Here is a 57,671-nt window from a genome sequence, read left to right on the forward strand (position 1 = left end):
CAGCCAGCCGCTCAGGAGTCTGCACAACCGGCGGCGCCAGCGTGGCAGCCAGCGGCTCAGGAGCCTGCACAACCGGCTGCGCCAGCATGGCAGCCAGCCGCTCAGGAGTCTGCACAACCGGCGGCGCCAGCGTGGCAGCCAGCGGCTCAGGAGCCTGCACAACCGGCCGCACCAGCATGGCAGCCAGCGGCTCAGGAGCCGGTACGCCAGGCTGAACAAATCCAGCCGGAAGTCAAGCCACAGGATAGCCTGTTCCATCCATTCCTGGTGCGTCATGAGCAGCCGCTTGAGAAACCAACCACGCCGCTGCCTACCCTGGATCTACTGACGGCACCGCCAGCGGAAGCCGAACCCGTCGATATGTTTGCTCTTGAGCAGACTGCCCGCCTGGTGGAAGCCCGCCTGGCCGACTATCGGGTTAAAGCCGAGGTGGTTGGTATCTCTCCGGGGCCGGTTATTACCCGCTTTGAACTGGATCTTGCGCCTGGCGTGAAGGCCGCGCGTATTTCCAATCTGTCGCGCGACCTGGCCCGCTCGCTTTCTGCCGTAGCGGTTCGTGTGGTGGAGGTGATCCCCGGCAAGCCTTACGTTGGACTGGAGCTGCCAAACAAGCATCGCCAGACCGTTTATATGCGTGAAGTGCTTGAATGCGATAAGTTCCGCGACAATCCGTCGCCGCTATCGGTGGTGTTAGGAAAAGATATCGCAGGCCAGCCGGTGGTGGCCGATCTGGCGAAAATGCCGCACCTGCTGGTCGCCGGTACCACCGGTTCCGGTAAGTCCGTTGGCGTTAACGCCATGATTATCAGCATGCTTTATAAAGCCACGCCGGAAGAAGTGCGCTTTATTATGATCGACCCGAAAATGCTTGAGCTGTCGGTCTATGAAGGCATCCCGCATCTGTTGACCGAAGTGGTCACGGATATGAAAGATGCCGCCAACGCGCTGCGCTGGAGCGTCGGCGAAATGGAGCGTCGCTATAAGCTGATGTCGGCGCTGGGCGTGCGTAACCTGGCGGGTTATAACGAAAAAGTTAAGCTGGCGGAAGAGATGGGGCGGCCTATTCCCGATCCGTTCTGGAAGCCGGGCGACAGTATGGAAACATCGCCGCCGATGCTCGAAAAACTACCTTACATCGTAGTGCTGGTGGATGAGTTCGCCGATCTGATGATGGCCGTGGGTAAAAAGGTGGAGGAGCTGATTGCGCGTCTGGCGCAGAAAGCGCGTGCCGCCGGTATTCACCTGGTGCTGGCGACGCAGCGTCCGTCGGTGGATGTGATCACCGGCCTGATTAAGGCTAACATCCCAACCCGCATTGCGTTTACGGTTTCCAGCAAGATCGACTCGCGCACCATTCTTGATCAGGGTGGCGCGGAATCGCTGTTGGGCATGGGCGATATGCTTTATATGCCGCCGAACTCTTCAATGCCGGTGCGCGTACATGGCGCCTTTGTGCGGGATGAAGAAGTTCACGCCGTGGTACAAGACTGGAAGGCGCGTGGTCGTCCGCAATATATCGAAAGCATTACCGCTGGCGAAGAGAGCGAAAGCGCGTCGCTGGGGCTGGATGGCGATGAAGAGCTCGACCCGCTGTTCGACCAGGCGGTCGCCTTCGTGGTAGAAAAGCGTCGTGCGTCTATTTCCGGCGTGCAGCGGCAGTTCCGTATCGGTTATAACCGTGCAGCCCGTATCATTGAACAGATGGAGGCGCAAAGTATCGTGTCGCCGCCTGGTCATAACGGCAACCGCGAGGTGCTTTCGCCACCGCCGCACGAGATGTAATATTTTGTCAAAAGCAGCGGGTCGGTTATGCCGACCCGTTGAATTTCAGCGCTTTGTCCCCATCTCCGATCTATCGCAATCAGCTTATTCCCCTGTTGCTTTCTTTGCTGCCTGGCTACAGTTAAGCCTGCCCGCTAATCGGGATACAAAAGTTTCAATAAGGATGTCGTAAATGAAAAAACTCACTATCACATGCTGTCTGCTTGCTACTTTTGCCTCTGCCAGCGCTTTGGCGGACGCTTCTTCCGACCTGCAGCAGCGTCTGGATAAAGTCACCAGTTTTCACGCCAGCTTCCAGCAAAAAGTCACCGACGGCAGCGGCCAGTCCGTGCAGGATGGCGAAGGCGAGCTGTGGGTTAAACGTCCCAATCTTTTCAACTGGCATATGACCGCGCCGGACGAAAGCATCCTGATCTCGGATGGCAAAACGCTGTGGTTCTATAATCCCTTTGTCGAGCAGGTCAGCGCGACATGGCTGAAAGACGCCACCAGCAATACGCCGTTTATGCTGATTGCCCGCAACCAGCGCAGCGACTGGAAGCAGTACAACATCAAACAGCTTGGCGATAACTTCGAGCTGACGCCAAAATCAGCCGATGGCAACCTGAAGCAGTTTACGATTAACGTCTCCGCCAGCGGCACCATCAATCAGTTCAGCGCCGTTGAACAGGACGGGCAGCGCAGCAGCTATACGCTGAAAAGCCAGCAGAACACTGCGGTCAGCCCCGACAAATTCCGTTTTACGCCGCCCAAGGGCGTGACGGTGGACGATCAACGTCAGTGAGGTCAGCGTGAGCACACTCTCTCTGGATTTCTCTCATAACGAGTTTCAGCCTCTGGCCGCGCGTATGCGGCCACGCACGCTGGCGGAATATATCGGTCAGCAGCATCTGCTGGCGACGGGGAAGCCGCTGCCGCGGGCCATTGAGGCAGGGCACCTGCACTCAATGATCCTTTGGGGGCCGCCAGGTACCGGCAAAACCACGCTGGCAGAAATCATTGGTCGCTACGGTCAGGCGGATGTCGAACGCATTTCTGCCGTCACTTCAGGCGTAAAAGAGATCCGTGAGGCTATTGAGCGTGCGCGGCAGAACCGCAATGCCGGACGTCGCACTATCCTGTTTGTCGATGAAGTGCATCGCTTTAATAAAAGCCAGCAGGACGCCTTTCTCCCGCATATTGAAGACGGCACTATTACCTTTATTGGCGCTACGACGGAAAACCCTTCTTTCGAGCTCAATTCCGCTCTGCTTTCCAGGGCGCGCGTCTACCTGTTGAAGTCTCTGACCGTTGAAGATATAGAAAGCGTGCTGGATCAGGCGATGCAAGACAGCGAGCGGGGCTACGGCAAGCAAAACATCGTGCTGCCTGATGCTACGCGCAGAATGATTGCGGAGCTGGTCAACGGCGACGCTCGCCGCTCGTTAAATACCCTGGAAATGATGGCCGATATGGCCGAGGTCAGCGACAAAGGCGAGCGTCTGCTAACGCCGCAGCTGCTTAACGAAGTTTCCGGTGAACGTAGCGCCAGGTTCGATAATAAAGGCGATCGCTTTTACGATCTGATCTCCGCCCTGCACAAATCGGTGCGCGGCTCTGCGCCCGATGCTGCGCTTTACTGGTATGCCCGTATTATTACGGCAGGCGGCGATCCGCTTTATGTGGCCCGTCGCCTGCTGGCTATCGCCTCCGAAGACGTGGGCAACGCCGATCCGCGTGGCATGCAGGTGGCTATTTCCGCCTGGGACTGCTTTACGCGTGTAGGGCCGGCCGAAGGCGAAAGGGCTATTGCTCAGGCGATTGTTTATCTTGCCTGTGCGCCGAAAAGCAATGCCGTTTATACCGCCTTTAAGGCAGCGATGCGCGACGCGCGCGATCGGCCGGATTACGATGTGCCTGACCATCTGCGTAACGCGCCTACAAAGCTGATGAAAGAGATGGGGTTGGGCGCCGAATACCGCTATGCGCATGACGAACCCGGCGCCTACGCCGCGGGGGAGAACTATTTCCCGGGGGAAATGGCGCAGACGCGCTATTATCAGCCGACCTCGCGCGGGCTGGAAGGAAAGATTGGCGAAAAGCTGGCCTGGCTTGCTGAACAGGATCAAAATAGCCCGACAAAACGCTATCGTTGATCCGGGCGTTGCGGTAAGGTTAGCAAGGAATTCAATGCATTCGCCTGGCGAATGCGCCCACTTTTTTTACTGATCACAGGACAAGCATGCTCGATCCCAATCTGCTGCGTAATGAGCCAGACGCAGTCGCTGAAAAACTGGCACGCCGGGGCTATAAGCTGGACGTTGAAACGCTGCGCTCGCAGGAAGAGCGCCGCAAAGTTCTGCAGGTCGAAACCGAAACGCTGCAGGCTGAACGTAACTCCCGATCCAAATCTATCGGGCAGGCCAAAGCGCGTGGGGAAGATATCGAGCCGTTACGTCAGGAAGTGAACGCGCTGGGCGAACGCCTGGATGCGGCCAAAGCGGAACTGGATGCGTTACAGAACGAAATTCGTGATGTCGCTTTAGCGATCCCTAATATTCCCGTTGACGAAGTGCCGCTGGGCAAAGACGACAGCGAGAATCAGGAAGTCAGCCGCTGGGGCGAGCCGCGCAAATATGATTTTGCCGTGCGTGACCACGTCGAGCTGGGCGAAATGGCCGCCGGTCTGGATTTTGCTGCCGCTGCCAAACTGACCGGTTCGCGCTTTGTGGTGATGAAAGGGCAAATTGCGCTGATGCATCGTGCGCTCAGCCAGTTCATGCTCGATCTGCATACCGAACAGCATGGCTATCTGGAAACTTACGTCCCTTATCTGGTTAACCACGCCACGCTTTACGGAACGGGCCAGCTGCCGAAGTTCGGCGAAGATCTTTTCCATACTCGTCCGCTGGATGAGGAAGCCTCGGCCAGCGATTATGCGCTGATCCCTACCGCAGAAGTGCCGCTGACCAACCTGGTTCGTGATGAAATTCTGGAAGAAGAGTCGCTGCCGTTGAAACTGACCGCGCATACGCCTTGCTTCCGCTCTGAAGCTGGCGCCTACGGTCGTGATACGCGCGGGCTGATCCGCATGCACCAGTTCGACAAGGTTGAAATGGTGCAGATCACGCGGCCGGAAGACTCCATGCAGGCGCTTGAAGAGCTGGTAGGCCATGCGGAGAAGGTGCTGCAGCTGCTGGAGCTGCCTTACCGCAAGGTGCTGCTGTGCACCGGCGATATGGGCTTCGGTTCATGCAAAACTTACGATCTGGAGGTTTGGCTGCCCGCGCAGGATACCTACCGTGAAATCTCTTCCTGTTCCAATATGGGCGATTTCCAGGCTCGTCGTATGCAGGCGCGCTGTCGTAGCAAAACAGAGAAAAAACCGCGTCTGGTGCACACGCTCAATGGCTCTGGCCTGGCGGTAGGCCGCACCCTGGTTGCCGTTCTGGAAAACTATCAGCAGGCAGACGGCCGAATTCAGGTGCCGGAAGCGCTGCGTCCTTATATGAAAGGCCTTGAGTTTATCGGCTAATCTTCGGGACAGCTAAAAAACCTGTGGTTCATACCCACAGGTTTTTTTTTGCCTGCGGTTTTAGCAGCCCTTAACCATGCAGGCTATCCAGCAATAAATATCATCGATAAAGAAACCCGTTTTCGTTATTAGCTATTCATTATCAAAGGGTTAAACAGGTATGGGTTGCCTTTTAATCAGTGCTTACAGAGCTGCGGATAAAAAAATTAAATCACCGCACGGCAAATTGTGCGGTGCCCCAAAACGCCCCGTTGACAATAATTCGGCCAGTGGCATTATGCGCGCAAAATCTTCCTTTATTTTGGTCATTTCTGACTATGTCTACCTGGTCCCGTCCCGTTATTGTGCTGCTTTGCGGCCTGCTGCTGCTGACTATCGCCATCGCCGTGCTCAACACGCTGGTGCCGCTCTGGCTTACTCATGAGGCTCTGCCTACCTGGCAGGTCGGCACGGTCAGCTCCGCTTATTTTACGGGAAACCTGATCGGCACCCTGATAGCTGGCTGGCTAATCAAGCGGCTGGGCTTTAATCGCGCTTACTACATTGCTACCGCGCTGTTTGCCCTGGCTACGGCCGCGCTGGGCTTCGAACACGGTTTCTGGGCATGGTCCGTCTGGCGTTTCGTCGCGGGTATCGGCTGCGCTCTGATATGGGTAGTGGTTGAAAGCGCCTTATTGTGCAGCGGCACCCTGCGTAATCGCGGTCAGCTGCTGGCAGCCTATATGATTGTCTATTATGTGGCGACGGTGATTGGTCAGCTGCTGGTCAGCAAGGTGTCAACGGAACTGCTGCATACTCTGCCCTGGGTAACCGGTTTTATCGTAGCGGCTATTCTGCCGCTGGTTTTTACCCGGATTACCGCCAGCGGCGAGGGAGAAGAAGCTCCTGCCGGGCGCATGTGGTCTATGCTGCGTCGACGCAGCGCACGCCTGGGGATCAACGGCTGCATTATTTCCGGGATCCTGCTGGGATCGCTGTACGGCCTGATGCCGCTGTATCTTTCCCATCAGGGAATGAACGACTCCGCCGTCGGCTACTGGATGGCGCTGTTGGTCAGCGCCGGCATTATCGGACAGTGGCCGGTAGGGCGCCTGGCCGATCGCTATGGGCGGCTGCTGGTGCTGCGCGTGCTGGTGTTTGGCGTCATCCTGGGCGCGGTAGCGATGCTCAGCAATGCGGCTATGGCACCCGCGCTCTTTGTGCTGGGTTGTTCAGGCTTTACGCTTTACCCTGTCGCGATGTCCTGGGCCTGCGAAAAAGTGGCGCATCATGAGCTGGTGGCGATGAATCAGGCGCTGCTGCTGAGCTATACCACCGGTAGCCTTGCAGGACCGGCGCTGACCTCAATGTTGATGCAGAGCTATTCTGACCGTGTACTGTTTGTGATGATTGCGGGCGTGGCGTTGGTTTATCTGATGATGCTGCTGCGCAAGGCCGATCGTCATGCCACGCCGATCGCACATGCCTGATGGCTGAAAAGTAAAATAACGAGCGGGTCACCGCTCGTTAATACATCACTTTATGCCCGTATCCTTCGAGGATATGTTTGACCCGCTCCATCGTCTCTTTTTTGGGAGGATGGACGCCGTCCAGCTTATACTCCTCACCCATTGCCAGCCACTTGTGTTTACCCAGCTCGTGATAGGGTAACAGCTCTATTTTCTCGACGTTGCCCATGTCGCGGGTAAATTCGCCCAGCCTGTGTGCGGAGTCATCATCATCGGAATAACCGGGGACAACCACATAGCGTATCCAGGTACGGATATTCTTTTTGGCCAGATATCGGGCAAAATCCAGCGTGCGATGGTTAGAGACGCCGACGAGGATTTGGTGAACATCATCATTGATTTGCTTGAGATCCAGCATCACCAGATCGGTTACTTCCAGCAGTTCATCAATAACCGGATCGTAGCGGCGAACAAAGCCGTTGGTATCCAGACAGGTATGAATGCCTTCTGCATGACAGGCGCGAAACCAGTCGCGGACAAACTCAGCCTGCAGGATAGCTTCACCGCCCGAAGCGGTAACGCCGCCGCCTGATGCGTTCATAAAATGACGATAGGTGACAACTTCTTTCATCAGCTCTTCCACCGTAACCTCTTTACCGCCGTGCGTATCCCAGGTATCCCGGTTATGGCAGTAGAGGCAGCGCATCAGGCAGCCCTGAAAAAAGGTGATAAAGCGGATGCCGGGGCCATCAACGGTCCCGCAGGATTCGAACGAGTGGATACGACCTTTAACTGACATTGCGGTGAATTCTCCATAGTCATGCCGCTTGTAGCGGCTGCGCAGTCTGAAGCTGCGTTAAGTCTGTTTTGCCAGCCGCCTGCGAAGAAGAGGGCTGGCAAAGCAGGCTGGGCTCCGGCGAACCGGAGCCCTGAGGCTTACATCGTTTGCGTAAAGGTACGGGTAATCACATCCTGCTGCTGCTCTTTGGTCAGCGAGTTAAAACGCACCGCATAACCCGAAACGCGAATGGTCAGCTGAGGATATTTCTCAGGATTATCCATCGCTTCCAACAGCATTTCGCGATTCATCACGTTAACGTTCAGGTGCTGACCGCCCTCAATGCTGGATTCATGATGGAAATAGCCATCCATCAGACCGGCAAGGTTGGCTTTACGTACGTCGTCATCTTTACCTAACGCGTTTGGCACAATAGAGAAAGTGTAGGAGATGCCGTCTTTAGCGTAGGCAAATGGCAGCTTCGCAACGGAGGTAAGCGAAGCCACAGCGCCTTTCTGATCGCGGCCGTGCATTGGGTTAGCGCCTGGGCCAAAAGGTGCACCGGCACGGCGACCGTCTGGCGTGTTGCCGGTTTTCTTACCGTATACCACGTTAGAGGTGATAGTCAGCACCGACTGAGTCGGGACAGCATCACGATAAGTTTGCAGCTGCTGAATTTTCTTCATAAAGCGTTCAACAAGGTCACAGGCAATATCATCTACGCGTGAGTCATTGTTGCCGAACTGCGGATATTCACCTTCAATTTTGAAATCAACGGCCAGTCCATCTTCGTCGCGAATAGGGGAAACTTTGGCATATTTGATCGCGGAAAGTGAATCGGCAGCGACGGACAGACCGGCAATACCGCAGGCCATGGTGCGATAGACATCGCGATCGTGCAGCGCCATCAAAGAAGCTTCGTAGCTATATTTGTCATGCATATAGTGAATGATGTTCAGCGCGGTAACGTACTGTTTCGCCAGCCAGTCCATAAAGTGATCCATGCGATCCAGCACTTTTTCATATTCCAGCACGTCGTCCATCATCGGCGGATCTTTTGGGCCTACCTGCATTTTAAGTTTTTCATCCACGCCGCCGTTGATAGCGTAAAGCATGGTTTTAGCGAGGTTGGCGCGGGCACCGAAGAACTGCATCTGCTTGCCGACGATCATCGGGCTGACGCAACAGGCGATAGCATAATCGTCGTTGTTGAAGTCAGGACGCATCAGATCGTCGTTTTCGTACTGAACGGATGAAGTATCGATTGAAACCTTGGCCGCAAATTTCTTGAAGTTCAGCGGCAGTTTTTCAGACCACAGGATGGTCATGTTTGGCTCTGGCGAAGGACCCATAGTGTACAGGGTATTCAGGAAGCGGAAGCTGTTTTTGGTTACCAGCGTACGGCCGTCAACGCCCATACCGGCCAGCGATTCCGTTGCCCAGATTGGGTCGCCGGAGAACAGCTCATCGTATTCAGGCGTACGCAGGAAGCGCACCATACGCAGCTTCATCACCAGGTGGTCAATCAGTTCCTGTGCATCCTGCTCGGTGATTTTGCCCGCCTGCAGATCGCGTTCAATGTAGATATCCAGGAAGGTGGATACGCGACCAAAAGACATTGCCGCGCCATTTTGCGATTTAACGGCGGCCAGGTAGCCAAAGTAGGTCCACTGCACGGCTTCCTGCGCCGTTGTGGCCGGGCCGGAAATATCACAGCCGTATTTGGCAGCCATTTCTTTAATCTGCTGCAGCGCGCGATGCTGGTCGGCGATCTCTTCACGCAGACGGATTGTCGCTTCAAGATTGACGCCATTTTCAAGATCGCTTTGCAGCGAGGCAAACTGGGCGAATTTATCTTTCATCAGCGCATCAATGCCGTAAAGCGCAACGCGACGGTAGTCGCCAATGATGCGGCCGCGGCCGTAGGCATCTGGCAAACCGGTAAGCACGCCGGACTTACGGCAGCGCAGAATATCCGGCGTATAAACATCGAATACGCCCTGGTTATGCGTTTTGCGGTACTCGGTAAAGACTTTTTTCAGGCCGGCGTCCAGCTCGCGTCCGTAAACTTTACAGGAGCCTTCCACCATCTTAATGCCGCCAAAAGGGATCAGCGCGCGTTTCAGCGGCGCTTCAGTCTGTAAGCCGACAATGGTTTCCAGTTTGCGGTCAATATAGCCAGCGTCATGGGAGGTAATAGTAGAGGCTAAATCGGTATCGAAATCGACCGGCGCGTGGGTGCGGTTTTCGAGCTTGATGCCCTCCATTACCTTATCCCACAGCTTAGTGGTCGCTTCAGTTGCGCCGCTCAGGAAGGATTCATCACCTTCATAAGGCGTATAGTTTTTCTGAATGAAGTCACGGACGTTGATGCTGTTCTGCCATTCGCCCTCTGCAAAGCCTGCCCAGGCAGCAGCCTGGTTTACATTTTGCTCGCTCATGTGATCACCTTTTCAATGAAGTTCTTTCGTTCCTGCTGCAGCACAGCAGGGCTTAATCCTGTTGTCGGCAATCAGTGATGATCGCCGTCCCGCAAATAGATAACCCAGTAGGTCAGGCCGACCAGCAATCCACCGCCAATAATGTTGCCAAGCGTCACGGGGATAAGATTGTCAACAATGAAGTTGCCTACTGTCAGACTGGAAAAGTGTGCTGCCGTGGTTCCCGTGGCCTGCCAGAACTCCGGTGCGGCGAAATCTTTAATAACGATCGCCATGGGGATAAGGAACATGTTGGCGATACTGTGCTCAAAACCACTGGCGACAAACATCGCTACGGGCAGCACCATCGACAGCATTTTGTCCGTCAGGCTGCGGCCGGAATAGCTCATCCAGACCGCCATGCAAACCATCAGGTTAGCGAGGGTGCCGAGGCAGACAGCTTCAATAAAAGTATGGTGCATCTTATGGTCAGCCGTTTGCAGAACATTTAACCCCCATGCACCATTTGCCACCATATACTGGCCGGCAAACCAGATCAGCCCGACAAAAAACATCGCGCCGAAGAAATTCCCTATATAGACATTGAGCCAGTTGCGCGCCAGCTGACCCCAGGTAATCCGTCCGCTGGCTTTAGCCACCATGGTTAACACGGTCGAGGTGAAAAGGTCGGCACCGCAGACCACGACCAGCATCAGCCCCAGCGAAAAGCAGATGCCGCCAATAAGCTTCGCTACGCCATAAGGGATAGTTTCAGTCCCTGTTGTGGCCGTGATATAAAAAACAAACGCTATGGAAATAAAAACGCCTGCGGTAATCGCCAAAAAAAACGTGGTGAAGGGGTGCTTTTGAGCTTTATAGACACCGGCTTCCTCAGCGACTTTAGCCATTTCAGACGGTAAAAGTAAATCGAACGGATTGCCAGCTTTCACACTAACGTCTCCTGAAGTTTATCAACAACGAAATACTAACAAAGCAGTATAGGTGAGAAATTGATGTGGATCATATTGACGCCGGACATTGTCGGAACGAGTTAAAAAAAAGGCGTGTAAGGTGGGTTAATTTATTGATTTTATTAGTTAAAATTTATTTTAATTTATCTATTATTTTTTTAAATAGCATCTGCTTTTCTGGTTAACAACTGCAATAAAATAGATCCCGAATAAATAAATTTTTTAATACCTGGAAATAAATAAACTACTTTTTATTAACCTTAAGAAAAATTAATGGATTAATTAGCGTTAAAACTGGCCCTGATAAAAGGCCCGCTTTTGTCGAGCGGGCCAAAAATATTATTTCCAGTAACGGCGTTTCGCCTGCTGCAGCTTTTCATAGGCAGCCAGCAGCGACTGATGAGCCGGGAAGGCCAGCAGCTCTTCATCCACGCTCTGCAACCCGTAGAAAGGCGCTTCACCGCTAATGGCGGCAGATGCCGCGTCTACGGCTTCCTGTCCATACATACGTACGAAAGCAGTATGATACTGCACAGGATCGCGTTCATCCTCAAGGCTCAACAGCAGCAGCGTTTGCAGACAGCGATAGTAGTTGGCGCGGGCGGGTGAAAACAGGGAGGCATTAAACTCCATAGTCCATTCCGTCCAGATCAGCGCCTGATCGATATCGCCGCCTGCCAGGGCCAGCATCGCTTTCAGCTCGCCGATACGCAGCGTGTACCAGCCGTTGTCTTTGCCTGTTGCCAGGCCCAGCAGCTCGCGTACGCGGGTAAAGTCGTCATGGCCGTCTTCGTCCAGGCGTTCAATCAGCGCCAGGTAATCCTCTTTTTCCCACTGGCTGTCGGGCAGTGATAACAGCGTATCGCGCAGGTAAGCGCCCATGCTGTTATTAGCCAGCAGCAAATCTTCCGCAGGATAGATATCTGACATGCCTGGCACGATGATACGGCAGGCATACACGTCCAGATGCTGATAGTCAGCAATATAGACTTCTTTATCTTCCGCTTTAAAGATGGCCATCAGCGTGGCGAATTCTTCCTGCGTGGTGCCGGCAAAGCTCCAGTCGACAAAAGGATAGTCCGCCTCGTCCTTGAACATATCCCAGGAGATCAGACCGCTGGAATCGATAAAGTGCGTTTCCAGATTAGCGTGCTCGGCGACTTCTTCATCATCAAAGGTTGGCGGCGTAAAGACATCCAAATCTTTCAGCCCGCGTCCCTGCAGCAGTTCTGTCACGGTACGCTCCAGCGCCACGCCAAAATCAGGATGCGCGCCGAATGAAGCAAAACAGGTACCGTTTTGCGGGTTGAAGAGCACCACGCAAATAACCGGATAGTTGCCGCCCAGTGAAGCGTCGTAAGCAAAGATTGGGAAGCCTTCAGCTTCCAGTTTAGCAATGGACTCCACTACGCCCGGATAGCGGTTAAGTACCTCCTGCGGGATGGCCGGCAGACTGATAGATTCGGCGATAATGCGGTTTTTAATATAGCGCTCGAAGACTTCAGAAAGGCCCTGAACGCGCGCTTCGTTGGCCGTGTTGCCTGCCGACATGCCGTTAGAGACGTAGAGGTTACCGATGATGTTCATCGGAATATAAACCGTTTGCCCATCGGACTGACGCGTGAACGGCAGGCCGCAGATGCCGCGTGCGGCATTGCCGGACTGCAGATCGATCAAATCGCTGGCGCTAAGTGCCTGCTCAGGATCGTAAAACGCCTTCAGTCGCGCATCAAGAATGCCTTCCGGCAGGCTGTCGTCATCCGGCAGCGGAAACCATTTTTCGTCAGGATAATGCACGAAATCGCCGTTGGCGATCGCGTTACCTAACCAAAAATCAGCAAAGAAATAGTTGGTCGACAGACGCTCAAAATATTCACCCAATGCCGAAGCCAGCGCCGCTTTTTTGCTGGCGCCTTTACCGTTGGTGAAGCAGAGCGGGCAGTCGCGGTCGCGAATATGGACCGACCATACATGAGGAACCGGATTCAGCCAGGAGGCCTCTTCAATATGGAAGCCAAAATCCTGTAATTTTTGCTGAAAGCGTGCGATGGAATCTTCCAGTGCGGCGTCTTTGCCTGGAATATAAGTTTGCGTCATAGTGCCCACTCGTTTTTGGGTTGTGCCGAAAACGCGCCATGATACGGGGTTTCCCGACCATTCGCTATCCGACGAACTGTTTTACCCGGCTATTGTGGCATTTTTGCCTGTGCAGATCGGCCATAAAAAAAGCTAACCGGAAGACGCCTCACAAAATATCGTGGTCACTATATTTCACGCTACAAGCTGTTGCGGCGCAGGCCGCATAACTGGTCGGCTGATCCGATTAAACATTGCAGCGCCAGGGTGGCAATGATAAAACCGGTAGCAGACTCGAAATCGATTGATCTGAAAGTGGTGAGGGGAAATGAGCCAGGTTTTCAATTTTAGCTCCGGTCCAGCAATGCTGCCGGTAGAAGTGCTACGTCGTGCCGAACAGGAACTCTGCAACTGGCAGGGTTCAGGAACTTCCGTGATGGAGATCAGCCACCGCAGCAAGGAATTTACGCAGGTGGCCGTGGAAGCGGAAAAAGATTTTCGCGATCTGCTGAAAATCCCCTCAAATTACAAAGTATTATTCTGTCACGGCGGCGCGCGCGCGCAGTTTGCCGCCGTTCCGATGAACCTGTTGGGCAGCCAGAGTACGGCAGACTATGCCGACGGCGGCTACTGGGCGCACAGCGCGATTAAAGAGGCGGAAAAATACTGTACGCCTAACGTCATTGACGTGAAAACAACCGTTGATGGGCTACGCGCTATTACGCCTATGAGCCAGTGGGCGCTTTCAGATGAAGCAGCCTATGTTCACTATTGTCCAAACGAAACCATTGACGGTGTTGCTATTAATGAAGAGCCGGACTTCGGCGATAAGATTGCCGTGGCCGATCTCTCTTCCACTATTCTTTCCCGTCCGTTGGATATTAACCGCTATGGCGTCCTTTATGCCGGTGCGCAGAAGAACATTGGACCGGCTGGTCTGACGCTGGTAGTCGTACGTGAAGATCTGCTGGGCAAAGCCCAGAAAGCGCTGCCGTCAATCCTTGATTACACGGTATTAAACGAAAACGACTCCATGTTTAACACGCCGCCGACTTTTGCATGGTATCTTTCCGGCCTGGTCTTTAAATGGCTGAAAGAACAGGGCGGCGTAGCGGAAATGGACAAGCGGAATCAGGCTAAAGCCGATCTGCTTTACGGTATCATTGATAACAGTGATTTTTACCGTAACGATGTGGCTCACGCTAACCGCTCGCGCATGAATGTGCCTTTCCAGCTGGCTGATGCAGCGTTGGATAAGGTTTTCCTCGAAGAATCATTCGCGGCTGGCCTGCATGCGTTAAAAGGTCATCGTGCCGTAGGCGGAATGCGCGCTTCAATTTACAATGCTATGCCGCTGGCAGGCGTTAAAGCGCTAACCGAATTTATGACTGATTTTGAACGTCGTCACGGTTAATTAGCCGGTACGGTTTTGATAGTAAAACCTCGCCCGGTGCGGGGTTTTGTTGCATTTTATCTGGAGAAGAAGTCTCACATGCAGGAATCCCTGACTTTACAACCCGTCGCGCGTGTAGAAGGTACCGTTAACCTACCTGGTTCCAAAAGCGTCTCAAATCGCGCTTTGCTGCTCGCTGCGCTGGCAAAAGGCACTACTCGTCTGACCAACCTTCTGGACAGTGATGACGTGCGTCATATGCTGAACGCGCTAAAAGCGCTGGGCGTAAGCTTTACGCTTTCTGAAGACCGCACAGAGTGTGAAGTGACTGGTCAGGGCGGCCCTCTGCGGTCGACGCAGCCGCTGGAGCTTTTTTTAGGCAATGCCGGGACGGCGATGCGCCCGCTGGCCGCCGCGCTTTGCCTGGGTGCTAACGATATTGTGCTGACCGGAGAGCCGCGGATGAAAGAACGTCCGATTGGTCATCTGGTCGATGCGTTGCGCCAGGGCGGCGCGCAGATCGACTATCTTGAACAGACGGATTATCCGCCGCTGCATATCAAAGGCGGCTTCAGCGGGGGCGAAGTGGCCGTCGACGGTAGCGTCTCCAGCCAGTTCCTGACCGCGCTGCTGATGACCGCGCCGCTGGCTCCACAAAACACGACCATTGCCATTAAGGGCGAGCTGGTTTCAAAACCTTATATCGATATTACCCTGAACCTGATGCAGACCTTTGGCGTCACGGTAGAAAACGATAATTACGCTGTATTTCGTATCAGGGGCAATCAGAACTATACCTCGCCAGGCGATTATCTGGTGGAAGGCGATGCCTCTTCCGCCTCCTATTTCCTCGCAGCGGCCGCAGTCAAAGGCGGTACGGTTAAAGTCACCGGTATCGGTCGAAAAAGTATGCAGGGCGACATTCATTTTGCCGACGTGCTGGAAAAAATGGGCGCGGTTATTGAATGGGGCGACGACTATATCGCCTGCACGCGCGGCGAACTGAACGCTATCGATCTGGATATGAACCATATTCCGGACGCGGCGATGACTATCGCCACGGCGGCGCTGTTTGCCAAAGGCACTACGGTAATGCGTAATATCTACAACTGGCGCGTGAAAGAAACCGATCGTCTTGCGGCAATGGCGACCGAGCTGCGTAAAGTTGGTGCTGAAGTCGAAGAAGGGCATGACTATATTCGCATCACGCCGCCTGAAACTATTCAGTATGCTGAAATCGGCACTTACAACGATCACCGTATGGCGATGTGCTTCTCGCTGGTGGCCTTGTCTGCTACGCCAGTGACCATTCTCGATCCGAAATGCACGGCCAAGACCTTCCCGGATTATTTCGAGCAGTTTGCACGTCTCAGCCAGCCGGCATAACGAACGCCCCCGCTGCATACCTGTGCAGCGGGTTGCGATCTGCTTCACGCTCCTGGCATTGGTTGCCTGGGAAATCCTTTTGCGGTTCTCGATTAATTTCAGCCCGTCTACGCTTAAGGGGTAACGATCGTCAGTAGAGCAGCGTATAATATGCGTCGTTATTTGCCTGAGCAGGTTAAGCAGGCATTCCACCAACAGGAGAACGACATGACGCCTATAGCCCAGGTGATCACCATTGATGGTCCAGGCGGAGCCGGTAAAGGGACCTTGTGCAAGGCAATGGCTGAGGCATTAAACTGGCATCTGTTGGATTCAGGCGCTATTTATCGCGTGCTGGCGCTGGCCGCGTTACACCATCAGGTAGACATGACTTCTGAAGAGGCGCTGGTCCCTATCGCGGCGCATCTGGATGTTCGCTTTGTGCCCAGCGATGGCGAGATGGAAGTCATCCTTGAGGGCGAAAACGTCTCAAGCGAAATTCGCACTCAGGATGTCAGCAATACGGCCTCGAAAGTCGCCGCTTTCCCGCGCGTACGTGAAGCGCTGCTGCGCCGTCAGCGGGGATTCCGGGAAGCGCCAGGCCTTATTGCGGATGGACGAGATATGGGTACGGTGGTTTTTCCGGACGCCCAGGTAAAGATTTTTCTGGATGCCAGCCCTGAAGAGCGTGCGCATCGCCGTATGCTACAGTTGCAGGAGAAGGGCTTTAGTGTTAACTTTGAACGCCTTTTATCTGAGATAAAAGAGCGTGACGATCGCGATCGCAACCGTGCTATCGCACCGTTAAGACCGGCAGAAGACGCGTTAGTGCTGGATTCAACCAGCATGTCAATCGAGCAGGTGATTGAAACTGCTCTGAATTATGCGCGCGAAAAACTTTCTCTGCCGCAGTAGCATCGCAGAACCGATTTTTTTAACCCTTTGATATGGATATCACAGGGCATGTGAAACAACCCCACCCGGCAGGATGTCAGGTGGACGTTAAATTGAAGAATCCTGAAGATTATCAATATGACTGAATCTTTTGCTCAACTATTTGAAGAATCCTTAAAAACAATCGAAACCCGCCCGGGTTCCATCGTTCGTGGCGTTGTTGTCTCTATCGACAAAGACGTAGTTCTGGTTGATGCGGGTCTGAAATCTGAATCTGCAATTCCTGCAGAGCAGTTCAAGAACGCAGCCGGCGAACTGGAAATCCAGGTAGGCGACGAAGTTGACGTTGCTCTGGACGCAGTGGAAGACGGCTTCGGTGAAACCCTGCTGTCCCGTGAGAAAGCTAAGCGTCATGAAGCCTGGATCACGCTGGAAAAAGCTTACGAAGATGCTGAAACTGTTACCGGTGTTATCAACGGCAAAGTGAAAGGTGGCTTCACAGTTGAGCTGAACGGTATTCGTGCGTTCCTGCCAGGTTCCCTGGTTGATGTTCGTCCAGTACGCGACACGCTGCACCTGGAAGGCAAAGAGCTTGAATTCAAAGTAATCAAGCTGGATCAGAAACGTAACAACGTGGTGGTTTCACGTCGTGCGGTTATCGAATCCGAAAACAGCGCAGAGCGCGATCAGCTGCTGGAAAACCTGCAGGAAGGCATGGAAGTTAAAGGTATCGTTAAGAACCTCACTGACTACGGTGCATTCGTTGATCTGGGCGGCGTTGACGGCCTGCTGCACATCACTGACATGGCCTGGAAACGCGTTAAGCACCCAAGCGAAATTGTCAACGTTGGCGACGAAATCACTGTTAAAGTGCTGAAGTTCGACCGCGAACGTACCCGTGTTTCTCTGGGTCTGAAACAGCTGGGCGAAGATCCATGGGTCGCAATCGCTAAGCGTTACCCGGAAGGCACCCGCCTGACTGGTCGTGTAACCAACCTGACCGACTACGGCTGCTTCGTTGAAATCGAAGAGGGCGTTGAAGGCCTGGTGCACGTTTCAGAAATGGACTGGACCAACAAAAACATTCATCCGTCTAAAGTTGTTAACGTGGGCGATGTTGTTGAAGTTATGGTTCTGGACATCGACGAAGAACGTCGTCGTATCTCCCTGGGTCTGAAGCAGTGCAAATCTAACCCATGGCAGCAGTTCGCAGAAACCCACAACAAGGGCGACCGTGTTGAAGGTAAAATCAAGTCAATCACTGACTTCGGTATCTTCATCGGCCTGGACGGCGGCATCGACGGCCTGGTTCACCTGTCTGACATCTCCTGGAACGCTACCGGAGAAGAAGCAGTTCGTGAATACAAGAAAGGCGACGAAATCGCTGCTGTGGTTCTGCAGGTTGACGCAGAGCGCGAGCGTATCTCCCTGGGCGTTAAGCAGCTGGCAGAAGATCCGTTCAACAACTACATCTCTCTGAACAAGAAAGGTGCCATTGTTAACGGTAAAGTAACTGCAGTTGACGCTAAAGGTGCTACAGTTGAACTGGCAGACGGCGTTGAGGGTTACCTGCGCGCTTCTGAAGCTTCAATCGACCGTGTAGAAGACGCTACGCTGGTTCTGAACGTTGGCGACGACGTTGAAGCTAAGTTCACTGGCGTGGATCGCAAAAACCGCGTAGTGAGCCTGTCTGTTCGTGCTAAAGACCAGGCTGACGAGAAAGAAGCTATTAATACTGTTAACACCAAACAGGAAGAAGGCAACTTCTCTAACGCTATGGCTGAAGCATTTAAAGCAGCTAAAGGCGAGTAATTGCGCTTGCATCAGGGCGGCTTAAGCTGCCCTGAACCAGCCGTGATTGCCAAAGCTTTTTCCAACAGGGATTAACCGGAGGATTTATGACCAAGTCAGAACTGATTGAAAGACTTGCTGGCCAGCACTCTCATATTCCGGCGAAAGTCGTTGAGGATGCGGTAAAAGAGATGCTTGAGCACATGGCCACTACGCTGGCCCAGGGCGAACGCATCGAAATCCGGGGCTTCGGCAGTTTTTCTTTGCACTATCGCGCTCCCCGTACCGGTCGTAACCCTAAAACGGGTGACAAGGTTGAGTTGGAAGGTAAATACGTTCCGCACTTCAAACCGGGCAAGGAATTACGCGATCGCGCGAATATCTACGGCTAAGGTTTCGCATTACCACGCAATAAAACGACACTTCGGTGTCGTTTTTTTTTGCCTGCAGCATAGCTGGATCCAGTCCGATAGTGGATTAACCAGAGCCTCCTCGCAAACCCTGTATTGCTTTCTGCAACCTGATAAAAATGTTGCGCTACGTTTCTGAAGACTGAGAAATGCTGGCTGCGCCCGTAATGAAACCCCGTCAGACTTCCGTCATGCGTAACGGAGGTAGCATTATGTCCTGTAGCCTTAGCCGACTCTCGCTGTGGATGATTATCGCAGCGCTGCCGCTTTGTTGGTTGTGGGCGCTGCCTGATACAGCCGCCATCCAGCTTTTGCTGGGGCTGATTGCGCTCCTGTTGATAACCCGACAGCGCTGGTTAAGAGAAAGTGCCCTGGTTCTGCTGCTTTTTATCTGGGCCGTTATCCCGGCAAAAACGCTTCTACAACAAACCGCCTTTCTCTCAGCGGCTCCTGTTGAAGCCGTAGTGGGCATTGAACAGCTACAGCCGCAGTCGCAACGCGTCAAAATACGCATTGAAAGCGTGGCGGAGAAACGTCTTTTTCCACCTGTTTACGCCCTGATCGCTATACCGGGTACCCAAACGTTTTGTCCGGGCCAGCATTGGCGTATGAAGCTCAGGCTGCGGCCCGTGCATGCGCGCCTTAACGAGGGCGGCTTCGATGCGCAACGTTTCGCGCTGGCTGTCAGCACGCCGCTGACGGGCAGGGCGCTGACATGGCAGATTGTCGACAGCCGCTGTGGCTGGCGTGAAAAAGTCATGCAGAAAAGTCGTGACTATTTCGCCGCCTTGCCCTGGCATAGCGTTATCCTGGCGTTGACGTTTGGTGAACGTAGCGAACTAAGCAGCGAGACAAAAGCGTTGCTGAGGGAGACCGGGACGGCGCATTTGATGGCGATTTCAGGCATGCATATAGGCCTGGCTGCGAGCGTAGGCTGGCTGATAGCGCGAATTTTCCAGCCTTGCTTCCGCGCCAGCTGGATAGAGTATCGTTTTCCCCTGTTTAGCGGCATCGCGCTGGCGCTGATCTACTGCTGGCTTTCCGGCGGAAGCCCTCCGGCGCTGCGGGCGATAGTGGCGCTGCTTAGCTGGAGCCTGCTGCGCCTGAAGGGGCGTAACTGTAGCGGCTGGCAGGTTTGGCGGCTGTGTATCGGTGCTATTTTGTTTTTCGATCCCTTAAGCATTTTGTCGGACAGCTTATGGTTGTCAGCTGTTGCCGTCGCCGGGTTACTTCTCTGGTATCAATGGTTTCCGCTTTCCGGACGCTTTATCGGGAAAAAACGCTGGCTGCCGTTACAGCTGCTGCACTTACAGACCGGGCTGTTTTTATTATTGATGCCGCTACAGATCTTTATTTTTCACGGCGTGAGCGTCAGCGCGCTGCTGGCTAACCTGTGGGCAGTGCCGCTGGTCACGTTGCTTACGGTACCGCTGATCCTTGGCGCCGTTTTATCGCTGCCTGTCGCATCGCTAAGCCAGCTGCTCTGGTGGGCGGCGGATCGCTCATTGGCGCTGGTTTTTTATCCCTTACGGCAGCTGCCCGACGGCTGGCTTACCGTCAGCCAGCAGGCATTATGGCTCAGTCCCGTGTGCCTGCTGCTGCTCTTTGCCTGGCGCTTTCACTGGTGGCGAAGTTCCCCTTTGACGCTGGCCAGCTTATGTCTGGCGCTGCTGTGCTGGCGGCTGCACGTCAGGCAGCCAGAGTGGCGTATGGATATGCTGGATATCGGTCATGGACTGGCCGTAGTAATTTCGCAGCGGGGAAATGCGGTTGTGTATGATACCGGCAACAGATGGGCAGGGGGCGACGCGGCCTCAAGCCAGATTATTCCCTGGCTTCGCTGGCAGGGCATAAGCCTACAACACATTATCTTAAGCCACGGCCATCTCGACCATATCGGCGGCCTGGAAAGCCTGCACAAGGCGTTTCCCGCAGCGAAAATCCACAGCGATTTGGGCGTATCGGGACATTTACCCTGCTATCAGGGCCAAAACTGGCGCTGGCAGACGTTAAATTTTCAGGTTCTCTGGCCGGAGCGACCGCAGAAAGAGCACGGTAATAATCAGTCCTGCGTCGTAATGGTGACGGATGGTAAATGGCGGGTTTTGCTGACCGGGGATATTGAGACGCCCGCAGAGCTACAGCTTGTCAGGCGCTATGGTGAAGCGTTACGGGCGGATCTATTACAGGTGCCGCATCACGGTAGTGGAACGTCGTCTTCGCCGCCCCTGCTGCGAAGGGTGGCTGGCCAGGCCGCGCTGGCTTCCGCTGCCCGCTATAGCGCCTGGAAGCTACCGGCGGAAAGGATAATTACCCGCTATCTGAAGAACAATTACAGCTGGTACGACACGGCTGTGGCAGGGCAAATCAGCGTAGAATTTTCTAAGGATAACTGGCGTGTTTTAAGCTTAAGAGCGCAAATAATGCCCCGTTGGTACCATCAGTGGTTTGGCGTAACACGTTATTCCAGTTAGAATGAGCGGCTATTTCAATTGGAAGCTGGTTAACACATGCATCAGGACAAAGATCTCTCCACCTGGCAGACCTTTCGACGCCTCTGGCCGATGATCAAACCCTTTAAACCGGGGCTGGCCGTCTCCTCCGTTGCTCTTATTATTAACGCAGCGGGCGACGTGCTGATGATGTCCTTACTTAAGCCGCTGCTGGACGATGGTTTTGGTAAAGCGGACTCCTCCGTACTGGTCTGGATGCCCCTCGCCGTTATCGGCCTGATGCTGGTACGCGGCATATCAAGCTATATCTCAAGCTACTGCATCTCCTGGGTATCGGGGAATGTGGTGATGTCGATGCGTCGGCGTCTTTTCAGCCATATGATGGGGATGCCGGTCGCTTTCTTCGATCAGCAATCTACCGGCACGTTGCTGTCGCGCATTACTTATGATTCCGAACAGGTCGCCTCATCGTCTTCCAGCGCGCTGGTAACGGTAGTGCGCGAAGGCGCATCCATTATCGGCCTGTTTATTATGATGTTTTACTACAGCTGGCAGCTGTCGCTAATCCTGATCCTGCTGGCGCCGGTCGTCTCCTTTGCAATCCGTATGGTGTCAAAACGCTTTCGTAATATCAGCAAAAGCATGCAAAACACCATGGGCCAGGTGACCACCAGCGCAGAACAGATGCTGAAAGGGCATAAAGAAGTGCTGATCTTTGGCGGACAGCAAATCGAAACCCAGCGTTTTGACCGCGTCAGCAATCGGATGCGTCAGCAGGGGATGAAACTGGTTTCCGCTTCTTCCGTGTCCGATCCTATTATTCAGCTTATCGCTTCGCTGGCGCTGGCTTTTGTTCTGTATGCTGCCAGCTTCCCAAGCGTAATGGCAACGCTGACACCGGGCACGATTACCGTCGTCTTTACCTCTATGTTTGGTTTGATGCGCCCGCTAAAATCGCTGACGAACGTTAACGCCCAGTTCCAGCGCGGCATGGCCGCCTGCCAGACGCTTTTCTCCATTCTCGACAGCGAGCAGGAAGTTGATACGGGCACGCGCGTGATTGAGCGCGCTCGCGGCGATGTGGAGTTCCGCAATGTGACCTTTACCTATCCGGGACGCGAAACGCCTGCGCTGCATAATATCAACCTGGCGATCCCGGAGGGCAAAACCGTTGCGCTGGTGGGACGGTCTGGATCGGGTAAATCCACGATTGCCAGCCTGATGACGCGTTTTTACGATATCCAGCAGGGCGAAATTCTGATGGATGGTCACGATCTGCGTGAATATACGCTCAGCTCGCTGCGAAATCAGGTCGCTTTAGTCTCGCAAAACGTGCATCTGTTTAACGACACGGTAGCCAATAATATCGCCTACGCCCGCAACGAGCAGTACAGCCGGGAAGATATCGAAAAAGCGGCAACGATGGCGCACGCTATGGACTTTATCAGTAAAATGGATAACGGCCTGGATACGGTCATCGGTGAAAATGGCGTGCTGCTTTCCGGCGGCCAGCGCCAGCGTATTGCCATTGCCCGCGCGCTGCTGCGTGACTGTCCGATCCTGATCCTGGATGAGGCTACTTCCGCGCTGGATACCGAGTCGGAGCGCGCTATTCAGTCAGCGCTGGATGAGCTGCAAAAAAACCGTACCTCGCTGGTTATTGCGCATCGCCTCTCCACTATTGAAAAGGCAGATGAAATCGTTGTGGTTGAGGATGGCCATATCGTGGAGCGCGGCAGCCATACCGAGCTGTTAGCGCGCCAGGGTGCCTATGCTCAGCTTCATAAAATGCAGTTTGGTCAATGATTGAGCGCCTCTGGAGCGGTCGGTCCGGCCTCTGGCGGCTGCTGCTGCCGTTCAGCTGGCTGTACGGGCTGATCACCAGCCTGATCCGCTTTAGCTATCGTCAGGGCTGGCGAAAGGCCTGGCGCGCGCCGGTGCCCGTGGTCGTGGTCGGGAATCTGACGGCTGGCGGCAACGGCAAAACGCCGGTGGTGATCTGGCTGGTGCAGGCACTGCAGCAGCGTGGTCTGCGCCCCGGCGTGGTATCCAGAGGCTACGGCGGTAAAGCGGAAGCTTATCCGCTGGTGCTTGATGGCAATACGACCACTAGCGAGGCGGGTGATGAACCGATACTGATCTATCGCCGCACCGGCGCGGCGGTGGCCGTTTCACCCCGCCGTAAAGACGCCGTGCAGGCGCTGCTGGCGCAGGGCGAGGTGGATATTATTATCACCGACGACGGCCTGCAGCATTACGCGCTGGCCAGAGATTTTGAAATAGTCGTTATTGATGGTCAGCGTCGATTTGGCAACGGCTGGTGGCTGCCGGCCGGTCCAATGCGCGAGCGGGCATCACGCCTGCAAACGGTGGACGCGGTCATTACTAACGGCGGCGCGGCGCTGGCTGATGAAACAGCGATGCGCCTGACGCCCGGCCTTGCTGTCAATCTGCAAACCGGCGAAACCCGCCCTGCGGCATCGCTTGGCGACGTAGTCGCTATGGCAGGTATCGGTCATCCGCCGCGTTTTTTTGCCACGCTGCGTCAGCTGGGCGTTATCCCGATTAAGGAAGTCTCTTTCGCCGATCACCAGGCCTACAGCGAGGCGCAGCTGGCCCCGCTGGCGACTGCACACCAGGCGCTGCTGATGACGGAGAAGGATGCGGTTAAAGCCAGCCGCTTTGCCGCGGCTAACTGGTGGTATCTGCCGGTGGACGCGGCGCTACCGACGGATCGGGCTGACGCGCTGCTGAACCGCATTATTGCCCTTACGCAAAAATAACTCGCTAAACTGAATGCACTATGTGAATACAGGTGCATTATGTCGATTTCTCTCTCACTAATTCAGGCCCGCCATATTCATCTTGCCGCTCAGGGGCTGCTTCGTCCGCCCCAGCGAAAGGCGCAATTTACCGATCTGATCAACTGCGTGCGGCAAATGTCCCTGCTGCAAATCGACACTATCCATGTAGTAGCCCGCAGCCCTTATCTGGTGCTGTTCAGCCGACTTGGCGACTATCCGTCCGCGTGGCTGGAAGAGGCGTTGGCTACCGGCAGGCTGTTTGAATACTGGGCGCATGAGGCCTGTTTTATTCCTGCTGAGGATTATCCGCTGCTGCGCCACCGTATGCTTTCGCCGCAGGCTATGGGCTGGAAATATAACGGCGCATGGGCAGAGACGCGGCAGCAGGAGGTCGCGCAGCTGCTGGCGCATATCAAAGATCACGGGCCGGTAAGATCGGCCGACTTCGCCGCGCCGCCGGGCCAGCAGTCCGGCTGGTGGGCGTGGAAACCGCACAAGCGCCATCTGGAAAACTTATTTACCGCCGGGGAATTGATGGTGGTCGAACGGCGTAATTTCCAGCGGGTTTATGACCTTCGTCAGCGGGTGCTGCCGGAATGGGATGATGCGCTGCACGCGCTGGAAGAGAAAGAGGCGGTCAGGCAAATGTTGTACAACAGCGCGCAAAGTCTGGGGCTTTTCCGGGCCGAGTGGCTGGCAGATTACTATCGGCTGAAGCGTGCGCCGGTAAAAGAGCAGCTGGCAGAGTGGATTGAGGCGGGCACGGTAGTGCCGGTGGAGGTCGAAACGTTAGGGCAGTGCTATCTCCATCACTCACAGCTGCCGATGCTGGAGCAAAAAAGCCAGGCCACGCATACTGCGCTGCTGTCGCCTTTCGATCCGGTGGTGTGGGATCGCAAGCGGGCGCTGGAACTGTTTAACTTCGCCTATCGTCTGGAGTGCTATACGCCGGAAGCGAAGCGGCAGTATGGCTACTTTGTTTTGCCGATACTGCATCGCGGCGCGCTAAAAGGGCGGCTGGATGCCAAAATGCAGCGCAAAGAAAAAGTTTTGCTGATCAGGCAACTGTGGCTGGAGCCGGGCGTGAGGATCACCGCCGGGCTGCTGACCGATCTTCAGCAGGCCATCAGCCGTTTTGCCCGCTGGCAGGGCGCGCAAAAAGTACATCTGCTAAACCTGCCTGCGGAACTGGCCGCGATCTGGCCAAAAGAATGGGCGCTTTAAGCCGACGGGGAGGTTAACCGCTCAACCGCGAGCTATGATATTCTAACGTTCTGTCTGATCGGATCCACCAGGGAGACACCATGGATCATCGTTTGCTTGAAATCGTTGCTTGCCCGGTTTGTCACGGTAAGCTGTATTACAATAAAGATCGTCAGGAACTTATCTGCAAGCCTGACGGGCTGGCTTATCCGGTGCGTGACGGCATCCCCGTTCTGCTTGAAACGGAAGCGCGCTCGCTGACGCTGGAAGAGACGCATCCATGAGTTTCGTCGCAATTATTCCGGCGCGCTACGCTTCCACCAGGCTGCCCGGAAAACCGCTGGTCGATATCCACGGCAAGCCGATGATCGTGCATGTTATGGAACGCGCGCGTGAATCAGGAGCCGAGCGCGTGATTGTCGCTACGGATAATAATGACGTCGCGCGTGCTGTAGAAGCAGCGGGCGGCGAAGTTTGCATGACGCGAGCCGATCATCAGTCCGGCACGGAAAGGCTGGCCGAGGTGATTGAGAAATACCGTTTCCCTGACGAGACGGTGATCGTCAACGTGCAGGGCGATGAGCCGATGATCCCGCCGGTCATCATCCGGCAGGTAGCGGATAATCTGGCGAAAAGCAGCGTAGGTATGGCGACGCTGGCGGTACCAATCGAGTCAGCGGAAGAAGCGTTTAACCCTAACGCCGTGAAGGTGGTCAGGGATGCGCAGGGCAACGCGCTCTATTTTTCGCGCGCGACCATCCCGTGGGACCGCGAGCGGTTTGCCGTTTCGCAGCAGGCGATTGGCGATCATTTTCTGCGCCATATCGGCATTTACGGCTATCGTGCCGGCTTTATCCGCCGCTATGTCAGCTGGCAGACCAGCCCGCTGGAGCAGATTGAGCTGCTCGAACAGCTGCGGGTACTGTGGTACGGCGAAAAAATCCATGTTGACGTGGCGCAGGCCGTTCCGGGCGCGGGTGTTGATACACCGGAAGATCTGGAACGTGTGCGGGCAGCCATGCAGTAACTATTTTCAGGGCCGGCAGCGGCCCTGGTTCTCTGCTTCTTGCTATTACCAGGAAAAAAACGGCAATCCGACTTCGCTTGCGATCAGGAGCAGCAGATGGAACATCTTCGTTCAGAACTTTCGATAGTGCTGGGTGAGACGCTAAGCCGTCTCGAATGTATCAGCGAACAGCCTTATGCCAGCCTCTACTCGCTTTACGATGGGAAAGGCCACTCTCTGCCGCTGATGGCAAAATACTTCAATACCAAAGGAATCGCCTCGCAGGAAGGCTATAAGCTGTCGATGCTGGCGCGCGAAAGCACCGTGCGTATGCCGACGGTATACGGGCTGATCGTCAGCCAGCTGCCGCCGCAGCATGAGATCCTGCTGATTGAGCGCATGGGCGGCGTTTCGGTCGAAGCACCCACCCGTACGCCGGCTCGCTGGCAGCAGCTGCAGGATCAGATCGTCGCCGCGCTGCTGGCCTGGCATCGCATCGACAGCCACGGTCTGGTCGGTACGGTAGACAGCACGCAGGAGAATAACTGGCCCGCCTGGTATAAACAGCGGGTTGAGGTGTGGTGGTCAACGCTGAGCTATATGCGCCCGGAGCGGCTGACGATGAAAGATCACCGTTTTCTCTTTCGCTGTCGCCAGAACCTCTGCGCGCTTTTTGACGACTTCGACGATCCCTGCGTGCTGGTGCACGGCAACCTGTCGCTCAGCAATATGCTGAAGGAGGCTTGGAGCGACCAGCTGCTGTCGATGATCAATCCCGGCAGAACGCTCTGGGCGCCGCGTGAATACGAGCTGTTTCGCCTGAGTGAGGAAGGCCCGGCGGAAGCGCTGCTGTTCCGCTATCTGCAACAGGCGCCCGTCGCGGAAGGATTTATCGCCAGACGCTGGCTCTATATGCTGTGGGAAGAAGCGGATCGGCTGATCCATACCGGCCGTTTCAACCGCGCCCGCTTCGATTTAGCCGCTCGCTCCCTGCTGCCCTGGCTTGAGTGAAGGCGACGTTATCTTTTGCCAGAGTCGTCCCAGCGTCTCATAGATGGCGCGCTCGCTGTGACCAAGCCACAGCGAGGAGGGAATGGCTTTCTCCCACGCGTTCAGCGGCGAAGCGATAGCCAGCTGATTAGCCGGCGCGGGCAGCGGATCCAGCCCCTGCTGCTGAAAAAACAGCATGGCGCGCGGCAGATGCGAGGCGGAGGTCACCAGCAGGAAAGGGCGGCGGCCAACCACTTTAGCCACCTCCCGCGCTTCCTGGCTCGTATCGCGCGGCTTATCCAGCGTAATGATGGCGCTGCGCGGTACGCCCAATGACTGCGCCACTCTGGCCGTGACTTCCGCTGAGCTGACGGGATTGTTCTGCGCGGCCGCGCCGGTAAAGATCAGCGTCGATCCTGGATTTTCACGCCACAAACGGATCCCTTCCACCAGCCTTGGCAAACTGTTGCCGATCATATTCGATCCCGGCGCCCACTGCGGATTCCACGTATAGCCGCCGCCCAGCACCACAACGTAGTCCACCTTCCGGCTCTCCTGCCACGTAGCGAAACGGTTCTCAACAGGGGACAGCAGGCTATCAGCAACAGGCTGAAGGCTGATCAATAACAAGATTAGCCAGGCAGAAGAGAGTATAATTTTCCCGGTTTTTTGCCAGCGGCTGCGCCAGAGCAGAAAAAGCCCGACCGCCATCACTAACAGCAGCAGCGGCAAGGGCATCAGCAGGCCGCCAATCGCTTTTTTAAGCGTAAAAAGCATAAAAACAGCTTCCTTTTGTCCGAAAAAACGCCACCCGAAAGCGAAGCAGTGACGGAAAGGTTCATTCTCCCTCAGTGTATGCCAAAATAGCCGCCGGATTCACCCTTTTGCCCAGCCCGGAGCCCGCTTATGCAGGATCGCAACTTTGATGATATCGCGGAAAAATTTTCGCAGAATATCTACGGCACCACCAAAGGCCGCATTCGCCAGGCCATCGCCTGGCAGGAGCTGGAGGCGATTCTGGCGACGCTGCCGCAAAGGCCGCTGAGCGTGCTGGATGCGGGCGGCGGCGAAGGCCAAATCAGCTGTGGGCTGGCGAGCCTTGGCCATCAGGTTCTGCTATGCGATTTATCCGAAGAAATGCTGCAGCGCGCGCGCCTTAACGCCAGCCAGCAAGGTGTGAGCGACCACATGGAATTCAGACAAATCAGCGCGCAGGAAGTCGGTCAGCATTTGGTTCAGCCTGTCGATCTGGTATTGTTTCACGCTGTGCTTGAATGGGTTGCCGAGCCGGAAGCGGTGCTGGCCGCGCTTTACGATACGCTGGCGCCCGGCGGCGTGCTCTCGCTGATGTTTTACAACCTCAACGGGCTGATGATGCAGACGCTGGTGCTGGGCAACTTTGGCTATATGCAGGCCGATTTGCGCAAGCGCAAACGTAAAACCCTGTCGCCGGACTATCCGCGCGACCCGGAGCAGGTCTATCGCTGGCTGGCGGAGATCGGCTTCACCGTCGAAAGCAAAGCCGGCGTGCGCGTTTTTCACGACTATATGCGCGATAAGCACAAGCAAACAGAACGATTTGACGAGATCCTGGCGCTGGAAAAGCGCTTTTGCCGCCAGGAGCCATTTTTAAGTTTGGGTCGCTATATCCACGTAACAGCGCGGAAGCCCATAAAGGACGAAGCATGAGTGAATTTTCCCAGACAGTACCGGAGCTGGTTGCCTGGGCGCGAAAAAATGATTTTTCCGTCTCGTTGCCTACCGAACGTCTGGCTTTTTTGCTGGCGGTCGCCACGCTTAACGGCGAGCGCATGGATGGCGAGATGAGCGAAGGCGAACTTACGGACGCCTTCCGTCACGTCAGCGAAGGATTTGAACAGACCAGCGAAACCGTCAGCGTCCGCGCCAACAACGCTATCAACGACATGGTGCGGCAGCGTTTGCTTAATCGCTTTACCAGCGAACAGGCTGAAGGGCAGGCCATTTACCGCCTGACGCCGCTCGCGATCGGCATCACCGATTACTACATTCGCCAGCGTGAGTTTTCTACGCTGCGGCTCTCCATGCAGCTTTCTATCGTGGCAAGCGAACTGAAGCGCGCGGCGGATGCGGCGGATGAAGACGGCGATGACTTTCACTGGCACCGCAACGTCTTCGCGCCGCTAAAATATTCCGTTGCCGAGATTTTTGACAGCATTGATATCACCCAGCGCATTATGGATGAGCAGCAGCAGGCGGTGAAAGACGATATCGCGCAGCTGCTCAACAAAGACTGGCGCGCGGCGATTGAAAGCTGCGAGATGCTGCTGAATGAAACCTCCGGCACGCTGCGCGAACTGCAGGATACGCTGGAAGCCGCAGGCGACAAGCTGCAGGCCAACCTGCTGCGGATCCAGGACGCCACTCTGGGCAGTCCCGACCTCGGCTTTATCGACAAGCTGGTGTTCGATCTGCAAAACAAGCTTGACCGCATTATCAGCTGGGGCCAGCAGGCCATCGATCTCTGGATTGGCTACGACCGCCACGTGCATAAATTTATCCGTACCGCGATTGATATGGATAAAAACCGCGTCTTCGCTCAGCGCCTGCGTCAGTCGCTGCAAAACTATTTCGACGCGCCGTGGGCGCTGACCTATGCCAATGCCGAACGCCTGTTTGACGTGCGTGACGAAGAGCTGACGCTGCGTAACGAAGAGGTGATGGGCGAACTGCCTGCCGAACTGGAATACGAAGAGCTGAGCGAAATTCGCGAGCAGCTGGCCGCCATGATCGAAGAGGCATTGGCCATCTATAAAGCCCAGCAAAAACCGCTGAATCTGGGCGTGGTGATGCGCGACTATCTGGCGCAATATCCCCGCGCCCGCCATTTTGACGTGGCAAGGATCGTGGTCGACCAGGCCGTGCGTTTAGGCGTCGCCGAAGCTGATTTTTCCGGTCTGCCCGCCGAGTGGCAGGCCATTAATGATTACGGAGCCAAGGTACAGGCGCATGTCATCGATAAATATTGAACAAGTGATGCCGGTTAAGCTGGCGATGGCGCTGGCTAACCCGCTGTTTCCCGCGCTCGACAGTCAGCTGCGCGCGGGCCGCCATATCGGTATTGAGGAGCTGGACAACCACGCTTTTCTGATGGATTACCAGGAATATCTGGAAGAGTTTTATCTGCGCTATAACGTGGAGCTTATCCGCGCGCCGGAAGGCTTTTTCTATCTGCGTCCCCGCTCTACCACGCTGATTGCGCGCTCGGTGCTTTCCGAACTGGATATGATGGTGGGCAAAGTCCTGTGCTGGCTTTACCTCAGCCCCGAGCGGCTGGCCAATGAAGGCATCTTCACCCAGCAGGAGCTGTACGACGAACTGCTGACGCTGGCGGATGAAAGCAAGCTGCTTAAGCTGGTAAACCAGCGCTCAACCGGTTCGGATCTGGACCGTCAGAAGCTGCATGAAAAAATGCGCGCCTCCTTAAGCCGCCTGCGTCGTCTGGGCATGGTGTGGTTTATGGGCCATGACAGCAGCAAGTTCCGCATCACCGAATCCGTGTTCCGCTTTGGCGCCGACGTGCGCAGCGGGGACGATCCTCGCGAAGCGCAGCTGAGAATGATCAGAGACGGCGAGGCCATGTTTACGGAAAGCGGCCAGGCCCGCCAGAACGAAGAAGAGCAGGGTAACGACGCCGGCCAGGCGGAGGAAGAAGAATGATTGAACGCGGAAAATTTCGCTCGCTAACGCTGGTTAACTGGAACGGCTTTTTTGCCCGAACCTTCGATCTTGACGAACTGGTTACCACGCTGTCCGGCGGTAACGGCGCGGGGAAATCGACCACGATGGCCGCTTTCGTTACCGCGCTGATCCCCGATCTGACGCTGCTGCACTTTCGTAACACTACGGAAGCGGGCGCGACCTCCGGCTCGCGCGACAAAGGCCTGCACGGCAAGCTCAAGCCGGGCGTCTGCTATGCGGCGCTGGACGTGGTTAACTCGGTGCACCAGCGCGTTATCGTCGGCGTGCGCCTGCAGCAAATCGCCGGCCGCGACCGCAAAGTGGATATCAGACCGTTCAGTATTCACGGCCTGCCGACGTCCATTAACCCGACGGAGATCCTGACCGAAACGGTTAACGCTCGTCAGGCTCGCGTGCTGCCGCTCAGCGAGCTGAAAGAGAAGTTCGAAGCGATGGAGAGCGTGCAGTTTAAGCAGTACAACTCCATTACTGAATACCACTCGATGATGTTCGATCTGGGCATTGTGGCGCGTCGTCTGCGCTCTGCGGCGGATCGCAGCAAATACTACCGCCTGATCGAGGCGTCGCTGTACGGCGGCATCTCCAGCGCCATTACGCGCTCGCTGCGTGACTACCTGCTGCCGGAAAACGGCGGCGTGCGTAAGGCTTTCCAGGATATGGAAGCGGCGCTGCGTGAAAACCGGATGACGCTGGAAGCGATCCGCGTAACGCAGTCCGATCGCGATCTCTTTAAGCATCTTATCTCAGAAGCGACCAGCTACGTGGCCGCCGACTATATGCGCCACGCCAACGAGCGCCGCGTTCATCTGGACGGCGCCATGCTGCAGCGCAGCGAGCTTTTCGGCAGCCGTAAACAGCTGGCCGCCGAGCAGTATCGCCATGTAGAAATGGCGCGCGAGCTGGCGGAGCATAGCGGGGCGGAAAGCGATCTGGAAACGGATTACCAGAGCGCCAGCGATCACCTTAACCTGGTGCAGACCGCCATGCGCCAGCAGGAAAAAATCGAGCGTTACGAAGGCGATATCGATGAGCTGACCTATCGTCTGGAAGAGCAGAACGAGGTCGTTGCTGAAGCGCGCGAAGTCCATGAAGAAAACGAAGCGCGGGCGGAAGCCGCCGAGCTGGAAGTGGACGAGCTGAAAAGCCAGCTGGCCGACTATCAGCAGGCGCTGGATGTACAGCAAACGCGCGCTATTCAATACCAGCAGGCGCTGGCGGCCTTACAGCGCGCTCAGGAAATTTGCCAGATCCGCGAGCTGACTATTGAGAACGCTCAGGAATGGCAGGAAACCTTCCGGGCGAAAGAGCAGGAAGCCACGGACAGGCTGCTGATGCTGGAGCAGAAAATGAGCGTGGCGCAGGCCGCGCACAGCCAGTTCGAGCAGGCGTTTGAGCTGGTGACGCGTATTGCCGGGCCGGTGAGCCGCAGCGAAGCCTGGCAGACCGGCCGCGAGCTGCTGCGCGACGCCGGCAATCAGCGCTATCACGCCGATCAGCTCCAGTCGCTGCGCTCGCGTCTTTCAGAGATGGAGCAGCGGCTGCGCGAGCAGCAGGAAGCCGAGCGGTTGCTGAACGAGTTCTGCAAAAAGCACGGTCAGCAGTACGCGCCAGAAGAGCTGGAAGCATTGCAGTATGAGCTGGAAGCGCGCATTGAGCAGCTTGGCGAGAGCGTTGCCGACGCGGGCGAACGACGTCTGGCGATGCGCCAGGAGCTGGAGCAGGTGCGTGAACGTATCGCCCGCCTGACGCGACAGGCGCCGCAGTGGCTGAACGCGCAGGAAATTTTAACACAGCTGCGCGAGCAAACCGGCGAGGCGCTGGAAAACGGCCAGCAGGTAACCGAGCATATGCAGCGCCTGCTGGAGCGCGAGCGTGAAACCACCGTTGAGCGTGATGAAGTCGCCAGCCGCAAACGCGAGGTGGAAAGCCAGATCGATCGGCTGAGCCAGCCGGGCGGATCGGAAGATGCGCGCCTGAACCAGCTGGCCGAGCGTTTCGGCGGCGTGCTGCTTTCTGAAATTTATGATGACGTCACCATTGAGGACGCGCCTTACTTCTCCGCGCTGTACGGCCCTGCGCGCCACGCTATCGTGGTGCCGGATCTGTCGCTGGTGCGTGAACAGCTGGACGGGCTGGAAGAGTGCCCGGAAGATCTCTATCTGATCGAAGGGGATCCGCAGTCGTTCGACGACAGCGTCTTCAATGTTGAAGAGTTACAAAAAGCGGTCGTGGTCAAAGCGGGCGATCGTCAGTGGCGCTATTCCCGCTTTCCGAAAGTCCCGCTGTTTGGCCGCGCCGCTCGTGAAAACCAGCTGGAGCTGCTGCGTGCCGAGCGCGAAACGCTGGCGGAACGCTACGCCACGCTCTCCTTCGACGTGCAGAAAACGCAGCGCCTGCATCAGGCGTTCAGCCGCTTTATCGGCGGCCATCTGGGCGTGGCCTTCGAGCCGGATCCGGAAGCGGAAATTCGTCAGCTGAACGGCCGCCGCGGCGAGCTTGAGCGCGCCATCAGCTCACATGAAAGCGAAAACCAGCAGCAGCGCCAGCAGTTTGACCAGGCGAAAGAGGGTGTCGCTCAGCTTAACCGACTGATGCCGCGCGTTAGCCTGCTGCTGGACGAAACGCTCCAGGATCGTCACGAAGAGCTGCTGGAGCGCCTGGACGAAGCGCAGGAAGCCGCACGCTTCCTGCAGCAGCACGGTGCCGCCCTCGCTAAGCTGGAGCCGCTGGTGGCGGTGCTGCAAAGCGACCCGGAACAGCATGAGCAGCTCAAGCTGGATTATCAGCAGGCGCAGCAGGCGCAGCGCGATGCGCGTCAGCAGGCTTTCGCCATCACCGAAGTAGTGCAGCGACGCGCGCATTTCAACTATGCGGACTCGGCCGGAATGCTTGACGGCAACAGCGACCTCAACGAGAAGCTGCGTCGTCGTCTTGAGCAGGCAGAGGCCGAACGTGCACGTGCGCGCGAGCAGCTGAGAAACCATCAGGCGCAGCTGACGCAATACAGCCAGGTGCTCGCCTCGCTGAAAAGCTCGTATGATGCCAAGCGAGATATGCTGAAGGAGCTCCAGCAGGAAATGCAGGCTATCGGCGTGCAGGCGGATGCCAGCGCGGAAGAGCGCGCGCGGCTGCGTCGCGACGAGCTTTATACGGCGCTGAGCAATAACCGCAGCCGCCGCAACCAGCTGGAAAAACAGCTGACCTTCTGTGAAGCGGAAATGGACGCGCTGCAGAAAAAACTGAAGCGCGTCGAGCGTGATTATCACCAGAGCCGCGAACAGGTGGTCAGCGCCAAAGCCGGTTGGGTCGCCGTTCTGCGCATGGTGAAAGATAACGGAGTCGAACGTCGTCTGCATCGCCGCGAGCTGGCCTATCTGGGCGGCGACGAGCTGCGCTCCATGTCGGATAAGGCGCTGGGCGCGCTGCGTCTGGCGGTCGCCGATAACGAGCACCTGCGTGATATCCTGCGCCAGTCGGAAGATCCTAAGCGGCCTGAGCGTAAAATTGAGTTCTTTATCGCCGTTTATCAGCATCTGCGCGAGCGTATCCGTCAGGATATTATCCGCACGGACGATCCGGTAGAAGCGATCGAGCAGATGGAAATTGAGCTGAGCCGTCTGAGCGAAGAGCTGACCGCTCGTGAGCAGATGCTGGCTATCAGCTCGCGCAGCGTGGCGAACATCATTCGCAAAACCATCCAGCGCGAGCAGAACCGTATCCGCCAGCTGAACCAGGGCTTGCAGAGCGTCAGCTTTGGTCAGGTACACAGCGTGCGGCTGAACGTCAACGTGCGGGAAACGCACGCCACGCTGCTGGACGTGCTTTCAGAGCAGCACGAACAGCATCAGGATCTGTTCAAGAGCCAGCGTCTGACCTTCTCCGAAGCGCTGGCGAAGCTCTATCAGCGCCTGAATCCGCAGATCGATATGGGACAGCGCACGCCGCAAACTATCGGCGAAGAGCTGCTGGACTACCGCAACTACCTTTCTATGGAAGTGGAGGTTAACCGCGGTTCCGATGGCTGGCTGCGCGCGGAAAGCGGGGCGCTGTCGACGGGCGAGGCGATCGGCACCGGGATGTCGATTCTGGTGATGGTAGTGCAAAGCTGGGAAGAAGAGTCTCGCCGCCTGCGCGGTAAAGATATATCGCCTTGTCGCCTGCTGTTCCTGGATGAGGCGGCGCGTCTGGATGCCAAATCTATCGCCACGCTTTTTGAACTGTGCGATCGCCTTGAAATGCAGCTGATTATTGCCGCGCCGGAGAATATCAGCCCGGAGAAAGGCACGACCTATAAGCTGGTGCGTAAGGTTATCAACAACAGCGAGCACGTTCACGTGGTTGGCCTGCGCGGCTTCGCGGCCGAGCCTGCCAATATTTCGGCAGAGCCTGCCGAACTCTCCTCCTGAGTCGAACAGCACAAAATAATCGGCGGCACGTATAGCAAAATCCGTGCCGCCGAATTACTCTCTCAGGCGCGCCGCTGCATACGCGCGCCGTTTTCTTTTCTATACTAATAACATTATTCAGGCGTCGATCGTTCAGACCCGCTACAGGAGGCAAGGGATGTTGCTGACAGGAACTCATTTTGCAAAGCTTAGCCTGGCCTGCTGCCTGGCGTTAGCGCTGGGGCAAGCCGTACCCGCCGCTGCGGCCATGCCGCATTCGGCCGCCGTTTCCGCTTCGCAGGCGCAGGTAAAGCTACAGTCGCTGTTTACTAACGGCTACCGGCCTTTTTATCTTAAAACGCTGGCATCGTTATATGCTACGCAGCATATGCAGCCTCTGTGGCAGGATCGCCAGGCCGTGCAGCAGTTTCAGCAGCAGCTGGCGGAAGTCGCGATTTCCGGCGTACAGCCGCAGTTCACGCAGTGGGTTAAATTATTAACCGATCCTGCGGTAACAGGTTTGGAACGAGACGTCGTGCTTTCCGACGCTATGCTTGGCTATCTGCAATTCGCTTCGACGGTGCCGGCTAAAGGCGAAACCTGGCTTTACAGCAATGTCCCCTACAAGCTGGAAGTTCCTGCCTTATCGGTGATTAACCAGTGGCAGCGGGCAATTGAGCATGGCGCCACGCATGCTTTTGTCGCCTCTTTGGCGCCGCAGCATCCACAGTATCCTTTAATGCACCAGGCGTTAAAAGATTTGCTGGCGGACAACCGCGCCTGGCCGCAGCTGACCGACAGACAAAGCCTGCGCCCTGGGCAGCTGAGCGACGATGTGCCTGCGCTGAGAGAAATTTTGCAGCGCACCAATATGCTGACGCCCGGCAGCGATACGCCAAAACCTGATGACGATGCGGTGCCGACCACGCCGGTCCCGGCTTCCTTCGTAGATGAAGAAATCGCGGTTAGCCCTTCGGCCTCTCCCGCTGAGCAAACTCCGCAGGCGAATACGCCGGAGCAGGCCGGCCACGTAGAAAGTGGTACGCTCAGTAATCCTGCCCATATCTATTCTGAAGATTTGGTGGCGGGCGTGAAACGCTTTCAGCGCTGGCAGGGCCTGGAGGCCGATGGCGTTATCGGGCCAAGAACGCGTGAATGGCTAAACGTTTCTCCGCAGCTGCGGGCCTCGCTGCTGGCGCTGAACATTCAGCGGCTAAGGCTGCTGCCGGATGATATGCATAACGGCATCATGGTGAATATTGCCAATTACTCGCTGAAATATTATCTGAATGGCAATCAGATCCTGGATTCCCGCGTTATCGTGGGCCGTCCGGATCGTAAAACGCCGCTCATGCGCAGTGCCTTAAACAACGTGGTGCTTAATCCGCCATGGAATGTACCCACCACGCTGGTGCGCAAAGATATTATCCCGAAGGTAAAACAGGATCCGAGCTACCTGTATAAGCACAACTACACGCTGCTTTCCGGATGGAGCAGCGATGCTGAAGTGATCGATCCTTCCATGATTGACTGGCGGATGGTTTCGGCAGCTTCGTTCCCGTATCGTATCCGTCAGGCGCCAGGGGCAACGAACTCGCTGGGTCGTTATAAATTTAATATGCCAAGCTCGGACGCTATCTATCTGCACGATACGCCTAACCACAATCTTTTCCAGAAGGATATCAGGGCGCTGAGTTCCGGCTGCGTCAGGGTAAACAAGGCGTCTGATTTGGCTAATCTGCTGTTACAGGATGCGGGCTGGAATGATTCGCGTATCTCCAGCACGCTGAAGCAGGGTGATACCCGTTATGTGCCGGTGCGTCATCACATTCCGGTCAATCTGTATTACCTGACCGCCTGGGTCGCTGACGACGGACGTACGCAATATCGTACAGATATTTACAATTATGACCTGACGGCGCGCTCCGGGGCGCAGGTATTGGCGAAAGCTGGTCAATTATTACTCTAGTGGTTGATTCTTCAGGTTTTCTGATGTTGGCCTGCGGCCAGCCTGCCTGACGGGTACGGCAGCCTCTCCAGGAATTGCCGTATCCGTCACGTTTCGTCGGTTGACGCCACATTTCTACCCGGTTATGGTTCCGGGCGGTGAACGTTTCCACCGTTTCAGAACTTTTTTAGCCGGGTAACACAGATTAATGGATAAATTCGACTCTCATCGCCGACAATTACTGGCCTTGGGCGGCGCGGCACTAGGCCTGTCGCTGCTTCCTGGCCAGGCTTTCGCTTCGCTTTCCACCTCACGTCCTCGCATTCTGACGCTGAATAATTTACATACCGGAGAAAGCCTTAAAACCGAGTTTTTCAACGGGAAAAGCTATGACAAGGATGAGTTAACGCGCCTTAACCATTTTTTTCGTGATTATCGCGCCAACAGGATCAAAAGCATCGATCCACATCTTTTCGATCAGCTGTATCGGCTCCAGGCGCTGTTAGATACGCGCAAGCCCGTACAGCTGATTTCCGGTTACCGTACGCTGGCGACCAACAACTCGCTGCGCGAACGCGGCAGCAGCACCGGCGTAGCCAAGCACAGCTATCATACGCTGGGCCAGGCAATGGATTTTCATATTGAGGGGATCGCCCTCAGCAATATACGCAAAGCGGCTCTTTCCATGCGGGCCGGGGGTGTAGGATACTATCCCAAAAGCAACTTTGTGCATATTGATACCGGGCCGGCAAGGCACTGGTAAGAAAATCCGGGCTGACCGGAATTAATGGAGCCTTATGAATTATCAAACTATTCCGGTAACGGCCTTTTCGCAGAACTGCTCTTTGATCTGGTGTCCGGTGACGCTGCAGGCCGCCATTGTCGATCCTGGCGGCGACGCGGAAAAAATTAAAACGCAGACGACGGCAAAGGGCGTAACAGTTACGCAAATTTTGCTGACGCATGGCCATCTGGACCACGTAGGCGCAGCGGCTGAACTGGCTGCTTTTTATGCCGTACCGGTTGTTGGGCCGCATAAAGCAGATGCGTTCTGGCTGGAAGGGCTGCCGATGCAGAGCCAGATGTTTGGTTTTCCTGAATGCGCGCCGTTAACGCCCGATCGCTGGCTGGAAGAGGGTGAGGTTGTGCACGTGGGCGATATCTCGCTTGAGGTTCTGCTCTGTCCGGGCCATACGCCGGGTCATATCGTATTTTTTGATCGGGCTTCTCGCCTGCTGATCTCCGGCGATGTGATCTTCAGCGGCGGCGTGGGACGTACCGATTTCCCTCAGGGCAGCCATAGCGACCTGATTGCCGCGATCAAAAACAAGCTGCTGCCGCTTGGCGATGACGTCACCTTTTTACCCGGCCACGGCCCCAGCTCGACGCTGGGCAGAGAGCGGATTTCCAATCCTTTTCTGCAATAAAGCTGCCGTATAAAAAAGCCTGCGTAATGCAGGCTTTTTTATTGCGTGACGGATTAAAATATTTCGCATCCGCTTTATGTGCACTTACAGCACGGCGGCAATCGCTTCGCACAGCGGCGCCATATTGTCCGGCGTCATTCCCGCTACGTTAACCCGGCCTGAATTGACCGCATAAACGCCAAACTCTTCCCGTAGCCTAATCACCTGATCTTTGGTCAGGCCGCTAAAAGAGAACATACCGTTCTGGTTGATAATAAAGCTGAAGTCGCCTTTTGCCCCTTTTTCCTGCAGGGTATTAACGAACAGCTGACGCATACGGTGGATGCGCTGGCGCATATCGGTCAACTCCTGCTCCCACAGGGTACGCAGCGCATCGTTGCCCAGGATAGTGGCGACGACCGCCGCGCCATGCGCAGGCGGATTAGAGTAGTTCGCGCGGATGGTAGCTTTAACCTGGCTAAAGGCCGTGTCAGCAATATCGGCCGTGCTGGCGACCAGCGTGAACGCGCCTACGCGCTCATTATAAAGCCCGAAGTTCTTCGAATAAGAACTGGCGACAATCAGCTCCTGGTGTCCGGCAGCAAAAATGCGCAGGCCCTCTGCATCTTCTTCCAGCCCACGCGCAAAGCCCTGATAGGCAAAGTCGAACAGCGGCAGCCAGCCTTTCGCCAGCGACATCTCGGCCAGCTCCTGCCACTGTGCGGCCGTAGGATCGATGCCGGTAGGGTTATGGCAGCAGCCGTGGAACAGCACAATATCGCCCGCCTGCGCTTCACGCAGCGCGTTCAGCATTCCGTCGAAATCCAGCGAATGGCTGGCCGCATCGTAATACTGATATTCACAGACTTCCAGTCCGGCGGACTGAAACACATTTTTATGGTTAGGCCAGCTGGGATTGCTGACCCAAACGCGCCTGGCACCGGTTTGTGCGGCGATAAAATCCGCCGCTACGCGCAGCGCGCCCGTACCGCCAGGCGTTTGCGCTGTACGCGCACGTTTGTCACGCAGGATGGCGTTATCTTTGCCAAACAGCAGCACCTGTGTACATTTGCCAAAATCGGCCAGGCCATCAATGCTCAAATAATTTTTGGTCGTTTCATTTTCCAGCAGATACTGCTCGGCTTTTTTCACGCTGGTCAGCACCGGCGTTTTGCCGGTTTCGTCCTTGTAAACGCCAATGCCAAGGTTAATTTTGTCAGGACGGTCGTCCGCACGATAAAGGTCGGCTAAGCCAAGGATAGGATCTGCGGGTGCAGCTGCAATGCGTTCAAACATAATGAAAGTCCGTTATAACCTGAAACGAAATGAGAATTCAGGGTACCGCCACTATGATAAAAATGCCAACCGTTTGCGCTAAAAACAGTGAAAGAATGCCCTGGATAAAGGTAGCGGCAGCCAGCTGCTATAAACACCTGTAAAGGTAAAATAAGCGCGGCCGCTTTCCTGGCGCACGGGGCCTATAGCCAATGAAAACCTCTGGCCATAATGTAGGCCAGGCCCAGCGCAACGCCGATCAGCGCGCTAAACATCAGGCGAAAATCAGTCTGCATATCTTTGCGGATATCTTTCATCTCACCGCGCACGTCCTGTATCTCACCGCGCACGTCCTGTATCTCACCGCGCACGTCCTTTATCTCGCCGCGTACATCCTTTATTTCCCCACGAATATCATGGAGCTCGTTTCTGATATCGTTAACGTCATGTCTGAGCCAGGCGATATGCATTTCGATACGGGTAAAGCGCGCTTCCGTCTCGGTTTCTTTTTTTTCCTGCTGGTTGCTGTGGTTTGACAGCGTTAGCAGAAGAGGGCTGTCCCTATCCATATTGGCTCTCCTTAAGCTAAATCCAGACTGATTTTTTCATGTTCACGCGTGGCTAACAAACACTTTTGGAAATTTTTCAGGAACGCTGCGGCATGGCTCGAAATTTTATGAAACGGAAAAAGAAATTACCCAGGGAAGCGGCAGGTTTTATTTAGCAGCACGGGCAAGTCAGGAAGGGAATAAGGGCAGGCAGAGAAAAGCGAAGGTGCAGACAATAAAAAAGCGGGGCCGAGGCCCCGCCAGACGATTTATTGCTTGATTAGAACTGGTAAACCAGACCTACAGCCACGGTGTCGTCGGTGTTCAGACCCAGTGGATTGTTGTCATCCAGCAGGTTGATCTGATAGTCGACATAGGTAGACATGTTTTTGTTGAAGTAGTAGGTAGCGCCCACGTCAACGTATTTGATCAGGTCAGCATCGCCAACGCTTTCGATATCCTTGCCTTTAGACTGCACGTAGGCCAGGGATGGACGCAGACCGAAGTCAAACTGATACTGTGCAACCAGCTCGATGTTCTGTGCTTTGTTAGCAAAAGAGCTAATAGAAGCATCGCTGCCATCGGCAAAGGTGCCGCTGTAAGAGATTGGTGTGGCGTTACGGGTTTCACCGTACATGGCTGCCAGGTACACGCTGTTAGCGTCATATTTCAGCGCGGTCGCCCATGCTTCAGCACGTTTACCCGCGCCGCTGTTAAGCGTGATGGAATCAGCGGAGTTGTCTGAGTTAGTCACGGTACGAACACCGGATGCCTGCGCATTAGTACGATCGTAAGAACCGTAGGCGCCGGAGATACCTACGCCGATTGGCGAAGTATAGGTAGTTGAAAGCGCGTAGCCATCACCGTTGGAACGACGCACGTCGTCACGGTCGTTTTTGCCCTGATACTGTACGGCAAAGTTCCAGCCGTCAACCAGGCCAAAGAAGTTGGTGTTGCGGTAGGTCAGCACGCCAGTCGTACGGCCGCCCAGGATGCCCAGGTCGCTATAGGCAGAGTCGCCGCCGAACTCTGGCAGCATATCGGTCCAGCCCATTGGATCGTACAGCAGGCTGTAGTTACGGCCGTAATCGATAGAGCCGTACTCAGCGAATTTCAGACCAGCGAAGCCCAGACGGGTTTTGTTGCCGTCCTGCGCGTCGGAGCCGCCTTCAGAATTGTTTGCCTGGATGTTGTATTCCCACTGGCCGTAGCCGGTGAGCATATCGTTAATCTGGGTTTCACCTTTGAAACCAAAACGCACGTAGCTCTGGTCGCCATCGTTGCCGTCGTTATCAGAGAAATAGTGCAAACCAACTGCTTTCCCATAGAGGTCCAGCTTATTGCCGTCTTTGTTATAGATTTCTGCTGCATTGGCTGCACCAGCGGCTAACAGGGCTGGGATAACCAGTGCCAGAATATTGCGCTTCATCATTATTTATTACCCTCATTGGAGTTATCTGGACACCTGCCACTGCCGTCAATAATTCTTTACAGAACTACGATGAGAGTTTGGTGTCTTCCTGTATCTGCACGCATCTTTCCATTCGCGGTGCGGTTAATCTACCTCGAAAATGCTACTAATATCCTATTCTGGTTACAGGAAGAAAATTTGTGTTTCAATATGTAAATAAAACGGAACTTTGTGAACTATATCTAAATTTACAAAAATAAAAAAAGGCCAGCGAGGCTGGCCTTAGTTATATATATGAATTTCTTATATTTAATGCAAAAATCAGAAGCTGGCGTTGCGCGGCGTCCTTGGGAAGGCGATGACGTCCCTGACATTTTGCACGCCGGTAACGTAGGCGATCAGGCGCTCAAAACCTAAGCCGAAGCCGGAATGAGGCACGGTGCCGTAGCGGCGCAGATCGCGATACCACCAGTAGTCTTCTTTGTTCAGCCCCATCTCCGCCAGACGCGCGTCCAGCACGTCCAGACGCTCTTCACGCTGCGAACCGCCGATGATTTCACCAATGCCCGGCGCCAGAACATCCATCGCCGCCACGGTTTTGCCATCGTCGTTCAGGCGCATATAGAACGCCTTGATGTCTTTCGGGTAGTTTTTCACTACGACCGGCGCTTTAAAATGTTTCTCCGCCAGGTAGCGCTCGTGCTCGGACGAGAGATCGATACCCCAGGAGACGGCGTTTTCAAACTTCTCGCCGCAGGCTTTCAGGATCTCGATAGCATCGGTGTAATCCACCTGCGCAAAATCGGTAGTAACAAATTGCTCCAGGCGAGTAATCGCTTCTTTGTCTACGCGTTCGGCAAAGAAAGCCATATCGTCGGCACGTTCGGCCAGAACGGCCTTAAAGACGTACTTCAGCATGGCTTCAGCCAGCGCGGCGTTATCTTCCAGATCGGCGAAGGCCACTTCCGGCTCCAGCATCCAGAATTCCGCCAGGTGACGGCTGGTATTGGAGTTTTCAGCGCGGAAAGTCGGGCCGAAGGTGTAGATTTTGGAAATCGCGCTGGCGTAGGTTTCACCGTTAAGCTGGCCGGAAACGGTCAGGAACGCCTCTTTACCGAAGAAATCTTCATCGTAATTGACTTTGCCTTCCGGCGTACGCGGCAGGTTTTCCATATCGAGCGTGGAGACGCGGAACATTTCACCAGCGCCTTCCGTATCGGAAGCGGTGATCAGCGGGGTGGAGACCCAGAAAAACCCCTGCTCGTCAAAGAAGCGATGCAGCGCCTGCGCCAGCGTATGGCGAACGCGCGCGACGGCGCCGATCAGGTTAGTGCGCGGACGCAAATGCGCCACTTCACGCAGATACTCGATGCTGTGACGCTTGGCTGCCATCGGATAGGTGTCCGGATCGTCGACCCAGCCCACGACTTCCACCGCGCTGGCCTGGATCTCAAAGCTCTGGCCCTGGCCTGGCGAGGCCACGACTTTTCCGGTGATCGCCACGGAACAGCCGGTGGTCAGGCGCAGCACTTCTTCCTGGTAATTATTCAGAGAATTATTAACGACGGCCTGGACAGGATTAAAGCAGGAACCGTCGTAGACGGCGATAAAGGAAATACCGGCTTTTGAATCTCTTCGGGTACGCACCCAGCCGCGAACGGTGACTTCGCTGTCAACCGCGATCCGGCCTTGCAGTACATCCGCTACAGGCACAACGCTCATATAAGTCTCTCTTTTCATCAGAATTAAAATTACCCGAAATCGGGGCAATGCTATGTTACTTGCCAGAAGATGAGACACAAGAAGAATTCGTTGCGAGGCAGGAGATTTCTTAACGAAAGGCAATCAGAAAGAGAGAAAGGCAGGGCGCCTTTCTCTCTGTAGGCAGCCTAGCTGGCTTTTTTCACCAGCGGCAGATCGAACGCCTTGCGCAGGGCGCGAACAAAAGCTTTGTCCTGGCAAATGGTTTTGCCGGGGCTGTCGGAGAGTTTGGCGACCGGTTTGCCGTTGCACTCCACCAGCTTGATAACGATATTCAGCGGTTTTACCTGAGGGATATCGCAGGTCAGCCGCGTGCCGATACCGAAAATGACCTCGATGCGCTGGCCAAAGTGGCGATAAAGCTCCACCGCTTTTGGCAAATCGAGATTGTCTGAAAAGACCAGCGTTTTTTCCTGCGGATCGATGCCGAGCTTTTCGTAATGCGCGATGGCTTTTTCACCCCATTCCACGGGATCGCCGGAGTCATGGCGCAGTCCCTGATAGCTGCTGGCGAAATTCAGGCCGAAATCGCGCAGGAAAGCGTCCATGGTGATGCAGTCGGTCAGCGCGATACCCAGACGGTTCGGATACTCCTCCAGCCAGGCCTGCAAGGCGGCGCGCTGGCTGTTGGCCAGAACAGGGCTGATCTGCTGATGTGCCTGGAACCATTCATGCGCCTGCGTGCCCACCGGCGCGAGCTGTAGCTGCCGGGCAACATCGTAGTTGCTGGAGCCGACCAGCCAGGGGAAATCGGCTTTTAGCGTGCTGACAATCGCCAGCTGTACATCGCGGGAGAAACGGCGGCGCGTACCGAAGTCCATCAGCTTAAAGCGGGACATATCCAAATCTGCCGTCAGCTTGCCGAAGTCAAGCAGCTTGCTTTGCAGGCGTTCGACCGCCATCGCGGGGACGACCAGCGGCGAGCGGTGGCGGTGCACCACTTCGCTGATCAGCGCCAGCAGCGGCACCTCCCACATAATCACCTCCCGCCACGGGCCGGCGATGCGGATATCCAGCTTGCCCTGATGATTGCGGATGCGCACCTGAGCAGGGTCATAGCGGAATTGTTTCAGCCACTGCAGATAATCCGCGCTGAAAAACGGCAGTCCGGCAAGATAGCGGCTCTCTTCGTCGCTGAGCGCCAGCGACTGCATCAGGGTCACCTGTTGAGCGATTTCCTCAGCGTAGATGCCAAGCAGATCGTCGCCACGGCAGCGAAACTCAGCCACTACGGAAACGTTCTGATAGCGATGAAATACCGCCTGCTGCATATGCAGCTTATAGGCGTCCGTATCCAGCAGCGTGGTCAGTATCGGGGAAGCATGTCGTGTCATGGTGCGTTTCAGCATCCTCTGGCGAAGAGCGTTATCCCTGGTTTAAAAAATAGTAATGACGCAGGAGTATAACTTGAATACTCATTTATTGAACCCGATCACAGCACAATTCGATCCGGCAGGTCGAGGGCAATCCGTGCGATTGTTAAGAGGATGTAGCTTTTAACAGCAATTCCGACCGCCCGACGCGATTCTCCATGGCAACATTGCAGGAAGCGGAATAGACTTGCAAAGTTAACTAATTATCGACATGAGAAGCACTTATGACGCAACTGCCACAAGCCAAAAATCGCCATGATTATCGTGCGCCGGATTACACCATTACCGACATCGATCTGACGTTTGAACTGGATGCCGCAACCACCCGTGTGACGGCCGTCAGCCGCGTAAAGCGTTTGGGCCAGGCTGATGCGTCGCTGCGTCTGGATGGGGAAGATCTGACGCTGGTCTCGCTGGAGATTGACGATCGGCCCTGGACGGATTACGCGCTGGAAGAGGGCGCGCTGATAGTTTCCGGCCTGCCGGAGTCATTCACGATGAAAATCGTCAACGATATTCATCCGGATAAAAACAGCGCGCTGGAAGGCCTGTATAAATCGGGCGAGGCGCTTTGTACCCAGTGCGAGGCCGAAGGCTTCCGCCATATCACCTGGTATCTGGATCGGCCTGACGTGCTGGCTCGCTTCACCACGACCATCATCGCGGAACAACAGCTTTATCCGTATCTGCTGTCAAACGGCAACCGGATAGCCGGCGGCGAAGCGGAAAACGGACGTCACTGGGTAAAATGGGAAGATCCTTTTCCAAAGCCGTGCTACCTGTTTGCGCTGGTGGCAGGCGACTTTGACGTGCTGCGCGACAGCTTTAAAACGCGCTCCGGCCGGGATGTTGCGCTGGAGATCTTCGTCGATCGCGGCAACCTCGATCGCGCCGACTGGGCAATGACCTCGCTGAAAAACAGCATGAAGTGGGACGAGCAGCGTTTCGGCCTGGAATACGATCTGGATATCTTTATGATCGTCGCCGTCGACTTCTTCAACATGGGCGCGATGGAAAATAAAGGCCTGAACGTCTTTAACTCTAAGTACGTGCTGGCGAAAGCGGAAACGGCGACGGATAAAGACTATCTGGGCATTGAGGCGGTGATCGGCCACGAATATTTCCACAACTGGACGGGCAACCGCGTCACCTGCCGCGACTGGTTCCAGCTTAGCCTGAAAGAGGGCCTGACCGTGTTCCGCGATCAGGAATTCAGTTCCGATCTCGGCTCTCGCGCGGTCAATCGTATCGATAACGTGCGCGTGATGCGCGGCGCGCAGTTTGCCGAAGACGCCAGCCCAATGGCGCATCCGATCCGCCCTGAGCAGGTGATCGAGATGAACAACTTCTATACGCTGACCGTGTATGAAAAAGGGTCTGAAGTTATTCGTATGCTGCATACCCTGCTGGGCGAGGCGAATTTCCAGAAAGGCATGCAGCTTTACTTCGAGCGCCACGACGGCAGCGCAGCGACCTGCGACGATTTTGTGCAGGCGATGGAGGATGCTTCCAACGTCGATCTTTCCCAGTTCCGCCGCTGGTACAGCCAGTCCGGCACGCCGGTGCTTTCCGTACGCGATGACTATAACGCCGAGCTGCAACAGTACACGCTGCACGTTACCCAAATGACGCCGCCAACGGCCGATCAGAAAAACAAGCTGCCGCTGCATATTCCGCTGGATATCGAGCTTTACGACAGTGAAGGCAACGTCATTCCTTTGCAGCACAATGGTCATCCGGTTCATCATGTGCTGAACGTGACGGAAGAGTTCCAGAGCTTTGTGTTCGACGAGGTTTATCAGCAGCCGATCCCCTCGTTGCTACGTGAATTCTCCGCGCCGGTGAAGCTGGATTACAACTGGAGCGATGCGCAGCTGACTTTCCTGATGCGCCATGCCCGTAACGATTTCTCACGTTGGGATGCCGCGCAAAGTCTGCTGGCGACCCATATCAGGCTGAACGTCGCCCGCTTCCAGCAGGGCCAGCCGCTTTCGCTGCCGCTGCACGTTGCCGATGCTTTCCGCGCCGTGCTGCTGGAGGAAAACAGCGATCCGGCATTGATGGCGCTGATCCTGACGCTGCCTGGCGAAAACGAAATTGCCGAGCTGTTTGAGGTAATCGATCCGGTAGCCATTGCGGAAGTGCGCCGTGCGCTGCTGAGCACGCTGGCTACGGAGCTGGCGGATGAGTGGCTGGCGGTTTACAACGCGCATCGCGTGGACGAATATCGTATCGATCATGCCGATATCGGCAAGCGCGCGCTGAAAAATACCTGTCTCAACTACCTGGCCTTCGGCGAAACAGGGCTGGCCGAGAAACTGGTTACCGCCCAGTTCCGTCAGGCGAACAATATGACCGACTCGCTGGCGGCGATGACGGCCTCGGTTGCCGCGCAGCTGCCGTGCCGGGAAACGCTGCTGGCCGAATTCGACGAGCGCTGGCATAAAGATGGCCTGGTGATGGACAAGTGGTTTACTTTGCAGGCCACCAGCCCGGCTGCGGACGTACTTAGCCGCGTTCGCGCGCTGCTCAGCCATCGTTCCTTTACGCTAAGCAATCCAAACCGTATCCGTTCGCTAATCGGCGCGTTCGCCTCGGCTAACCCTTCCGCCTTCCACGCTGCTGACGGTAGCGGTTACCAGTTCCTGGTGGAGATCCTGACCGATCTGAATACGCGCAATCCTCAGGTTGCCTCGCGCATCATTGAGCCGCTGATCCGCTTTAAACGCTACGACGAAGCCCGTCAGGCGCTGATGCGCGGCGCGCTTGAGAAGTTAAAGGCACTGGAGAACCTTTCCGGCGACCTTTACGAAAAAATCAGCAAGGCGCTTCAGGACTAATCGTCCGGCGTAAATGACAAAAAGCCCCGACAGTCGGGGCTTTTTCTTTTAGCAACGGCGTAAATCAGCGCTGCGCGTAGCGTTTTTCCTCTTCCACCGGCGAGCGTTTCATGACGCGATCCAGCACTTTTGCTTCCAGCTCCGCCAGCCGCACGGAGCCTTTACGGCGCGGGCGCGGCAGGTCGATTACCAAATCCAGCCCGATATTGCCTTCTTCAATCAGCAGCACCCGGTCAGCCATCGCCACGGCTTCGCTGACGTCATGGGTGACCAGCAGCACGGTGAAATGATGCTGCTGCCACAGCGACTCGATCAGATCCTGCATTTCAATACGCGTCAGCGCATCCAGCGCGCCTAAAGGCTCATCCAGCAGCAGCAAACCCGGCCGGTGGATCAGCGCGCGGGCCAGCGCCACACGCTGCTTTTGCCCGCCGGACAGCGCCGCAGGCCATTCGTTGGCGCGTTCCGCCAGGCCGACGGCTGCCAGCGCCTCCAGCGCGTCGCTTTTCCAGGCACGGCCTTTCAATCCCAGGCCAACGTTATCGATAATGCTTTTCCACGGCAGCAGGCGCGCATCCTGAAACATCAGGCGGGTATCGTCTCTGGCTTCGCTCAGCGGCGCGCTACCGGCCAGCAGCTCGCCAGCGCTGCTTTTTTCCAGCCCGGCCAGCAGGCGAAGCAGGGTGCTTTTACCGCAGCCGCTGCGTCCGACCACCGCCACAAACTGGCCGGAAGGAATATGCAAATCGATGTTATTCAGCACGGTGCGGCCGTGATACTGCTTGCTGACGCGGTTAACGATCAGAGGCGTACCGGCGTTAAGACGCGCTGGAGAAGACGTTAACTCGCTCATGCGTTTTCCTCTTTAAGTTGATAAGCCGGATGCCAGCGCAGCCAGACGCGTTCCAGTAACAGCGCGCTGACGTCAGCCAGTTTACCGAGCAGGGCATACAGGATAATGGCAACCACCACGATATCGGTCTGCAAAAATTCGCGCGCGTTCATTGCCAGATAGCCGATGCCGGAGTTGGCGGAAATGGTTTCCGCCACGATCAGCGTCAGCCACATCAGGCCCAGGGCAAAGCGCACGCCGACCATAATGGAGGGCAGCGCGCCCGGCAGCACCACCTGAATAAACAGGCTCCAGCCGGAGAGGCCATAGCTGCGGGCCATCTCTACCAGGCCGCGATCGATATTGCGGATGCCGTGATAGGTATTGAGATAAATAGGGAACAGCGTACCCAGCGCCACCAGAAAAATCTTGGCGGATTCGTCAATGCCAAACCACAGGATCACCAGCGGGATCAGCGCCAGGTGCGGCACGTTACGCAGCATTTGCACCGACGTGTCCAGCAGCCGTTCGCCCAGGCGCGACATGCCGGTAATCAGGCCGAGGATCAGGCCGATGGAACCGCCAATGCTGAAGCCGACCGCCGCACGCCAGCTGCTGATCGCCAGGTGCTGCCACAGCTCGCCACTGGCCGACAGCTTCCAGAACGTAATCACTATGGCTTCTGGCGAAGGCAAAATACGGGTAGAAAGCCAGCCGGTCTGTGAGGCGATTTGCCACACGATCACCAGCGCAATGGGCAGTGCCCATGGGATCAGCTGATTGCCGATACGATTAAGCGGTTTGCTCATAGCCACCTCAGCTCTGCGACACTTTTTGTGGAGCGAAATCATGCGCTACGGCTTCGCCGTGCGCGGTAATGTTGTTCGGCTGCGGCACTTCCGGCACGTTCAAATCGAGATGCGGGAACAGCAGCTCGCCGACGCGATAGGCCTCTTCCAGATGTGGATAGCCGGACAAAATAAACGTCTCGATGCCCAGATCGGCATACTCCTGCATCCTGGCCGCTACGGTAGCGCCATCGCCGACCAGCGCGGTGCCCGCGCCGCCGCGTACCAGTCCGACGCCCGCCCACAGGTTAGGTGAAATCTCCAGCTTATCGCGACGTCCGCCGTGCAGGGCGGCCATGCGGTGCTGACCGACCGAATCGGTTTTTGCCAGCGCGGCCTGCGCCTTAGCAATAGTGGCGTCATCCAGATGCGAAATCAGACGATCTGCCGCTTTCCAGGCCTCTTCATTGGTCTCCCGCACGATAACGTGCAGGCGGATGCCGAACTTCACCGTTCTGCCCTGGGCCGCCGCTTTCGCCCGCACCTGCTCAATCTTCTCTTTGACCTGCGCTGGCGGTTCGCCCCATGTCAGGTAGACATCGACCTGTTCCGCTGCCAGATCCTGAGCAGGTTCGGAAGAGCCGCCAAACCATAACGGCGGACGCGGCTGCTGCACGGGCCGAAACATCAGCCGGGCGCCGCGAACGTGCACGTGCTTGCCTTCGTAATCCACCGTTTCGCCTTCCAGCACGCGACGCCAGACGCGGGTAAATTCCGCCGACTCAACATAGCGCTCACGGTGATCCAGAAAGACGCCGTCGCCCGCCAGCTCTTCCGCATCGCCGCCGGTCACCAGGTTAAACAGCGCACGGCCGTTTGACAGCCTATCCAGCGTGGCGGCCTGGCGCGCGGCCTGCGTAGGGGAGATTACGCCGGGACGCAGCGCAACCAGAAAACGCAGGCGCTGCGTCACGGGGATCAGCGACGCGGCCACCAGCCAGGCATCCTCACAGGAACGCCCTGTTGGGATCAGCACACCACCAAAACCCAGACGATCGGCAGCCTGAGCAATTTGCTGCAGATAAGCGTGGTCGACAGGACGCGCGCCCTCCGTCGTGCCTAAATAGTGACCATCGCCATGCGTGGGCAGAAACCAGAAAACGGAAAGGCTCATTGTGGGACTCCTTGCGTAGCGGCGGCGACATGCCAGACACGGCTGGCGATATCGACTTTCACCGGCATTAAATGGTTAGCGTAAAAGAGATCGGCGGTATGCTGCTGGGCCTGTACGGTTTTCTCGCTGACCGGGCCGATAACGGTCGGCGGACGGTGATCGAGATAGCTGGCGATAACCGGTTTCGGCAGGCCGATAGTTTGCGAAAGCAGGGCAATGCTCTGCTCGCGATCGCTGCGGGTCAGCTCGTCGGCCTTGCTGAACGTCTCCAGCACCTGCTGCACGAAAGCGCCGTTGGCTTCAGCAAAGGGGCGGGTCGCCAGATAAAACGAACCGGTCAGGTTCAGCCCGTCGCCATCGGCCAGCACCCGCACGCCGCCCTGCAACAGCGCGGCGGAATAGTAGGGATCCCAGATAGCCCAGGCATCGACATCGCCCTGCTGGAAAGCCGCGCGGGCATCGGCAGGCGTCAGATAGGCAGGCTGAATATCACTGAATTTCAGCCCGGCTTTGGTCAGCGCGCGCAGCAGTAAATTATGCGAGCTGGAGCCCTTCTGGAAAGCCACCTTATGGCCTTTCAGTTCGGCGACGCTTCTAATCGGGCTGTCTTTGGCTACCAGGATCACTTCAGATTGCGGCTTGGGCGGCTCTGAGCCGACATAAAGCAGATCGGCACCGGCCGCCTGGGCGAAGATTGGCGGAATGTCGCCCGTGCTGCCCAAATCGATGCTGTTAACATTCAGCGCTTCCAGCATTTGCGGGCCGGCCGGAAACTCAATCCATTTAATCTGCGTATGAGGGAAACGCTTTTCCAGCAGCTGATGCGAGCGGGCCAGCGCCATGCTCACCGACCCTTTTTGATAGCCAATACGGAAAGCGGCAGGCGCGGCCTCGTCCGCCAGCGCGCCGCCAGTGAACAGCGCGCTGAAGGCCAGCGCCGAGACAAAACGTGTAAACAGGCTCATGGGCGCTTCCTTATACCGCTGCGGCCAGCCGCTGATGACGACGCGACAGCGCATACCAGAAGGTGTCGAGTGATTCCGCAATGCGTTCGGCAAGCAGGGGAGAAAGTTCGGGCTGGCGATCGTAATGGCTAATCTGGCTGTCGTCGGCAAACACGCCGTGCAGCACCTCCTGCGCCTTCAGCGCGTTAAGCACCGGTTTTAGCGCATAGTCCACGGCCAGCATATGCGCGATGGTGCCGCCGGTCGCCAGCGGCAGCACCACTTTATGCTCCAGTGCGCGTTCCGGCAGTAAGTCGAGCAGGGTTTTTAACGCGCCGGAAAAAGAGGCTTTATAAACAGGCGTGGCGACGATCAGCCCATCGGCATTAGCCAGATCCTCTTTTAAAGCCAGCAGCGCAGGCGAGTCGAAGCGGGCGTAAAGCAAATCCTCTGGAGGAAAGTTATGCAGGTTCCAGGGGATCACCTCGGCGCCTCGTTGCTCCAGCGCGTGCTGGCACAGGGTCAGCAGCGCGGTTGACCGCGAAGGATAGCGAGGACTGCCTGCCAGAGTAATAACGCGCATCATCTCTCCTTATAACCAAAAGTTATTGATTAAAATAATTCCTGAACTTATGGAACTATCCTGGCAGAGTGTGACGGACGCCTTAAATGATTTATCCGGCATATTTAAGTTACTTTTTGACTAAGCGAAAAACAGATAACAGGAAAGCGCGGAAAAAGAGAGGGATGGGGGCACGCAAACGTTTTACTTTCCCGGCAAAGGACTTTACCATTTTCCCCCGCGCCTGCAGCGTTGCTGCGCATGTCGAAGGCCGCTGTTCTTTGTATCTGATAACGTATAAAAGCGAAGAAGGCGTGTCGACCGCACAGTTTTCAGGGTTGCTGAGGCAACCGTTAGTCCTTTTCCGGCCCGGCATTATGGGCTACTCAGGAGCGATCATGTATAACCTGGTTCGTAACGCGCTTTTTCAGCTCGACGCCGAGCGTGCGCACGAATTGACCCTTCAGCAGCTGCACCGGATAACCGGAACGCCGCTTATTCATCTGGTTCGACAAACTCTTCCTTTTAAGCCCGTCAACTGCATGGGCCTGACGTTCAAAAACCCGCTGGGCCTGGCGGCGGGGCTGGATAAGAACGGTGAATGTATTGACGCCTTCGGCGCAATGGGCTTTGGCTTTATTGAAGTCGGCACCGTGACGCCACGACCACAGGCGGGGAACGATAAGCCGCGTATGTTCCGCATCAGAGAGGCGGAAGGCATTATTAATCGTATGGGATTCAATAATCTGGGCGTGGACCAGCTGGTCAATAATGTCAGGCAGGCTCGCTTCGACGGCATTCTGGGCATCAATATCGGCAAAAATAAAGATACGCCGGTCGAAATGGGTAAAGAAGATTATTTAATCTGTATGGAGAAAGTTTATCCTTATGCAGGTTATATTGCGATCAACATCTCATCGCCGAATACGCCAGGGTTACGCACGCTGCAATATGGTGAAGCGCTGGACGATCTTTTGCAGGCGATTAAGCACAAACAGCAGGCGCTGGAAAATCAGCATCAAAAATATGTGCCGGTAGCGGTCAAAATTGCGCCGGATTTAGCTGAAGAAGAACTTATCCAAATTGCCGACAGCCTGGTGCGGCATAATATTGATGGCGTGATCGCTACCAATACCACGCTGGATCGTTCGCTGGTTAGCGGCCTGAAATACAGCGAAGAAACGGGCGGCCTGAGCGGGCGTCCGGTACAGCTGAAAAGTACGGAAATCATTCGCCGTCTCTCGCAGGAACTGCAGGGCCGGCTGCCGATTATCGGCGTAGGCGGCATAGATTCGCTGGTGGCAGCCAAAGAAAAAATGGCGGCGGGCGCCTCGCTGGTGCAGATATATTCCGGTTTTATTTACAAAGGGCCGCCGCTGATTAAAGAAATTGTCAGTCATATTTGATTAAATGCAGGCTTAACGGGGCCAGGGGGTTTATTTTCCCCTCTGGCTCGTTTATATTTTCTCCTGTTTATGCATTATTCAGACTATTTTGGCACGGGGCGGATCGCGTGTTCGCTGACCTCGCGATAAATAGCCGACCTGACGATCATTACGGGATACTTCATGAGGATTAAACCTGACGACAGCTGGCGCTGGTTCTTCGATGACGAACAGGAACGCATGATGTTGGCTATGGCGGAAGGCGCGCTGTTCCGCTCACGCTTCCCTCGTAAAATGCTGACGCCCGATGCCTTTAACGCCGCGCAATTCTCCGTCGACGACGCCGCCCTGTTTTCCACCTTCGCAGAAAAATGCCTGACGTGCGACCTGACCGAATGGCAGCGTACCGAGCTGGTGCTGAACGCGCTGGTTGCCCTGCGTTTTCTGAAGCCGCAGATGCCAAAAAGCTGGCACTTTTCCGCGCATCCGCGTCACTGTACGCCGCAGGATGGCGAGCTGGTAGCGGTGCGCCTGTGCGAGACGGGCGAAGAAGCCACGCTGCTGGTGGTGGAAGCGGGCGAAAACGCCGCGCTGTGCCTGCTGGCGCAGCCGGAGCTGCAGCTGGGCGGCAAAACGATGGTGCTGGGCGATGCTATTAAGGTGATGCACGATCGCCTGCTGCCCGCCATCAGCCAGCATATTTTCACCTTCGCCCGCGCCGTTTAACGCGCCAACAGCACCAGGTCGCCGTCCGGGACGCAGCTACAGCTTAACAGCGTGCCGTCCTCGCGCAGCGCGCCTTTCTTCAGCGCCCGAACCTGGCCGGACGCCAGCCGGACGCGGCAGCTGCCGCAAACGCCCGCACGGCAGGAGTAGGGAATGCGATAACCCTGCATCTCCAGCTGCTCCAGTAAAACCTGCTGATTGTTGCCGCTGAAGCGCTCGCCTTCCCAGCTGAGGGTGACGCTTTCCTGCGCTACGGCAACCGCTTCCAGCGATTCCGCCACTTCACCCGCACCATACAGGCGTGCCGGTTTATCGGCAACCACCTCCAGCTCGTCACCCACCCGCACGATGCCGCTGTTGCGTGCCACCAGGTTGATACCAAAATCGACATCGCCGCTGCCATCCATCGCGGTACGGAATTTTTGCAGGGTTGTCAGCGGCTCGCCGGTGGGATGCCTGCGGCCGCGCTCCGTGCTGACAGTGGTAAAAATGCAGCGGCTGCAAGGTTTCGGTGCGTCAAAAAGGATGCCGCCGATGCGCACCGTTGCCCAGCGATCTTCCGCCCATGCCGTCGTGCCCGTTACCACCAGGTTTGGACGGAACTGCTCCAGCTTTACGCCGGCCGGGCAACGCTTACGTAAATCGTGCAGCGAGGCCTCATTAATCAGCAAATAAGGATAGCCGTCGGCAAAGCCCAGCGGCACCTCGCTAAATCGCTGCACGCGCCGGGTCATCTCTGGTCCTACCCAGCGAAGCTGCACGGGACGCGGAAAAAAGCCGCTCAGCCAGCTGTTGATTGGCGCAGGCGCAATCAGCGCGGTGAAATGGTTGCCCCAGACTTCCACCGGCGCAGGCTCGGCGGCGAAATCCGCAAAGCGCACGGTGGCGCTGCTGCCGTCCGGCGCCGCCAGCAGCAGACCGTCCGGCAGCAGTGCGGGCGTAAAAAGCACCATTTCAGGATACTGACGCGCTGTAATAAAGGTGCCGTCCGCCTCGGTAAGCATAAAAATACGATCGAAGGCCAGGCCGCTGGCAAGCGCCTGAGCATGAGAAACCTGCGTGCCACGCATGGATTTTACGGGATGAATAAACAGACGGGACAGGCTAATCATGGTGCTCTCCAGCAGGGAAGAAAACGCCAGCGCAAAAAAAGAGCCGGGAGCGGCTGACGAAAAGAAGCTAACTTTATGACATGCGCCCCGGATTAGCTATAATGCGCAGCAATTTTCCAGATGATAAGTGATGTTATGAATTCTCTGTTTGCCAGTACGGCGCGTGGGCTCGAAGAGCTGTTAAAAAGTGAACTGGAAGCGCTGGGGGCCGAGGCCTGCCAGATTGTCCAGGGCGGCGTACATTTTCAGGGCGACGATCGTCTGATGTATCAGAGCCTGATGTGGAGCCGCCTGGCTTCCCGCATCCTGCTGCCGCTGACCGAATGCGGCGTATACAGCGACCTGGATCTCTATCTGGGCGTACAGGCTATCGACTGGCCGGCGCTGTTCGGCAGCGATAAAACCTTTGCCGTGCATTTCAGCGGGCTGAATGAAGTGATCCGCAACAGCCAGTACGGCGCGCTTAAAGTCAAAGACGCCATCGTGGACAGCTTTACCCGCAAAAACCTGGCGCGACCGGATGTGGATCGCGAGCAGCCGGATATCCGCGTTAACGTCTGGCTGAACAAAGACAATGCCAGCATTGCGCTGGATCTGAGCGGCGAAGGCCTGCACCAGCGCGGCTATCGCCAGCAAACCGGCATGGCGCCGCTCAAGGAAAACCTGGCGGCGGCTATCGTGCAGCGCTCCGGCTGGCAGGCGGGCACGCCGATGGTCGATCCTATGTGCGGCTCGGGCACGCTGCTGATTGAAGCGGCGATGATCGCCAGCGATCGCGCGCCTGGCCTGCATCGCACCCACTGGGGCTTTACCGGCTGGAACAAATTCGACGAGGCGCTGTGGCGTGAAGTGACCAGCGAAGCGAAAGTGCGCGCTCGTCGCGGGCTTCAGGAAACGACGTCCCGTTTTTATGGTTACGATAACGACTCCCGCGTCATTGAACGCGCGCGCGTTAACGCCCGTCGTGCAGGCCTGGCGGAGCTTATCAGCTTTACCACCCAGGACGTGCTGAAGCTGACCAATCCGCTGGCGGAAGGGCCAACCGGCACCGTGCTGAGCAACCCGCCTTACGGCGAACGTCTGGAAAGCGAACCGGCCCTGATTGCGCTGCACAGCCAGCTGGGACGCCTGATGAAACAGCATTTCGGCGGCTGGAACCTGTCGCTGTTCAGCGCGTCGCCGGAGCTGCTGAGCTGCCTGCAGCTGCGTGCTGAACGCCAGTTCAAGGCGAAAAACGGCCCGCTGGACTGCGTACAGAAAAACTATCAGCTGGGAGTGAATACCTCCGGCGTGGCGCAGATTGCGGAAGACTACGCTAACCGCCTGCGTAAAAACCTGAAGAAGCTGGAAAAATGGGCGCGTCAGGAAGGCATTGAGTGCTACCGCATTTACGATGCCGATCTGCCGGACTACAACGTCGCTGTCGATCGCTATGGCGAGTGGGTGGTGGTGCAGGAGTATGCGCCGCCGAAAACCATCGAGCCGTCTAAAGCCCGTCAGCGCCTGTTTGACGTTATAGCCGCCACGCTCAGCGTGCTGGATCTGCCGGCAAACCGTCTGGTGCTGAAAACCCGCGAGCGGCAGAAAGGCAAAAGCCAGTATCAGAAGCTGGGCGAAAAGGGCGACTTCTTCGAGGTTTCCGAGTTTAACGCGAAGCTGTGGGTAAATCTCACCGACTATCTGGATACCGGCCTGTTCCTGGATCACCGCATCGCGCGTAAAATGCTTGGGCAGATGAGCAAGGGCAAAGACTTCCTGAACCTGTTTGCCTATACCGGCAGCGCCAGCGTGCATGCCGGACTGGGCGGCGCCAAAAGCACCACCACGGTGGATATGTCGCGCACCTATCTGGAATGGGCAGAACGCAACCTGCGTCTGAACGGCCTGACCGGCCGCCAGCACCGCCTGATGCAGGCAGATTGCCTGAGCTGGCTGCGCGAGTCCGACGAGCAGTTCGATCTGATCTTTATCGATCCGCCAACCTTCTCGAACTCGAAAAGAATGGAAGAGAGTTTTGACGTGCAGCGCGATCATCTGCTGTTGATGAAAGATCTGAAAAGGCTGCTGCGCAAAAACGGCACCGTCATGTTCTCCAACAATAAGCGCGGCTTCAAAATGGATCTGGAAGGCCTGGCCGAGCTTCAGCTGCACGCTGAAGAAAT

General features: G+C 56.0%; 43 protein-coding genes and 1 pseudogene (1 of these 44 running past the window's edge). 28 read left to right on the top strand and 16 right to left on the bottom strand.

Features of this window, described 5'->3' with window-relative positions; genetic code table 11:
* The 5 genes from AB3U87_RS16855 to AB3U87_RS16875 form a co-directional block, all read left to right on the top strand.
* On the top strand, nt 1-1,782 hold a 1,782-nt coding region (locus AB3U87_RS16855; protein ID WP_394149839.1), incomplete at its 5' end, for a DNA translocase FtsK.
* 172 nt (nt 1,783-1,954) lie between these two features.
* Complete coding sequence (lolA, locus tag AB3U87_RS16860) at nt 1,955-2,566, top strand: outer membrane lipoprotein periplasmic chaperone LolA (protein ID WP_394149841.1); 612 nt, start codon at nt 1,955-1,957, stop codon at nt 2,564-2,566.
* Nucleotides 2,567-2,573: 7 nt separating this feature from the next.
* Nucleotides 2,574-3,917, top strand: coding sequence for a replication-associated recombination protein A (locus AB3U87_RS16865; protein WP_253454720.1), 1,344 nt, complete (start codon nt 2,574-2,576; stop codon nt 3,915-3,917).
* Nucleotides 3,918-4,003: 86 nt separating this feature from the next.
* On the top strand, nt 4,004-5,296 hold the full coding sequence (serS, locus tag AB3U87_RS16870; protein WP_125288732.1) for a serine--tRNA ligase: 1,293 nt from the start codon (nt 4,004-4,006) through the stop codon (nt 5,294-5,296).
* A 317-nt stretch (nt 5,297-5,613) separates the two neighbouring features.
* Nucleotides 5,614-6,765: an MFS transporter gene (locus AB3U87_RS16875; RefSeq protein WP_253454718.1), complete on the top strand. Its 1,152-nt coding sequence runs from the start codon at nt 5,614-5,616 to the stop codon at nt 6,763-6,765.
* Nucleotides 6,766-6,802: 37 nt separating this feature from the next.
* On the opposite strand, the gene pflA is transcribed toward AB3U87_RS16875, so the two are convergent.
* From pflA to ycaO, 4 genes are all read right to left on the bottom strand, one after another.
* A complete protein-coding gene (gene pflA, locus AB3U87_RS16880) occupies nt 6,803-7,543 on the bottom strand; it encodes a pyruvate formate lyase 1-activating protein (RefSeq protein WP_253454716.1) in 741 nt (246 codons plus the stop codon).
* Between the two features lie 137 nt (nt 7,544-7,680).
* A complete protein-coding gene (gene pflB, locus AB3U87_RS16885; RefSeq protein WP_301251220.1) occupies nt 7,681-9,963 on the bottom strand; it encodes a formate C-acetyltransferase in 2,283 nt (760 codons plus the stop codon).
* Between the two features lie 71 nt (nt 9,964-10,034).
* A complete protein-coding gene (gene focA / locus AB3U87_RS16890; protein WP_253454714.1) occupies nt 10,035-10,892 on the bottom strand; it encodes a formate transporter FocA in 858 nt (285 codons plus the stop codon).
* Between the two features lie 360 nt (nt 10,893-11,252).
* Nucleotides 11,253-13,010 carry a 30S ribosomal protein S12 methylthiotransferase accessory factor YcaO gene (ycaO, locus tag AB3U87_RS16895; protein WP_369894902.1) on the bottom strand — a complete coding sequence of 586 codons (1,758 nt, stop codon included), beginning with the start codon at nt 13,008-13,010 and terminating at the stop codon, nt 11,253-11,255.
* A gap of 307 nt (nt 13,011-13,317) precedes the next feature.
* Here ycaO and serC point away from each other — a divergent pair, with 307 nt between their 5' ends.
* The 12 genes and pseudogenes from serC (at nt 13,318) to AB3U87_RS16955 (ending at nt 27,319) form a co-directional block, all read left to right on the top strand.
* Entirely contained in the window at nt 13,318-14,403 is a 1,086-nt protein-coding gene (serC, locus tag AB3U87_RS16900) for a 3-phosphoserine/phosphohydroxythreonine transaminase (RefSeq protein ID WP_253454712.1), read from the top strand.
* A gap of 78 nt (nt 14,404-14,481) precedes the next feature.
* Complete coding sequence (aroA, locus tag AB3U87_RS16905) at nt 14,482-15,768, top strand: 3-phosphoshikimate 1-carboxyvinyltransferase (protein ID WP_394149845.1); 1,287 nt, start codon at nt 14,482-14,484, stop codon at nt 15,766-15,768.
* A gap of 207 nt (nt 15,769-15,975) precedes the next feature.
* On the top strand, nt 15,976-16,662 hold the full coding sequence (gene cmk / locus AB3U87_RS16910) for a (d)CMP kinase (RefSeq protein WP_125288724.1): 687 nt from the start codon (nt 15,976-15,978) through the stop codon (nt 16,660-16,662).
* Between the two features lie 117 nt (nt 16,663-16,779).
* On the top strand, nt 16,780-18,453 hold the full coding sequence (rpsA, locus tag AB3U87_RS16915) for a 30S ribosomal protein S1 (protein ID WP_125288723.1): 1,674 nt from the start codon (nt 16,780-16,782) through the stop codon (nt 18,451-18,453).
* A gap of 71 nt (nt 18,454-18,524) precedes the next feature.
* A pseudogene (ihfB, locus tag AB3U87_RS16920) lies at nt 18,525-18,824 on the top strand (integration host factor subunit beta); the annotation flags it as partial.
* A gap of 230 nt (nt 18,825-19,054) precedes the next feature.
* Nucleotides 19,055-21,316 (top strand): ComEC family protein, encoded by a 2,262-nt coding sequence (locus tag AB3U87_RS16925; protein ID WP_394149848.1) that lies wholly within the window; start codon nt 19,055-19,057, stop codon nt 21,314-21,316.
* Between the two features lie 36 nt (nt 21,317-21,352).
* Nucleotides 21,353-23,101 (top strand): lipid A ABC transporter ATP-binding protein/permease MsbA, encoded by a 1,749-nt coding sequence (msbA, locus tag AB3U87_RS16930; RefSeq protein ID WP_253454708.1) that lies wholly within the window; start codon nt 21,353-21,355, stop codon nt 23,099-23,101.
* On the top strand, nt 23,098-24,078 hold the full coding sequence (gene lpxK, locus AB3U87_RS16935) for a tetraacyldisaccharide 4'-kinase (RefSeq protein ID WP_253454707.1): 981 nt from the start codon (nt 23,098-23,100) through the stop codon (nt 24,076-24,078). Before msbA ends, lpxK begins: the two co-directional genes overlap by 4 nt.
* Before the next feature lie 39 nt (nt 24,079-24,117).
* A complete protein-coding gene (locus tag AB3U87_RS16940; protein WP_394149851.1) occupies nt 24,118-25,323 on the top strand; it encodes a winged helix-turn-helix domain-containing protein in 1,206 nt (401 codons plus the stop codon).
* 80 nt (nt 25,324-25,403) lie between these two features.
* Complete coding sequence (locus AB3U87_RS16945) at nt 25,404-25,586, top strand: Trm112 family protein (RefSeq protein ID WP_125288718.1); 183 nt, start codon at nt 25,404-25,406, stop codon at nt 25,584-25,586.
* Nucleotides 25,583-26,329: a 3-deoxy-manno-octulosonate cytidylyltransferase gene (kdsB, locus tag AB3U87_RS16950; protein ID WP_253454703.1), complete on the top strand. Its 747-nt coding sequence runs from the start codon at nt 25,583-25,585 to the stop codon at nt 26,327-26,329. Before AB3U87_RS16945 ends, kdsB begins: the two co-directional genes overlap by 4 nt.
* A 96-nt stretch (nt 26,330-26,425) precedes the next feature.
* Nucleotides 26,426-27,319, top strand: coding sequence for a YcbJ family phosphotransferase (locus AB3U87_RS16955; RefSeq protein ID WP_394149854.1), 894 nt, complete (start codon nt 26,426-26,428; stop codon nt 27,317-27,319).
* On the opposite strand, the gene elyC is transcribed toward AB3U87_RS16955, so the two are convergent.
* Nucleotides 27,284-28,075 carry an envelope biogenesis factor ElyC gene (gene elyC / locus AB3U87_RS16960; RefSeq protein ID WP_253454700.1) on the bottom strand — a complete coding sequence of 264 codons (792 nt, stop codon included), beginning with the start codon at nt 28,073-28,075 and terminating at the stop codon, nt 27,284-27,286. The genes AB3U87_RS16955 and elyC overlap by 36 nt on opposite strands.
* A gap of 129 nt (nt 28,076-28,204) precedes the next feature.
* Here elyC and cmoM point away from each other — a divergent pair, with 129 nt between their 5' ends.
* From cmoM to AB3U87_RS16995, 7 genes are all read left to right on the top strand, one after another.
* Nucleotides 28,205-28,987, top strand: a complete 783-nt coding sequence (gene cmoM, locus AB3U87_RS16965; RefSeq protein WP_253454699.1) for a tRNA uridine 5-oxyacetic acid(34) methyltransferase CmoM — start codon at nt 28,205-28,207, stop codon at nt 28,985-28,987.
* Nucleotides 28,984-30,306 (top strand): chromosome partition protein MukF, encoded by a 1,323-nt coding sequence (gene mukF, locus AB3U87_RS16970; protein ID WP_125288713.1) that lies wholly within the window; start codon nt 28,984-28,986, stop codon nt 30,304-30,306. Before cmoM ends, mukF begins: the two co-directional genes overlap by 4 nt.
* The gene (gene mukE, locus AB3U87_RS16975; RefSeq protein ID WP_125288712.1) at nt 30,287-30,997 is read left to right on the top strand and encodes a chromosome partition protein MukE; all 711 of its coding nucleotides are present in this window, start codon (nt 30,287-30,289) and stop codon (nt 30,995-30,997) included. Before mukF ends, mukE begins: the two co-directional genes overlap by 20 nt.
* Entirely contained in the window at nt 30,994-35,445 is a 4,452-nt protein-coding gene (gene mukB / locus AB3U87_RS16980) for a chromosome partition protein MukB (protein ID WP_369894892.1), read from the top strand. The genes mukE and mukB overlap by 4 nt, the downstream gene beginning before the upstream one ends.
* A gap of 157 nt (nt 35,446-35,602) precedes the next feature.
* On the top strand, nt 35,603-37,393 hold the full coding sequence (gene ldtD, locus AB3U87_RS16985) for a L,D-transpeptidase (RefSeq protein ID WP_301251209.1): 1,791 nt from the start codon (nt 35,603-35,605) through the stop codon (nt 37,391-37,393).
* Nucleotides 37,394-37,580: 187 nt separating this feature from the next.
* A complete protein-coding gene (mepK, locus tag AB3U87_RS16990; protein ID WP_253454695.1) occupies nt 37,581-38,135 on the top strand; it encodes a peptidoglycan L,D-endopeptidase MepK in 555 nt (184 codons plus the stop codon).
* Nucleotides 38,136-38,169: 34 nt separating this feature from the next.
* Nucleotides 38,170-38,799 carry an MBL fold metallo-hydrolase gene (locus AB3U87_RS16995; protein ID WP_253454694.1) on the top strand — a complete coding sequence of 210 codons (630 nt, stop codon included), beginning with the start codon at nt 38,170-38,172 and terminating at the stop codon, nt 38,797-38,799.
* A gap of 84 nt (nt 38,800-38,883) precedes the next feature.
* Here AB3U87_RS16995 and AB3U87_RS17000 read toward each other — a convergent pair whose 3' ends face one another.
* From AB3U87_RS17000 to pncB, 5 genes are all read right to left on the bottom strand, one after another.
* Complete coding sequence (locus AB3U87_RS17000; RefSeq protein WP_394149858.1) at nt 38,884-40,074, bottom strand: amino acid aminotransferase; 1,191 nt, start codon at nt 40,072-40,074, stop codon at nt 38,884-38,886.
* 182 nt (nt 40,075-40,256) lie between these two features.
* A complete protein-coding gene (locus tag AB3U87_RS17005; RefSeq protein ID WP_253454692.1) occupies nt 40,257-40,622 on the bottom strand; it encodes a coiled-coil domain-containing protein in 366 nt (121 codons plus the stop codon).
* Nucleotides 40,623-40,881: 259 nt separating this feature from the next.
* Entirely contained in the window at nt 40,882-42,033 is a 1,152-nt protein-coding gene (gene ompF / locus AB3U87_RS17010; RefSeq protein ID WP_301251204.1) for a porin OmpF, read from the bottom strand.
* Between the two features lie 300 nt (nt 42,034-42,333).
* Complete coding sequence (asnS, locus tag AB3U87_RS17015; protein ID WP_253454691.1) at nt 42,334-43,734, bottom strand: asparagine--tRNA ligase; 1,401 nt, start codon at nt 43,732-43,734, stop codon at nt 42,334-42,336.
* Between the two features lie 167 nt (nt 43,735-43,901).
* Nucleotides 43,902-45,107 carry a nicotinate phosphoribosyltransferase gene (pncB, locus tag AB3U87_RS17020; RefSeq protein ID WP_253454690.1) on the bottom strand — a complete coding sequence of 402 codons (1,206 nt, stop codon included), beginning with the start codon at nt 45,105-45,107 and terminating at the stop codon, nt 43,902-43,904.
* 263 nt (nt 45,108-45,370) lie between these two features.
* Here pncB and pepN point away from each other — a divergent pair, with 263 nt between their 5' ends.
* A complete protein-coding gene (gene pepN / locus AB3U87_RS17025; protein ID WP_253454689.1) occupies nt 45,371-47,986 on the top strand; it encodes an aminopeptidase N in 2,616 nt (871 codons plus the stop codon).
* Between the two features lie 64 nt (nt 47,987-48,050).
* Here pepN and ssuB read toward each other — a convergent pair whose 3' ends face one another.
* Genes ssuB through ssuE form a run of 5 tightly spaced genes read right to left on the bottom strand, consistent with a single transcriptional unit; the run spans nt 48,051 to nt 52,307 of the window.
* The gene (gene ssuB, locus AB3U87_RS17030) at nt 48,051-48,839 is read right to left on the bottom strand and encodes an aliphatic sulfonates ABC transporter ATP-binding protein (protein ID WP_253454688.1); all 789 of its coding nucleotides are present in this window, start codon (nt 48,837-48,839) and stop codon (nt 48,051-48,053) included.
* Nucleotides 48,836-49,627, bottom strand: coding sequence for an aliphatic sulfonate ABC transporter permease SsuC (ssuC, locus tag AB3U87_RS17035; RefSeq protein WP_253454687.1), 792 nt, complete (start codon nt 49,625-49,627; stop codon nt 48,836-48,838). Before ssuC ends, ssuB begins: the two co-directional genes overlap by 4 nt.
* Before the next feature lie 7 nt (nt 49,628-49,634).
* Entirely contained in the window at nt 49,635-50,780 is a 1,146-nt protein-coding gene (gene ssuD, locus AB3U87_RS17040) for an FMNH2-dependent alkanesulfonate monooxygenase (RefSeq protein WP_253454686.1), read from the bottom strand.
* Nucleotides 50,777-51,745: a sulfonate ABC transporter substrate-binding protein gene (locus AB3U87_RS17045; RefSeq protein ID WP_369894888.1), complete on the bottom strand. Its 969-nt coding sequence runs from the start codon at nt 51,743-51,745 to the stop codon at nt 50,777-50,779. The genes ssuD and AB3U87_RS17045 overlap by 4 nt, the downstream gene beginning before the upstream one ends.
* Nucleotides 51,746-51,755: 10 nt before the next feature.
* Nucleotides 51,756-52,307 (bottom strand): NADPH-dependent FMN reductase, encoded by a 552-nt coding sequence (gene ssuE / locus AB3U87_RS17050; protein WP_253454684.1) that lies wholly within the window; start codon nt 52,305-52,307, stop codon nt 51,756-51,758.
* Between the two features lie 374 nt (nt 52,308-52,681).
* Here ssuE and pyrD point away from each other — a divergent pair, with 374 nt between their 5' ends.
* Entirely contained in the window at nt 52,682-53,692 is a 1,011-nt protein-coding gene (pyrD, locus tag AB3U87_RS17055) for a quinone-dependent dihydroorotate dehydrogenase (RefSeq protein WP_253461041.1), read from the top strand.
* A gap of 162 nt (nt 53,693-53,854) precedes the next feature.
* Nucleotides 53,855-54,397 (top strand): cell division protein ZapC, encoded by a 543-nt coding sequence (locus AB3U87_RS17060; protein WP_253454683.1) that lies wholly within the window; start codon nt 53,855-53,857, stop codon nt 54,395-54,397.
* On the opposite strand, the gene AB3U87_RS17065 is transcribed toward AB3U87_RS17060, so the two are convergent.
* Nucleotides 54,394-55,509 (bottom strand): YcbX family protein, encoded by a 1,116-nt coding sequence (locus tag AB3U87_RS17065; RefSeq protein WP_301251202.1) that lies wholly within the window; start codon nt 55,507-55,509, stop codon nt 54,394-54,396. The two genes, AB3U87_RS17060 and AB3U87_RS17065, sit on opposite strands and share 4 nt — an antisense overlap.
* Nucleotides 55,510-55,644: 135 nt before the next feature.
* Here AB3U87_RS17065 and rlmKL point away from each other — a divergent pair, with 135 nt between their 5' ends.
* Nucleotides 55,645-57,671, top strand: partial view of a bifunctional 23S rRNA (guanine(2069)-N(7))-methyltransferase RlmK/23S rRNA (guanine(2445)-N(2))-methyltransferase RlmL gene (gene rlmKL, locus AB3U87_RS17070; RefSeq protein ID WP_301251201.1) — the 5' portion only. The gene runs 85 nt beyond the window's last position; 2,027 of the gene's 2,112 nt are visible here — the first part of the coding sequence; its start codon is at nt 55,645-55,647; the stop codon falls past the right edge of the window.

Origin of the sequence: Erwinia plantamica, from assembly GCF_043420595.1 — a bacterium.
GTDB classification, from domain to species: Bacteria; Pseudomonadota; Gammaproteobacteria; order Enterobacterales; family Enterobacteriaceae; genus Erwinia; species Erwinia aeris.

What these genes read in the sequence shown, in the direction of transcription:
- AB3U87_RS16940 (WP_394149851.1), top strand. Translation starts at nt 24,118, where the DNA reads ATGTCGATTTCTCTCTCACTAATTCAGGCCCGCCATATTCATCTTGCC.
- mukF (WP_125288713.1), top strand. Translation starts at nt 28,984, where the DNA reads ATGAGTGAATTTTCCCAGACAGTACCGGAGCTGGTTGCCTGGGCGCGA.
- pflB (WP_301251220.1), bottom strand. Translation starts at nt 9,963, where the DNA reads ATGAGCGAGCAAAATGTAAACCAGGCTGCTGCCTGGGCAGGCTTTGCA.
- ycaO (WP_369894902.1), bottom strand. Translation starts at nt 13,010, where the DNA reads ATGACGCAAACTTATATTCCAGGCAAAGACGCCGCACTGGAAGATTCC.
- AB3U87_RS16925 (WP_394149848.1), top strand. Translation starts at nt 19,055, where the DNA reads ATGTCCTGTAGCCTTAGCCGACTCTCGCTGTGGATGATTATCGCAGCG.
- cmoM (WP_253454699.1), top strand. Translation starts at nt 28,205, where the DNA reads ATGCAGGATCGCAACTTTGATGATATCGCGGAAAAATTTTCGCAGAAT.
- rpsA (WP_125288723.1), top strand. Translation starts at nt 16,780, where the DNA reads ATGACTGAATCTTTTGCTCAACTATTTGAAGAATCCTTAAAAACAATC.
- AB3U87_RS17060 (WP_253454683.1), top strand. Translation starts at nt 53,855, where the DNA reads ATGAGGATTAAACCTGACGACAGCTGGCGCTGGTTCTTCGATGACGAA.
- mukE (WP_125288712.1), top strand. Translation starts at nt 30,287, where the DNA reads ATGTCATCGATAAATATTGAACAAGTGATGCCGGTTAAGCTGGCGATG.
- mukB (WP_369894892.1), top strand. Translation starts at nt 30,994, where the DNA reads ATGATTGAACGCGGAAAATTTCGCTCGCTAACGCTGGTTAACTGGAAC.
- ssuB (WP_253454688.1), bottom strand. Translation starts at nt 48,839, where the DNA reads ATGAGCGAGTTAACGTCTTCTCCAGCGCGTCTTAACGCCGGTACGCCT.
- lpxK (WP_253454707.1), top strand. Translation starts at nt 23,098, where the DNA reads ATGATTGAGCGCCTCTGGAGCGGTCGGTCCGGCCTCTGGCGGCTGCTG.
- AB3U87_RS16875 (WP_253454718.1), top strand. Translation starts at nt 5,614, where the DNA reads ATGTCTACCTGGTCCCGTCCCGTTATTGTGCTGCTTTGCGGCCTGCTG.
- ssuE (WP_253454684.1), bottom strand. Translation starts at nt 52,307, where the DNA reads ATGCGCGTTATTACTCTGGCAGGCAGTCCTCGCTATCCTTCGCGGTCA.
- AB3U87_RS17000 (WP_394149858.1), bottom strand. Translation starts at nt 40,074, where the DNA reads ATGTTTGAACGCATTGCAGCTGCACCCGCAGATCCTATCCTTGGCTTA.
- msbA (WP_253454708.1), top strand. Translation starts at nt 21,353, where the DNA reads ATGCATCAGGACAAAGATCTCTCCACCTGGCAGACCTTTCGACGCCTC.
- serS (WP_125288732.1), top strand. Translation starts at nt 4,004, where the DNA reads ATGCTCGATCCCAATCTGCTGCGTAATGAGCCAGACGCAGTCGCTGAA.
- pepN (WP_253454689.1), top strand. Translation starts at nt 45,371, where the DNA reads ATGACGCAACTGCCACAAGCCAAAAATCGCCATGATTATCGTGCGCCG.
- serC (WP_253454712.1), top strand. Translation starts at nt 13,318, where the DNA reads ATGAGCCAGGTTTTCAATTTTAGCTCCGGTCCAGCAATGCTGCCGGTA.
- mepK (WP_253454695.1), top strand. Translation starts at nt 37,581, where the DNA reads ATGGATAAATTCGACTCTCATCGCCGACAATTACTGGCCTTGGGCGGC.
- elyC (WP_253454700.1), bottom strand. Translation starts at nt 28,075, where the DNA reads ATGCTTTTTACGCTTAAAAAAGCGATTGGCGGCCTGCTGATGCCCTTG.
- AB3U87_RS17065 (WP_301251202.1), bottom strand. Translation starts at nt 55,509, where the DNA reads ATGATTAGCCTGTCCCGTCTGTTTATTCATCCCGTAAAATCCATGCGT.
- kdsB (WP_253454703.1), top strand. Translation starts at nt 25,583, where the DNA reads ATGAGTTTCGTCGCAATTATTCCGGCGCGCTACGCTTCCACCAGGCTG.
- ssuC (WP_253454687.1), bottom strand. Translation starts at nt 49,627, where the DNA reads ATGAGCAAACCGCTTAATCGTATCGGCAATCAGCTGATCCCATGGGCA.
- AB3U87_RS16955 (WP_394149854.1), top strand. Translation starts at nt 26,426, where the DNA reads ATGGAACATCTTCGTTCAGAACTTTCGATAGTGCTGGGTGAGACGCTA.
- AB3U87_RS16945 (WP_125288718.1), top strand. Translation starts at nt 25,404, where the DNA reads ATGGATCATCGTTTGCTTGAAATCGTTGCTTGCCCGGTTTGTCACGGT.
- AB3U87_RS17005 (WP_253454692.1), bottom strand. Translation starts at nt 40,622, where the DNA reads ATGGATAGGGACAGCCCTCTTCTGCTAACGCTGTCAAACCACAGCAAC.
- pflA (WP_253454716.1), bottom strand. Translation starts at nt 7,543, where the DNA reads ATGTCAGTTAAAGGTCGTATCCACTCGTTCGAATCCTGCGGGACCGTT.
- AB3U87_RS17045 (WP_369894888.1), bottom strand. Translation starts at nt 51,745, where the DNA reads ATGAGCCTGTTTACACGTTTTGTCTCGGCGCTGGCCTTCAGCGCGCTG.
- ldtD (WP_301251209.1), top strand. Translation starts at nt 35,603, where the DNA reads ATGTTGCTGACAGGAACTCATTTTGCAAAGCTTAGCCTGGCCTGCTGC.
- lolA (WP_394149841.1), top strand. Translation starts at nt 1,955, where the DNA reads ATGAAAAAACTCACTATCACATGCTGTCTGCTTGCTACTTTTGCCTCT.
- aroA (WP_394149845.1), top strand. Translation starts at nt 14,482, where the DNA reads ATGCAGGAATCCCTGACTTTACAACCCGTCGCGCGTGTAGAAGGTACC.
- asnS (WP_253454691.1), bottom strand. Translation starts at nt 43,734, where the DNA reads ATGAGCGTTGTGCCTGTAGCGGATGTACTGCAAGGCCGGATCGCGGTT.
- ompF (WP_301251204.1), bottom strand. Translation starts at nt 42,033, where the DNA reads ATGATGAAGCGCAATATTCTGGCACTGGTTATCCCAGCCCTGTTAGCC.
- pncB (WP_253454690.1), bottom strand. Translation starts at nt 45,107, where the DNA reads ATGACACGACATGCTTCCCCGATACTGACCACGCTGCTGGATACGGAC.
- AB3U87_RS16995 (WP_253454694.1), top strand. Translation starts at nt 38,170, where the DNA reads ATGAATTATCAAACTATTCCGGTAACGGCCTTTTCGCAGAACTGCTCT.
- cmk (WP_125288724.1), top strand. Translation starts at nt 15,976, where the DNA reads ATGACGCCTATAGCCCAGGTGATCACCATTGATGGTCCAGGCGGAGCC.
- ssuD (WP_253454686.1), bottom strand. Translation starts at nt 50,780, where the DNA reads ATGAGCCTTTCCGTTTTCTGGTTTCTGCCCACGCATGGCGATGGTCAC.